Genomic DNA, 57,671 nt, shown 5'->3' with positions numbered 1-57,671 from the left:
GAACGGGCCGTGCACGGTGCCCTCGAGGCGACCGGTCTGCTGGAGCAGGCCGAGCGCAGCGTGGACGAACTCTCCGGCGGGCAGCGCCAGCGCGCCTGGATCGCCATGGCGCTGGCGCAGGGCACACCGGTGCTGCTGCTCGACGAACCCACCAACCACCTCGACCTCGCGCACCAGATCGACATCCTCGACCTGGTCGTCGACCTCAACCGTGAGCAGGGACGGACCGTCGTCCTGGTGCTCCACGACCTCAACCACGCCTGCCGGTACGCCGACCACGTCATCGCCATGAAGGACGGACGGGTCGTCGCCGAGGGAGCCCCGGCCGAGGTCATCAGCCGGGAGCTCATCGCCGACGTCTTCGGCCTGAGCTGCACGGTCATCGAGGACCCGGCGGGAGGCGGCCCGCACATCATCCCGTTCGGCCGCCACCACGGCGGCCGGACCGGGCACGAGCCGGCCGTCACCGCCCGCTGAAACCGCGCGCCACGAACCGCACCCTCCGACCCCCCCCCGCACACCACCGCACCACTCACCTGCACGACCGCGGCAAGCACCGCTCGGAAGGACAGTCATGCCCGTTTTCAGAACTCCCGCCATCGAGTCCGGTCAGGCGGCCCGGCTGGACCGCCGCCGTTTCCTCGCCCTGGGCGGGGCGCTCGCCGCCACCGGGCTGCTGGCCGCCTGCGGTGATTCGGACCAGGGCGGGGACTCCGGCAAGGACGGTTCCGGCAAGGCGGCTTCCGGCCCGTGGACCTTCACCGACGACCGCGGCAAGAAGATCAAGCTGCCGAAGCGGCCGGAGCGGATCGTCGCGCAGTCCCACCCGGCCGCCGCGCTGTGGGACTTCGGCATCGAGCCGGTCGGCATCTTCGGCCCGCAGAAGACCCCGGACGGCAAGCCCAGTCCGCAGGTCGGCAACGTCGACCTGTCGAAGACCACCTCGGTGGGCACGGCGTTCGGTGAGTTCCAGATGGAGAGGCTGATCTCCCTCAAGCCGGACCTGATCGTCACCGTCGCCTACGGACCGATGATCTGGTACATCCCCGAGGACGTCGTCAAGAAGGTCGAGGAGGTCGCCCCGATCGCGGTCGTCCAGCTCATGGGCGTGGCCGTGCCGGACGCCGTCAAGCGCTTCGGAGAGCTGGCCGCGGCGCTGGGCGCTGACCCGGAGAGCGACGAGATCAAGACGGCCAAGGCCGGGTTCGAGAAGGCGGCGGCCGCGGTCACCAAGGCCGCCGAGGCGAAGAAGGGCCTGTCGGTCGCGGTGGTCTCGGGCACGAAGGAGAACTTCTTCGTCGCCGACCCGTCCTTCCACGGCGATGTGAAGTACTTCCAGCAGCTGGGCCTCGACATCGTCGAGCCGAAGAAGCCGGACGCCGGATTCGAGGCGCTCAGCTGGGAGGAGGCCGGCCGCTACAAGGCCGACCTGATCCTGGAGGACTCCCGCCCCGAGGGCGGCCTGACACACCGTCAGCTGGGCGCCTATCCGACGTGGAAGGGCAACCCGGCCGTCAAGGCCGGCCAGGTGACGGACTGGCAGACGGAGACGCCGTTCACCTACCAGCGCTTCACCAAGGTGCTGAACGACCTCGCCGCCGCCGTGGGCGAGGCCCGTACCGACGTCGTGTGACCGCGACGCGGGGGCCCCTGCCGCACGCGCGGCAGGGGCCCCCGCGTTCCCGGTCTACTGGGCGTCGATCAGGCTCTTGGGCCGCAGATCGGTCCAGTTGGCCTCGACATGGGCCACGGCCTCGGAGCGGCTCACCGGGCCGAGGACCGAGCGCCAGCCGTCCGGGACCGTCTGGAAGGACGGCCACAGCGAGTGCTGGCCCTCGTCGTTGACCAGCACCAGGAAGGAGCCGTTCTCGTCGTCGAAGGGGTTGGTCATGGTGACGCCTTTCGTGGGTGGGCGGTACGGGGGAGGAGGCCGGTGCGCGGTGCCGCGGGAGGTCAGGCCCCGTCGCGCCCCGCGACCGTGCGGCGGAGGACCTTCTTGTCGATCTTCCCGATCGCGGTCAGCGGCAGGTCCGCGACCGTCTCCACGCGGTCGGGCAGCTTGAACGCGGCGACCCCGCGCTCCAGCAGGAAGGCCCGCAGCTCCTGGACCGCCGGCGCGGAAGGGCCGTCCGGGACGATCACCGCGCAGATCCGCTCGCCCTCCCCGGCGGGGTCCGGCACGCCGACGGCGGCGCAGCGCCGTACCCGGGGATGGGCCGCGACATGGCTTTCGACCTCCTCGGCGGAGACGGTCTCGCCGTTGCGGTCGATGGTGTCCTTGACCCGCCCCTCCACGATCAGGTGGCCGGACGGGAGCTGTCGGACCAGGTCGCCGGAGCAGTAGAAGCCGTCGGGAGTGAAGGCGGTGGCGTTGACCTCGGGTGCGCGGTAGTAGCCGCGCAGCGTGTAGGGGCCGCGCACCAGCAGCTCGCCGGCCTCGCCGGGCGCGACCGGGCGGCCGTCGGCGTCCACGATGCGCAGCTCGTCGTCGGGGCTGAGCGGCCGGCCCTGGGTGAGGGCCACCGTCTCGGGATCGTCGTCGGAGCGGGTGTAGTTGAGCAGGCCCTCGGCCATGCCGAACACCTGCTGCACCGAGCAGCCGAGCGCGTCGGGAAGGGCGCGGGCCAGATCGGCCGAGAGCTTCGATCCGCCGGCCTGAAGGACGCGCAGGCTGGAGAGGTCCGTGGGGTCCCACTCCGCCGCGTCGATCCACAGCGGGATCAGCGGCGGCACCAGAGCGGTGTGCGTGACGCGTTCCGCCTCGATCAGCGGGAAGGCGTCGCCGGGCGCGGGGGAGGGGGACAGCACCACACGGCCGCCCACCGACAGGGTGCCCAGCATGCCGGGGCAGGCCAGCGGGAAGTTGTGCGCGATGGGCAGACAGGCGAGGTAGACGGTGTCGCCGGCCAGCTCGCACGCCTCGGCGCTGGCGCGGGCGTTGTATCCGTAGTCGTTGTGGGTGCGGGGGATCAGTTTGGGGACGCCGGTGGTTCCGCCGGACACCAGCAGCAGGGCGATGTCCGCCGGGTCGGGGTCGGGGAAGGCGCGCGGCTCGGCATCGACCCCGGCGAGCGCGGTGAACGGTCCGGGATCCCCGTCGACGAGGACGTGCCGCAGGCCCGGCGCCTCGGCCCGCACGGCGGCGGCCAGTTCCCGGTAGTCGAACGCGGCGTACTCGTCGGCGATGACGTACGCCACGGCCCCGGACAGCCGGGCCAGATGGCCGATCTCCGTGATGCGGTGGGCGGGCAGGGTGAGGGCCGGTATCGCGCCGAGGCGGGCCAGCGCGAAGAACAGGGCGGGGAACGCCCCGGTGTTGGGCAGCTGCACCAGGACCCGGTCGCCGGCGGCTATGCCCAGGTCCGCCAGACCGGCCGCCATCCGGTCGGCCCGCTCGTCCAGCTGACGGTAGGTCAGCCGCTCCTTGCCCGCCACGATCGCGAGGCGGTCGCCGTACCGGGCCGCCCAGTCGCGCAGCAGGGCTCCGAGGGTCCGGCCGTCCCAGTGGCCGGCCGCGACGTAGCGGGCCGCTGTCTCCGCGGGCCAGGGAGTCAGTCCCGAGGGCAGGGGCGCGGGAGGCTCGGTGGCGATAGGGGTCACGTTCGGATCGCCTCTCGTGGCCGGAGGGCGACTGGCGCTCCTCGCTGGTTTCCGCTCGTCATGGGCGTGGAGGCCGGGGTCGTTCCCGGCATCCACAAACAGGTGTGGTTAGGTTAACCTAAGTCCCGTCGTTGCACACCTACTGCCGCGAAGGGTGCCGTTGGTGTCAGTTCCCGGCTTGTTCTGGCCCATTTGAGGGCGGTTCACCCGTTCCCGCAGCCGAACGTTCCGAGTCCCCACAGCCTCCCCGAACGCGACTCTCATCACGACACGACGTCCTAGGAAGAAGCCGCTTCATGCTGTCGATCGACGACCTCCGGCGTGTGGTCACCGAGTTGCTCGGCCCCGGCGCCCCACCCCCTGGTGACCAGGACAACCTCATCGAACTCGGCCTGGACTCGCTCAAGCTGATGAGGATCGCGGACCGCTGCCGGCGGACGGGACTCGACGTCGGGTTCGCCGACCTGGCACGGCGTCCCACCCTGGCCGGCTGGGGCGGCCTGCTCGCCGAGGCGGGGAGCGGCGCCGCGCTGCCCGCGGCGGCACCCGACGCCACACCGCCGACCGCCACCCCGGTCGCAGCCACCCCGCTCGCCGCCTCCGCGGCACCGGCCTGCGCGTCCCCGGCGTCGCCGGGCGGTGCGCCGTTCCCGCTGGCGCTGATGCAGCACGCCTACTGGGTCGGCCGCGGCGGTTCGCAGGCCCTCGGAGCCGTGGCCGCCCACCTCTACACCGAGTTCGACGGCTCCGGCGTCGACCCCGCCCGCCTCGGGGCTGCCGTCGCGGCCCTGGCGGAACGGCACCCCATGCTCCGCGCCCGCATCCTCGACGACGGCCGCCAGGTCATCGGAGCGTGGACCCGCGGCACGGCCCTCCCCGTACTCGACCTGCGCGACGCCTCCCCGCAGGAGGCCGAGGAACGGACGGCCCGCCTGCGTGAGCAACTGTCGCACCAACTGCTCGACGTCGAGGCCGGGCAGGTCTTCGACATCCGCGTCACCCTGCTGCCCGAAGGCCGCACCCGCGTTCACGTGGACGTCGACATGCTCGCCGCGGACGCCCGCAGCTACCGCACCCTGCTGGCCGATCTCGTCCACCTCTACGAGCACCCCGAACAGCCGCTGCCGCCCCTGGACTTCACGTACGCGCAGTACCTGGCCGAGCGCCGCGCCCAGCCGCCGCGCGAGCAGGACGTGCGCTGGTGGCGCGAGCGTCTCGGGGAACTTCCCGGCGCTCCCGCCCTGCCGGCCCGCCCCGAGGCCGAGCGCGGCGACGCGCACCGGGTGACCCGCCTGCACCACTGGCTCAGCCCCGGACAGCGCGCCCGGCTCATGGACCAGGCGCGGCGTCACGCCGTCACCCCGGCGGTCGCCGCGGCCACCGCCTTCGCCGAGGTCCTCGGCGCGTGGAGCGGGGAACCCAGGTTCCTCCTCAACGTCCCGATGTTCGACCGCCGTCCGCTCCACCCCGACGTGGACCGCCTCGTCGGCGACTTCACCAGCTCGATCATGCTGGACGTCGACCTGAGCGAGACCCGCACCTTCGCCGACCGGGCCAGGGACGCCCAGGAGCGGATGCACCGCGCCGCCGCCCACTCCTCGTACTCGGGCGTCGAGGTACTGCGCGACCTCTCCCGCGAGCAGGGCTCCCAGGTCCTGGCCCCCGTGGTCTTCACCAGCGCGCTCGACCTCGGCGAGCTGTTCGGGCAGGACGTCGAGCGCTGTCTCGGCCAGCCGGTGTGGATCGTCTCCCAGGGCCCGCAGGTCCTCCTCGACGCCCAGGTCACCGAGCTGCACGACGGCCTCCTCGTCAACTGGGACGTCCGCGCGGACGCCTTCCCCGACGGCGCCGCCGAGGCCATGTTCGCCGCCTTCACCGACCTGATGGGCAAGGTGGCCGACGGTGCGGCCTGGGACGTTCCCGTGGGGCCGCTCGTCACCGGGGCCCAGCTCGCCGTCCGGGCCGAGACCAACCGCACCGACGGCCCGCTGCCCGAACACCCGCTCCACCACGCCTTCTTCGCCCACGCCGCCACCGCCCCGGACGCCCCGGCCGTTCTCGCCGCCGACGCGACGGTGCTGACCTACGGTCAGCTCGCCGATCGGGCCCTGCGCGTCGCCGGTGCCCTGCGCGACCGCGGCGTCCGGCCCGGCGACGCGGTGGCGATCCGCCTGCCCAAGGGGCCCGACCAGATCGTCGCCGTCCTCGGCGTCCACGCCGCGGGCGCGCACTACGTGCCGATCGGCCTCGAACAGCCCGCCGCCCGCGCCGAGTCCATCCGCGCCCGCGCCGGTGTCACCGTCGTCCTCGGCGCCGCGCACGGTGGCGACGGCACCGCCGTGCTCCCCCTGCACGAGGCCGCCGCCCGGCCGGCGCCCCTGGCCGAGCCCGAGTTCGCCGATCCCCGTTCCGTGGCCTACGTGCTCTTCACGTCGGGTTCCACCGGCGAACCCAAGGGGGTCGAGGTCTCCCACCGCGCCGCCGCCAACACCATCGGCGACCTCGTCGAACGCCTCGGCCTCGGCCCCGCCGACCGCACCCTCGCCCTGTCGGCCCTCGACTTCGACCTGTCCGTCTTCGACGTCTTCGCCCCCCTGTCGGCCGGCGGAGCCGTCGTCACGGTCGACGAGGAGACCCGCAAGGACGCCGCCGCGTGGACCGGACTGGTCCGGCAGCACGCCGTCACCGTCCTCAACTGCGTGCCCGGCCTGCTCGACATGCTGCTCACCGCGGCCGAGCGCGAACCGCTGGGCAGCAGCCTGCGCGCGGTCCTGCTCGGCGGCGACTGGGTCGGCGTGGACCTCCCCGCACGGCTGCACGCCCAGGTCCCGGGCTGCCGCTTCCTCGGCCTCGGCGGCACCACCGAGACCGCCATCCACTCCACGGTCCAGGAGGTCGTGGGCGGCGAGGTGCCCGCGCGGTGGACGAGCGTCCCCTACGGGACCCCGCTGCGCAACGTCCGCTGCCGCGTGGTCGACACCCAGGGCCGCGACTGCCCCGACTGGGTGGCGGGCGAACTGTGGATCGGCGGCGCCGGGGTGGCCGACGGCTACCGGGGCGACGCCGAGCGGACCGCCGACCGCTTCGTCGAGACCGACGGCCACCGCTGGTACCGCACCGGTGACCGCGCCCGCTACTGGCCCGACGGGACGCTGGAGTTCCTCGGCCGCGCCGACGACCAGGTGAAGATCCGGGGCTTCCGCATCGAACTCGGCGAGATAGAGGCCGCGCTGGCGCAGCACCCCGCCGTCCGCCAGGCCACCGCCCTGGTCCTGCGCACCGGGCCGGCGCCGCGCCTGTGCGCCGTCGTCGCCACCGGCCCCGCGAGCGCCGGCCCCGGCGAGGACGAGCTGAGGGCCAGGGCCGCCGAGCGGCTGCCCGCCCCCATGCTGCCGGACACCATCGCCGTCCTGGACGAGATGCCGCTGACCGCCAACGGCAAGACCGACCGCCGCGCCCTGCGCGAACTGCTCGCGGCCCGGGCGAAGGAGGGCGAGCACGAGGCGGCGCGCTCGGCGCTGGAAGAAGTCGCCGCCCGCATCTGGGCCGATGTCCTCGGCACTGACCGTGTCGGACGCCGGGACGACTACTTCCAGCTCGGTGGCGACTCCATCCTCGCCACCCGGATCACCGCCCGGTTGCGCGAGGCCCTGGACACCGACGACGTGTCCGTCCACGACGTCCTGTCGTCCCTCACCGTCGCGGAGCTCGCCCGGACCCTCGCGGCCCGCGACGCCGAAGGCCGGCTCGAACTCGTCGCCGAGGTCTACCTGGAGATCGACTCCCTGACGGACGAGGAGATCGACGCCCGGCTGGGCGATGACGCACAGCCGACGGAGCGGCCGCGGCAGCAGCCGGAGCGCGCCGATGGGTGAGCCGCTCACCGGCCGGGCGCAGGGCGCCGACGCCTGGTTCCGGCGCTATGCGCCCCGGCCGAACGCCACGGCACGGATCGTGTGCTTCGGTCCGGCCGGAGGCGCCCCCGCCTTCTACCGCGACTGGGCCCACGCCGTGCCCGACGACGTCGAGGTGCTGTCCGTGGTGCTCCCCGGTCGTGAACGCCGCGCGGCGGAACGCGCCCTGACCGGCATGGACTCGCTCGCGGACGCCGCCGCGGCGGCGCTCGCTCCCGAACTGGACCGGCCGACCGTGCTGTTCGGCCACAGCATGGGCGCCTCGGTCGCCTTCGAGGTGACCCGCCGTCTGGAGGCGTCCGGCGGGCCCCGCCCCACCGCCCTCGTCGTCTCCGGCCGGCCGAGCCCCCGCCGTCTGCGGGAGCGCCCGTCGCCCGTGGCGGACTACGACGACGACCGGATCGTGGCGTATCTGCGCCGCCTCGGCGGCACGCCGGACGAACTGCTCGACGATCCGGAGGCCCGCGAGCTGATCCTGCCGCCCTGCCGGACCGACTTCCAGGTCATCGGCCGGTACGCCCCCGAGCTCCACCCGCCCGTCACCACCCCGCTGCGCGTCCTGCTCGGCGACCGGGACGAGTCCGTGCCCGCGTGGGACGCGCCGCGCTGGGGCGAGGTCGCCACCCGGCTGCGGGAGGTGCGGGTCCTGCCCGGTGGGCACTTCTACCTGGTTCCCGAGCGGACCGCCGTCATCGACCACGTGCTGCGGTCGCTCCACGAGACGAGCGGGCCCGCCGCCCGCCCCACCCCACTGGCCCCCACGATGCGAACGTGCGCCGCGCCGGACGAGCCGCCTCCGGGAAAGAGAGAGAAGCCGTGACCTTCGTCCCTGCCTACCACGAGCGCCGCATACCGCTCAGCGGAGACGCGCTGAGCACCGCGGCGGCACTGTCGGAGAGCTCGGCCGACGCCTACGTCCTCTACGAGAACCGGGGCGCCGTCGGCTGGGCGGAAGGCGAGTACGGGACGGTCGTCGTCCGTTCCGGGGGGACCACCCTGCGCCTCGGCGACGCCGCCCCGGTCGAGTTCTCCGCCGGCCGCGGTGTGCTCCACGCGCTCGACCAGGCCCTGGCCGCCGTACGCGTCGAGGGCTGGCGGGCCTACGGCTGGGCCGCGTTCGAGCTGAGCTACCCCCTGCACGGCCTGCCCGCCGCGCCCGGTGACACCCCGCTGGCCCACCTCGCGATACCCCGGCGGGAGGTCAGGATCGAGGATGGCGGCGCCCTGCTGCGGGTGCTGGACCCCGGGGACCTCGACGCGCTGGAGCAGCGGGTGCGCTCGGCGGCCGCCCTGGGCGGAGCGGTCGGCAGCGCCCGGCGGGTGACCGCCGACGTCGAGCAGCACGACGCCGACGCCTACCGGGCCTCCGTGGCGGCGGCGGTGGAGGAGATCCGCGCCGGCCACCTCACCAAGGTGATCCTCTCCCGCGTCGTGCCGGTCACCTCACCCATCGACATGCCCGCCACCTACCTCGAGGGCCGCCGCGGCAACGACCCCGCCCGCTCGTTCCTGGTACGCCTCGGCGACTGGGAGACGGCCGGTTTCAGTCCCGAGATCGTCGCCCGGGTCACCGGCGACGACGGCCGTGTCGTCGCCCAGCCCCTGGCGGGCACCCGCGCCCTGGAGGGAGACCCCGACGCGGACCGCGGCCGCCGCGCCGAGCTCTACCGCGACGAGAAGGAGGTCTTCGAGCACGCGGTCTCCGTACGCCTGGTGGCCGAGGAACTGCAACAGGTCTGCACCCAGGAGTCCGTCGCCGTCGACGACTTCATGTCGGTCAAGGAGCGGGGCAGCGTGCAGCACCTGGCCTCCCGCCTGTCCGGTTCCCTCGCGCCGGGCAGGACCGCCTGGGAGGCGGTCGGCGCCCTGTTCCCCGCGGTGACGGCCTCCGGCATACCCAAGGCCGAAGGGTGCGAACTCATCCGCCGTGCCGAGCGCGAGCCCCGCGGGCTCTACAGTGGCGCGGTGCTCACGGTCGACGCGGACGGCACGGTAGACGCCGCGCTGGTGCTGCGCAGCGTCTACCGCCACGCGGGGCGGACCTGGATGAGGGCCGGCGCGGGCATCGTGGCGCACTCGTCCCCGGAGCGCGAACTGGAGGAGACGCGCGAGAAGCTGCGCAGCGTCTCACGCTTCCTGGTCCCGGCAGCCGAGGAGGCCGCGGGAAGTCCCCTGGCGTCCGCCCTGGACGAGCAGTCCGCAGCACTGGCCCGCTGAACTCCCCGCCGGAACGGCCTTTCAGGGCCAAGCAAGGGTACGTAACGGCTACTACGATGACCCGGTGGCCGGCCAGGCGAGGCCGCGACCCGGCCATACCGCGGCTCGTCTCGCCGAACGCGCGGACAGGTTCGTACCACCCGGCGCTCCCACGGAAGGCGGTCGGCATGCCCAGGGACACGGAGGCGCTCGCGCAGGACGGTCACCGGACCGTCTCCGAGTTGGACGAGGAGATCATCGACCTCGTCCGCCGGCGTACCGCCCTGTGCCGGGAGCTGGCGGTGCTGCGACGGGCGGCAGGCGGCCCCGTGACCGAACTCGCCCGCGAGAACGCGGTACTGCGCCGCTATCGCGAGGTGCTCGGTCGCGAGGGGACCTCGCTGGCGATGCTGCTGCTCGCGCTGGAGCGGCGGATGCGCCCCGCCGAGTCGCCGGCGGCGCGCCCGGCGTCCGTGATCGCACGGCGCGTCACGGCGGAGCAGCACCCGAGCACCCTGGGCTCCGGTTCCTCGTGCCAGTGATCCCTCTGCGGGCGGGAGACCACGCATGCCTTCCGGGAGGGCCAAGTGAGGGACGCAGGAAGCCCCGTCGGGGCAGGGTGACCCTATGGGGCCCCCTGCCCCGACGGGGCCCGGTCGGCCGGACGGCGGGTTACCGGCGTCCGGCAGAGGCCGGTGCCGTGTGCGTGCTTCGCGGCTCAGCCGAAGTTCACGTCGCTGCACCACATGTAGGCCTGGTCGAGGTGCGAGGCCTGCCAGATCACGAACACGATGTGGTGTCCGGTGTAGCCGGAGGTCTGGACGGGGAACGTGATGTTCTGCGCCGGGGCGAAGCGGCCGGTCTGCGTGATGAAGTCCAGGTTGCCCCAGCCCAGTGTCTGCGTCTTCGGGTCGAAGCCCTGCTTGCTGACGTAGACCCTGAAGTAGTCGGCGCCGTGGGACGCCTGGTCGTAGAGCTGGATCGAGAAGTTGTTGCCGACGGTGGTGGTCTTCCACGGCCCGGGCTTGTTCAGGCTGGCGTTCCTGGAGAGGTTGTTGCTGCAGAGCGTCCCGTCGGGGGTCTTCGCCTGGAACTGGCCACCGAGGCCGTCGCGCAGCGCGCTCATCCAGTTCCACATGGTGTCGGGGTTGGTCTGCCATGCCTGCCAGCACATGGGGTCCTGGGTCTGCATGGCCGGGTTCGTGTGGTTGCTGCCCCACGTCTTCCAGCACTGGTACGCGCGGGTGGCGGGGCCGACGACGGTGCCGTGAGCCTGGGCGGGGGCCGACCAGGTGAGTGCACCGACAACCACGGCGAACAGCATGACGAACGCCTGGAGAGGCCGGCGGAGGAGCGGCAAACGCCCGGCTAACGAACGCTGTTGGGACATGTGGGGGGACTCCTTCCAGTTGCGAGGCTGTGATGGGAGCGCTCCCAACGGTAAGTACTCCGAGTGAAATGTCAATGAAACAGACGGAGCTGATTACAGGGACGGGCGGCAATGCCGCCCTCTCCTGGCGCGACTGGCGCGACCCGGCATCCGGGGTCAAACGCTCATTCCGGGACGGCCTATCGGGATGAAACGACCCTTTAGCGACCTGCGGCGTGCAGGAGGCCTTGGCGGAAACCGACAGCGGCGCCAAGAGCGGCGTTGGCCGGTACGAAGATGTCCCTGAGCGGGGTTTCGCGCAGGGGGAGTCCGTTGCGGCGCAGCAGTTCCCGGGTGCGGGAGAGGTCGCGCACGGCGACGGTGCACCCGGCGAACGCCGGGAGCGCGGTGGGCCGTTCACCCGGCAGGACCGTGGCGAGGCCGGAGGCCGGGACGACCGTCAGGGTGGCCTTGTTCAGTTCGAAGACCCTGGCCGGTCCATCCGGCCGCGCCGTCCGTCCGAGGTAGGTCTCGTAGCGCCGCTGGACCGCGGCCACGTCCCGGTCGGCGACGCAGAGGACGGCCGCAACGAGATCGACGGCACCGTTGGGGTGGTCGAGGAGACGGGCGTCCCGGAGGTTTGGGTCCAGATCGGCGACGACACCGACCCGGCCCTCGGTGACCGAGCCCGGCCGGGCGTCGGGACCGTCGCCGCTGATCTCCAGGTAGCGGACCGTGGCCGTGTCCTCGGGGGCGTCGGACGCAGTGGCGCGCCGGACGGTGTTCACCCCGCCGTGGCGCACGCCGGCATCGGACAGGCGTGAGGCGGCGGCGTCCATGTCGGGAGAGGAGAACATGAGGATGTGCAGTCCCTCGAAGCGGTTCAGACACGCCGCCCGGACTGATCGACGTGCTCGCCGGCACCATGCAGAGGAACACCCACCGGCCCGTCCTGCGCGTCGGCCGCATCGCCGGCCAGTACGCCAAACCCCGCTCGCACCCCACCGAGACCGCCGGCGGCCGTGAACTCCCGGTCTACCGGAGCCACATGGTCAACAGCCCGGAACCCGACCCCGAGCTGCGCAGACCCGACCCGCGCCGCATGCTCGAGTGCTACCGGTCCGCCGCCGAGGTGATCGAGCACCTCGGCTGGAACGGCAGGGACCACCCCTGGCACAGCGCCCCCCGCGTCTGGACCAGCCACGAGGCGCTGGTACTCGACTACGAGGAGCCGCTGTTGCGCCGCGACCACGAGGGACGGCTCCACCTCGCCTCCACCCACTGGCCCTGGGTGGGCGAGCGGACCCGGCAACCGGACGGCGCCCATGTCGCCCTCCTCGCCGCGGTCGCCAACCCGGTCACCCCCGACGCCGTCACCGAGTGCGTCGCCGGCAGTGGCTGCCAGGACCAGGTCGCGGAGAAGTACACGACCCTGTGCGACCCGCGGCTCAACCCCGTGCAGTCCGTGTCCGTCGCCGCCTCCTGGACCGCGTAAGCCGCGCACCGCGCCCGACCCACCAGCCGAGGACGACGATGCCAGGGATACCCCAGATCACCCCTACCCCATGCCGACCCGGGACCAACTGCCCGCGAACAGCGTGCAGTGGACGGTCGATCCCGCCCGAGCCGTGCTGCTCGTCCACGACATGCAGCGCTACTTCCTGCGGGCCATCCCGACGGCGGCTGCCGCGACACGCTGGTCGCCAACACGGCACGCCTGCGCCGGCGCTGCGCCGAACTGGACGTCCCGGTCGCCTTCACCGCCCGGCCCGGCGGCATGACCGAGGAACAGCGCGGCCTGACCGGTACGAGGCGGTCATGAAGCAGACCCCGGCTCGCATCGTGGTCCACAAGACTTCGCGCCACTGGCCGGACGAACGTGACGGCTTCCGCGCCGCGATCGAGTCCCGTGTGCGGCGCTACGACCTGATGGCGCTTGCGGCGCAGAGCCGGGTCCGGCTCGTCGCCACCTCGAAGTATTCAACTGGAACTCGGCCGCACTGGGCGGACTCCTGCCGATCACGATCAGCATTGGTGCCGCAGCAGGGCCAGGTGCCGGTCCATGCCCAGCAACCAGTGCGCGCCGGCCGCGGTGACCGCCACCGAGATGCCCACGCCGGCCGTGGCCAGTACCCCGGCGGGGGCCAGCAGGCGTCTGATATCGCTCACCGCCTGGTCCGGCCGCCCTCGACCTGAATGACGGCCAGCGCCGCGGTACCCAGCGCCTGTGCCAGCTGCGCGTGGTCGAACTCCGGACCGGTGACGTCCTCGCCGATGACCATGTCGACGACCAGGGCCAGCAGCCGCAGCAGCGGGGTCCAGCGGGAACCGGGCCGGCCGGTGCCGTTCCCCGCGACTCGGACGGGCGGAGCGGTTGTCGGAGAACGCATGGCTGGGCCGGGGATCCGTGCGCCGCAGCCGTTCGGCATTGCCCCGCCTCCTCAGTAGGCCGGTGCGACAGCGCCTACCGACAGGGCATGCACAGCAAGGTCGGTCCACGAGCACGCGCTGGCCTGCCGGTTCCCTCCGACAGCGTGCGGTGCCCGAGGGCTTGCAGTACGAGAGCGCCTGGCGCCTCGGGACCGCTCCGACCCCTTCATGAGCACACGTCTTGGGCCTGGCCTCCGCGCCGACCGCCCATGCGTCTCACTTGGACGGCGGACCGTGTCAGCGGACCCGCCGACGAGGATCAGGCCGCGCAAGGGCGGCCGTCATGCCGAAGGGCCGCTGGATGCGGTGGGCTCGGTCTTCCCCCCTTACCCTGCCCCGGCTCGCTCCTCGCGGGGCCGGTCCCGTCGTCCGCGCCGCGCGCTGCGGGTCAGTGGCCGAAGGCCGCTGCCGTGGCCGTCAGAAGCTCCAGTTCCTCGCGCAGTCCGTCCCCGTTGTTGTCCAGGAAGAAGTGACCCCCCGGGAACTGCCGCAGACGGAAGCCGCCCGTCGTGTGTCGCTCCCAGACACGGGCCTCGGACTCGTCGACCACGGGGTCGCTGTCCCCGGTCAGGACGGTGATCGGGCAGTTCACCCGGACGTCCGGCGCACCGCGGTATCGCGCCACGGCCCGGTAGTCGGCGCGCACGACCGGCAGCACGACCTGCATGAGCGCCTCGTTCGCCAGCAGCTGCTCGCTGGTGCCGTTCAGCTCCCTCAGATCCGCCGTGATCGCCTCGTCCGTCCAGGAGTTCTCGTCGCGGCGGGAGGGCACGGACGGGCCCCGGCTGGCGGAGACGAGCAGCGCCCGCGGGGCCGCGTCGCTGCCGCTCAGGGCGATCGCCGTCTCGAAGGCCACCAGCGCCCCCATACTGTGGCCGAAAAACACTACCGGCCGGTCATCGGCGGATCCGGCCAGCGCCTCCGCCACGCCCGCGGCGAGTTGGGGCACGCTCTCCAGACACGCTTCCCCGATGCGGTCGTGCCGCCCGGGATACTGCACGGCCAGAACCGCGGCAACATCCCTCAAGTTCTGGGACAGTTCGTAGAAGTACGAAGCTGAGCCGCCCGCGAACGGGAAGCACACCAGACGTGGTGCGCCCGGCGTGCTCTTGTGGAACCGGCGGATCCAGGGACTGTTTTCGAGCTTCTCTGTCACGTGCCGCTCCCGTGGTGGTCGTTGTCCGAAAAACGGTGCGTCGAGCCAGCCAACTATTGAGCGCAAAACAGCTGGTTGCAGCGGCTGGACCTCGAAAAACGCCTATCTGGAAGGTACTTGACGCCATCCGGGCGAGAGTATCTACTGAGCGCCGAGCCGCGGGGGACGGTGGCTCGGCGCTCCATCGGATGTATCCGAACAGATCTTGTGCAATACCAGTGTGGGATAGCAAAGCCGTCCGGCCGTTCGACCCGGCCCAGGACGGTGGGGGAGGCGGTCGCGTAACGCGCCGCCAGCACAACGGTCGACCCTGCCTCCGGGCAGGACCTCTCCGTGGCCCTCGTCCCGCACACTGCGAAAAGTGCCCGGCCGTACGGCCGGGCCCGAGGGTTTTCGAGGTACGCCCTGCCGCGATCCGGCCAGGTGTGCCCAGTGCGAGAGGACGAGCATGACCGAGGTGCCGAGCGTCGCCTACGGGGGGCGGATATCGCCGCCGGCAGCGGGGGAGAACGTCATTGCGCGGTTCCGTCATTGGGTGAGTGAGACCCCGGATGCGGCTGCCGTCGAGGACGGTGTACACACCTTCACCTATCGGGAGATCGACGCCATCGCGGACGCGGTGGCCGACCGCCTGCGCGGCAAGGTCACCACCGGGGACGTCGTGGCGGTCTGCCTGGACCGGTCCGCGGCGCTGGTCGCCGTCGCCGTGGCCCTGGCCAGGCTCGGGGCGGTCTACCTGCCGCTCGGGCCCGGACCGGGGGAGGACCGGCTGGCCGGCCTGCTGGCCGACGTGCGGATCCGCGCCGTCGTCGGCGGGCCCGAGATCCTTCCCGGCGGGGGCACGGTCCACGAACTTCCCGTGCCGTCCGCCGGCGCGAACGCCGTGCCGCGCGTCCTCGCCGAACTCCTCACCCCGGTTGCCGGATCGGCGCCGGCGCCGCCGGGAACCCTGTACGCGGTCCTCACCTCCGGTTCCACGGGCAAGCCGAAGGCCGTGGCCGTCGGCGCCGACTCGCTGGGGAACCTGGTGCGCTGGTACCACGACCTCACCGGCCTGGGGCCGGGCGACCGCATCAGCCTGCTCATGGCGGCTCCGTTCGACCCGCACCTCGGCGATCTGTGGGGCGGGCTGGCCTACGGTGCCACGCTCGCCGTCGCCCCCGACGCGGCCCGCTACTCCACCGGTGCGCTCGTGGAGTGGTTCCGCGACGCCCGCGTCGACGTGAGCGTGCTCGCCACGCCGATGGCCGAGCCGCTGCTCGGCGGAGCCTGGCCCGACGGCCTGCGGCTGCGCGACCTCCTGATCGGCGGCGACCGGCTGCGCACCTGGCCGGGCACCGACGTCACCACGCGGGTGCACAACGTCTACGGGCCTGCAGAGGCGACGATCAACGTCACGTCCGCGCTCCTCGGCGACGCAGACCGTACGTATCCGCCCATCGGCGGGCCCATCCCGGGGGTGACCCTGTGCGTCGTTGACGAGGATGACCGGATCGTTCCCCGCGGCTCGTCCGGCGAGCTGCTGATCGGCGGTGTCTGCCTGGCTCTCGGTTACGTCGACGACGAGATGACGGCGCGACGCTTCGTCGCGGCGCCCGAGGGCGCGGGTGTGGAGCGTGTCTACCGCACGGGTGACAAGGTCCGCATGGGAGAGGACGGCCGGCTCGACTTCCTCGGCCGGCTCGACGACCAAGTCAAGATCAGCGGCGTACGCGTCGAACCCGCCGAGGTGGAGGCCGCGCTGGAGCGTGACCCCCGAGTACGCAGGGCGGTCGTCGCCGTGCGCCAGCAGCCCGACGGTGGTGCCGGACTCCTCGCCTTCGTCGAGGCCGCACCCGGCACGGCGCCGGATCCCGGCAGCCTCCTCCAGGGCACCCGCTCGGCTCTGCCCGCCCAGGCCGTGCCGCAATCGGTCCACCTCGTCGAGGAGTTCCCCCTCAACGAGAACGGAAAGGTCGACCGAGGCGCCCTGCTGGCCTCCGCGATGGCCCCAGGGGCTGAACAGAGCGAGGAACCGTGCGGGGAGACGGAGGAGCTCCTCGCCGGCCTGTGGCAGGAGATCCTCGGCTCGGGGGACGTGCACGCCCGCTCCAACTTCTTCGCGCTCGGCGGCAACAGCATGCACGCGGTCGCGCTCGCCGGGGCCATCAAGAGGACTTTCGAGCTCGAGCTGTCCATGAAGAGCGTCATGGAGCTGCGCGTCCTGCGGGACATGGCGGCCGCGATCGACGCGGAGCGAGCGGCGCTCGCGGCGTCCGGGGCGGGCCACTCGCTCGCTGTCACGGACTGGTAGCCGCTCCACGCGCACTCCGGGCGCACACCACCCGAGCGCGAAAGCGCCACGAGGCGTCTCACGCATGAATTCAGGGCCCGGGGTCTGTCCCGCGGCGCCCGGAATTCACGCTGCCCGCACGGCGGAATATGCTGGTCGAAAAATCTTCCAGAAAAGTCTTGCCGTGTGACTCGCAGCGGATAGATTGCTTCCGTGCCGCCGAGAAATGCAGCGGCGATCGAAATCCTGTGACGGTCGCCTACCGCGACGACGCGACAATTTTGGAAACGGGGACTCAGCCATTTCAGTGCACGCTCACCACGCCGAGACCGCCACGACTCCGGTCGTCAGCTCTTTTACCGAATGGGATCCGCTCGAGGAGGTCGTCGTCGGCCGGCTGGCCGGCGGGGTTTTCCCGGCCTGGCAGGATTCCATGATCGCCACCATGCCCGACGAGGGCGTCCGGGCCTTCAAGGAATCGGGCGGCCGGCCCTTCCCCGCCGAGCACCTGGCCGCGGCCGAAGCCGAGCTGGACACCCTCGCCGCAACGCTGGAGGGACGCGGCATCAAGGTCGTCCGCCCCGATGACGTCGACTACGGGCGCGCCTTCTCCGCCCCGAACTGGCAGAGCCCGGGCGGCATGTCCGGCGGCATGCCCCGCGACCTGCTGATCGTCGTCGGCGACACGATCGTCGAGGCGCCCATGTCCTGGCGCTGCCGCACCCACGAGGTGGACGCCTTCCGCGGCCTGATCAAGTCGTACTTCCAGCGCGGCGGCGGCTGGCTGGCCGCTCCGCGTCCCCAGCTGAGCGACGAGCTGTTCGACGGTGATTTCAACCCCGAGACCGAGCAGGGCTACGCGATCTCGGAGTTCGAGCCGGTCTTCGACGCCGCAGATTTCATGCGATTCGGGCACGACATCATCGTGCAGCGCAGTCATGTGACCAACGAATTCGGAATTAACTGGATGAGGCGGGCCCTCGGTCCCGAATTCCGTATTCACGAGATTCCGGTCGACGACCCGCACGCCATGCACATCGACGCCTCGATCGTGCCGCTCGCACCGGGTAAACTCCTGGTGCACCCAGAGCGCTACGTCCCCCATCCTCTTTTCAAGGACTGGGAAATTCTCGAGGCTCCGAAGCCGGTGCTGCCGTCCACGTGGCCGATGTACTTCTGCAGCGCGTGGCTCAGCATGAACGTGCTGTCCCTCGACGAGCGCACCGTCGTCGTCGAGCGGCAGGAGGAGCCCATGATCGAGGCGCTCACCGCCTGGGGCTTCGACTGCGTGCCCGTCGACTTCCGGCACGTCTACTCCTTCGGCGGATCGTTCCACTGCGCCACCTTGGACGTCCGTCGTCAGGGCTCAGGGGGGCGCTACCTCGGCTGAACGGGGAGCACCCCGGCCGAGGAGCCGACCACCGTACGACGTTGACAACGGGCGGGCACGCCCGGACCGGCGACCACGGTCCGGCCGTGCCCGCCCGGGCCGCCCTGCACGGGGCGGGGCCCGGTGGACCGGAGGGCGTCATGAACGCCCCGCACGCCGGGCGGAGACAGGGGATCAGGGGATGGGAATGGCAGTGGCTCAGGGCGACGCACCACAGGACGAACCGCTCACCTTCCTTCGGGAGGCGGCGAGCCGTGGAGTCCGCTTCTTCCTCGGGGACGGCCGGCTGCGGTCGACCGGCGCCGAGGTGCTCACGCCCGAGGAGCGCGCGTACGTCCGGGAGAACAAGGCGCACATCATCGCGGCCCTGCTGCCCCGGACCCAGACGATCCCGGCCGCCGACGGGGGACCGGACGCCGCGTCCGCTGACCTCGCTCCCGTTCCGCCGAGCCACCAGCAGGAGCGCCTCTGGCTGCTCCACGAGATAGCCGAGCGGTCCGAGGCGTACAACTCGGTCAGTGTCCTCGAGGTCCGCGGCCCGTTCGACCCCGACCGGTTCGCCGAGGCCCTGCGCGGTGTCGTCGCCGACAACGACGCACTGCGCACCGTCTTCCGCACCCGGGGTGCCGCCGTCCACCAGGAACTCCTCGACGACGGACCCTGGATCTGCCGATTCCGCGCGGACACGGCGGAGGAGGCCGAGCGTCTGGCCCGCACGTTCGAACAGGCCGAGTCGGACCACCAGTTCGACCTGCGCAACGACGTACCGGTGCGCTGTCGCATCGTGGCCGGTCCCGAGGGCTTGCACCACATCGTCCTGAACATCCATCACATCGCCTGCGACGGCTGGTCGATCTCGCTCATCCTGGACCGCCTCGCCGCGTACTACGAGGACCCGCGCCCCGGTCCCGACTCCCCCGTCCGCCCCGACCGCGCCTACCGTGACTACGCCCGCTGGCAGCGCACCACCCTGACCGGAGACGTCCTCGACAGCCTCGTCGACCAGTGGGAGCGCCGCCTCGCCGGAGCCCCGCTGCGCCACGCCCTGCCCACGGACTTCACACCCGACCCGGCGGCCCACCGCCGAGCGGACGTGGTGCGCCGCACCCTGGACACCGAGGCGTACGCCGCCTTCCGGAAGGTCTGCCTGGCGGACGACGCGACCGAGTTCGCCGGCCTGCACGCTCTTCTCGGCATCCTCCTCGCGCGTATCAGCGGCCAGGAGGAGACGGTGGTCGGCAGTCCGATCGCCAACCGGGAGCAGCGGGACATCCACGGCACCATCGGATTCTTCGTGAACATGATCTCGGTGCGCGGCGCGGTCCCCGCCGAGGCCACGTTCCGGGAGGTCCTCGCTGTCAAGAAGGCAGAGACGGAGTTCGGTTACACCTTCCAGCAGGCACCGTTCGAGAAGGTCGTCGAGCGGCTGGCGGAGGGCAGGGAGGAGCACACCACCCCCGTTTTCCAGATCGTGCTCGTCCTGCAGAACAACCGGGTCGCCCGTCCCGTCTTCGGCGGTGCCGTCACCGAGGAACTTCCCGAAGCACACCGCAACAGCCGCTTCGACCTCGAGATATTCGTCCACGGCGACGGCGAAACCTGGGAGATCGAGTGGGTGTACCACGACGGCCTCTTCGAGCGCGCCACCATCGAGCGCTGGGCGGACTGGTTCGCCGCCCTGCTGTCCGAGGCCGCCGAACACCCCGACCGTCCGGTGGCCGACCTCACGGCCCTGGCCTCCGGAGCGCCGGCTGCCGTCGAGAACCGTCCGGCGTCTGACGCCCCAGCCTGGAACGGCGGGTCCGCCGTGCTCGACGTGCTGCGGCGGATCGCCGCCGTCGCCGCCGCCGAACCGGACCGGATCGCCGTGTCCGACGGCCACCGGCAGGAGACGTACGCCGGACTTCTCGACGAGGGCCGGCGCACCGGGGCCGCGCTGCTGGCCCGTTACGGCCCGGACGCGGTGTATGCACTCGCCATGGACCGCTCCGTGGAGCTGGTGCGCGCCGTCGTCGGCATCCTTGCCATCGGCGCCACCTACGTCGTCGTGGACCGGGACGACGCAGCCCCCCGCCGGGCCGCGGTCCTGGAGAGCAGCCGCCCGGCGTGTCTGCTGGTGGCCGAGGATCTGCCCGACCTGAGCGCGCAGGCCGCGGCACACGGCATCGACGTCGTCGACGTCCGTACCCTCCCAGCGCCGGACGAGCCCCTGCCGAACCCGGCGGAGGTCTCCGCCGACCGCGACCTGTACCACGTCTTCACCTCGGGCTCCACCGGCCGCCCCAAGGGCGTCCGCGTCACGTACGGGAACCTCTCTGCCTACCTCGGCGGCGTCGTCCCGCGGCTGGGGCTGCGCGCCCGTGCCGGGCACGCCTGGCACTCCAGTCCGGCCACCGACTTCGGCAACACCGTGCTGTTCGGCGCCCTCGCCACCGGCGGCCGCCTGGAGATCGCCACCCGGGACGACGTCCTGGACGGCGCCGCCATGCGGGCCTTCCTGCGTGAGCGTGCCGTAGACGTCCTGAAGATCACGCCCAGCCATCTCGAAGCGCTCCTGGAGACGCACCCGATCGCGGAACTGCTGCCGCGCACGACGCTGGTCCTCGGCGGCGAGGCCGCCTCCCGCGCCCTCATACGCACGTTGCGGACCGTCCCCCCGGACATCCGGGTGTTCAACCACTACGGACCGTCCGAGACCACCATCGGCGTCTTCGTCGCGGACTTCGCCGACCGCGACGAGCGCGTGTTCGCGATCGGCCGGCCACTGCCCGGCATCGAGTTTACCGTCGAGGACGAGCACGGAAGGCCGGTGCCCTTCGGCACCGCCGGCGAACTGGTCCTGCGAGGTCCCCAGGTGGCGGCCGGTTACCTCGGCCGTCCGCTGGACGGCACCGGCCCGTTCTTCACCGACGGGGCCACCCGTGGCTACCGCACGGGAGACCAGGTGCGCCTTCGCAACGACGGCCAGGTCGTCTTCCTCGGCCGCCGCGACGGCCAGGTCAAGATCCGTGGTCACCGCGTCGAACTCGGTGAGATCAAGGCAGCGCTGGAGTCCGAGCCGAACGTCGCGCGCGCAGAGGTGCTGGTCCTCGGCGGCCCCGACGAGCCGCGCTCCCTCGTCGGTTTCGTCCAGCGTGCCCGCACCGCGACCGCCGGGGAGCGGGCCGCGGAGCCGGGCGACGGCACCGCCACCGTCGACCAGTGGCGTGAGTTCTACGACTACGCGTACAGCGAGCGGGTCACCGGAGACATCGAGTTCAACACCTCCGGCTGGATCAGCTCCTACACCGGCGAGCGGATCCCCGAGGCCGAGATGCGTGCCTGGCTCGACTCCACCCTGAGCCGGATCACGGCGCTGGGGCCGGTCAGCGTTCTGGAGATCGGGTGCGGCCTCGGCATCATCGCCTACCCGCTCAGCCGCAGCGTCCGCTCCTACCTCGCCTGCGACTTCTCGTCCTCGATCATCGAGGCGAACCAGGCCAACGCCCGCCTGATCGACACCGGCGACCTCACGTTCTTCACCTGCGAAGCGGCCGAGATCGACCGGTACGCGGACCGAGTCCGCGCCGCCGGCGTCGACACTGTGATCATCAACTCGGTCGTGCAGTACTTCCCGAACGCGGCGTATCTGGAATCGGTGCTGGACAAGGTCCTCGCCATCGACACCGTCCGCCACGTCTTCGTCGGCGATGTCCGCAACACCGACCTGCTCGACGAGTTCAGCCTCTCCCTGGTTGACGCCCGCGACGCCGCCCTGCCCGAGCCGCGCCCCGCGATCGAACGGTTGCGCCTGGCGCGTGCCCACTCCGACGCCACCGGTGAACTGCTGCTGTCCGACCTCTACTGGGAGGAGTACGCCCGGACGCGAACAGACGTGGCGGGCCTCAGCGTCCTTCCGCGCGTCAGCCGGTACTCCAGCGAACTACTCGACTTCCGCTACGACGTCGTCCTCACCAAGGACGCGTCGCTGCTGGCCCGCCCGGCAGCCGGTCCGGCCGTCCGCGAGGGCGGCCCGGCCGATCTCGACCGGCTGCGTGCCGAAGTGACCGCCGGGGCCGTCGACATGGCCGTGGTACGGGGCGTGCGCAACGACCGCACCGCCGCGCACTGCGAGAACCTCCATGCCATCGCGTCGGGCGTCGCCGCGGCAGCCGCCCGCCGGGCCGTGCCGAGCACCGGCCGGAGCGAGATGGACGGGATCCTTGCTGCCGCCGCGGCAGACGGGCTGCACGTCAGCGCCCACTACGCCCGCGACGAACACGACCGGCTCAGCCGGCTGGACGTCGCCCTGTTCTGCGAGCAGGGTGCCTCCGGGCTGGCCGACAGCCGGCACCTGGGCACCCGTCAGGGCACCACCGCCCGCGTCCGCCCGCTCGTCCACACTCCGCCGGCCGACCCGCACGGCAGGGCCTGGACGGACGGGCTTGCGTCCGCCCTCGCCGGCGTGCTGCCCCGCCACATGTGCCCGGACCGCATCGTCGAGGTGCCGGCCTTCCCGCTCAACAAGACGGGCAAGACCGACCAGCGGGCCCTGCTCGCGCTCGTACCGCGCCGTACCGCGGAAGACGCCCTCGGGAACCTCGCCGACGACCGTGAGCGGCGTCTCGCGGAGATCCTGCGCGGGCTGCTCGATCCCGGCACCCCGATCGACCGCGAGAGCGACTTCTTCGCCATCGGCGGGCACTCCCTGCTGGCGACGAAGTACGTGCACGCCGTCAACGAGGCGTTCGGTGTCGATCTGCGGGTGAAGGCGGTCTTCGACCGGCCCGTGCTGCGCGAGTTCGCCGACCTCGTCCGCGGCGACGCGGGTGCCGCCGGTGCCCAGACCACCGGCGACGAAGCCGCAACGGCTGCCGCCGACGGTGGCGCCCAGGTTGTCGACGGTGCCGCAACGGCTGCCGACGGCGCCGCGGCCCCTCCGACCGCCCTGGACTCCGTGCCGATCTCACCCCTTCAGCAGCGCTTTTGGACCATGGCCCAGGCCACCGGCCCCTCCACCCTCTACAACTCGCTCACCCTGCTGGAACTGTCCGGCCCGCTGTCCGCCGACATCCTGACGACCGCCTTCGGTGACGTCGTCGGCCACCACCGTGTGCTGCGCTCCCGGTTCCACGCGGCGGACAGGAGCGTGATTCTGCGCGCCCGCACGACCGAAGACTACGCGCTCGCCCGTCTCGACCTGCCGGGCCTCGACATCACCGGCGCCGAGCGGATCCTGCACGACCGCCTCAACCGGCCCTTCGACCTCCGGACAGGCCCCCTCCTCGACGCGGCCCTGATCACCGCGGCGGACGACCGCCACTACCTCGCGATGGCCATTCACCACGCCATCTTCGACGGCACATCCGAGGAACTGTTCATCGCCGACCTGCGCACCGCCTACGAGGCACGCCTCGCGGGCCGGACGCCGCGGTGGAACGAGGACGGCACGGGGTTCCTGCGCCATCTCGCCACCGCCCAGCGGCCCACCGCCGACAGCACCGCGTTCTGGGTGCGTCACCTGTCCGGCGCCCCCGTCCTGCACGCCCTCCCGCTCGACGGCGAGCGCCCGGAACGTCTGACCCCCCAGGACGGCGCGGCCCTGCACACCGTGCTGGAGGCCGAAACCACCGCACTGATCACCGATCTCGCCCGGCGCCACCGCACCACCACGTTCGTCGCCCTCAACACGCTGGTCGCGCTGTTCGTCTCCTTCCTCTCCGGCGAGGACGACATCGTCATCGGTTCCCCGGTGGACTGCCGTGAGACGCAGGACGACGGCCGTGCGGTCGGCATGTACGTCAACACCGTCGCCTTCCGCCACCAGCTGGAATGGAACAGTCCCCTCGAGGCGGCCGTCGTCCGCGCCAGGGAGTTCTTCCACGACGCCTTCGCACACCTGGCCGTGCCCTTCGACCACGTGGTGCAGGAACTCAACCCGCCGCGCCTCGCCGGCGCCAACCCGGTGTTCCAGATCATGCTGGCCCTGCAGCCGGAGGGCTCCGAGAGCTTCCCCTTCCACACGGGACACGGGCGTAGCGTGAAGGCGGCGACCGTGGAGTCGAAGTTCGACCTCACCCTCAACGCGAAGATCGTCGACGGACGGCTGCACGTCCACTGGGAGTACGCCAGCGCGCTGTTCTCGGCCGAGCGCATCGCACGCACCGCCGACCTCTTCGAGTCCTTCCTCCGTGCCACCGCGGGGCACCCCCAGCTCCCGCCCGCCGCCCACCAGTTCACCGGCGTCACCGGCCCTGCCGTCCAGGGCACCGACGTCGCCCTGCTCAGGGGCCCGGCCGTGCCCCTGACCGACACCACCTGGCTGGACGCCCACGCCCGTGTCGTCGCCGCGCACGGCGACCGGCCCGCGATCCGCACCCCGCAGGGCGACTCATGGGACCACCGCACCCTCGACGCCCGTGCCGACGCCCTGGCCGTGCTCCTGCACGGGCGCGGGGTCCGCCCCGGCGATCTGGTCGCCCTTACGCTCAGCCGGTCCGCGGAGTCCCTGGTCGCCGTCCTCGCGGTCAACAAGCTCGGCGCGGCCTACGTCCCCATGGACTCCGAGCACTTGCGCCGCGGCGCCGCGGACCTGCTCGAAACCCACGGTATCGGCTTCGCCCTGGTCGAGGACGACGACCGTGACCGCTACCGGGTCCGTACCGTGACCCGCTCGGAGTTCCCGGCGCCCGCACCGGGCGTCGCCCCGCCCGCACACCGCCCCACCGGCACCGACCTCTGCTATGTGATCTTCACTTCGGGCTCCACCGGCCGTCCCAAGGGCGTGGCCGTGACCCACCGCGCGCTCACCAACTACCTCGCCCACTGCGCGGGAACCTACCTGGAACACGGTCCCGAGGACGCGGTGGTCGCAGGCCCGCTGTCCTTCGACGCCACGGTCACCACCACCCTCTTCGCGCTCTGTGCCGGGCTGACCCTGCGGATCGTCGAGGAAGGCGACGAACTGCCCGGACTCCTCCGCGAACTCGGCCCCGGCACGGGCGGTCCGCGGCTTTTCAAACTGACCCCCTCCCACCTCCTGGCCCTGGCCAACCTCGGTGCCGCGCGGGAGATCCAGCCCGACCGCCACACCTTCGTCATCGGCGGGGAGGAGCTCAAGGCGGGCGTGGCCGCCCCCTGGTACCGGGCCTTTCCGAACGGCAGTCTGTTCAACGAGTACGGCCCTACCGAGACCACCGTCGGCTGCATGGTCCACCGCGTCGCCGAGGCCGATCTGGTCCGGGGGTCGGTCCGGCTCGGTACCCCGATCTGCAACACCTCCATCGCGGTCGTGACCCGGGGCAGCCTTTGCCTGCCCGACCAGCGCGGCGAGATCGTCATCCTCGGCGAGAGCCTGGCCCGCGGTTACCTCGACCCCGGGCAGACCGCGGCGGCGTTCCGTCCGGTGGCCGCCCTCGACGGCGCGACCGGTTACCACAGCGGTGATCTCGCCGCGCTCACCGGCGATGGCCTGCGCTACCACGGGCGTGCCACCCGGGAGGTCAAGATCCGCGGGTTCCGGGTGAACCTGCCCGAGATCGAGGCCGCCATCGGGAGCCTGCGCGGCGTCACGGACTGCGTCTGCGATGTCTCCCCCGACGGCCGCAGGCTGTATGCCCACGTCGTGACGGACGACTCCATGCCGCGCACCACCGCCACCGAGACGGCACTGCGCGACACCCTGCGCAGGCAGTTGCCCGCCCACATGGTGCCCGACACGCTGTGCCTGCTGCCCACGCTGCCGCTCACCACCAACGGCAAGGTCGACCTCGGCCGACTCCGACGCGACGCGGACGCCCGCACCCCGAAGGCCGCGGCGGCCACCTCACCGGCCAGCCCCGCCTCCGTCACGCGTCGGCTGGAAGAGGTCTGGCAGGAGGTCCTCGGCACCACCGAACCCCTGCCGGTCGAGGTGTCGTTCTTCTCCCTCGGCGGCAACTCCCTGTCCACCACGGTCTTGCTGCGCCGCATCAACGAGGAGTTCGACGCCGGCCTGACCCTCGAAGAGCTCTACCGCGAGAGCACCCTCGCCGGGCAGGCGGAGCTGCTGGCCGCCCGTCCCGGCCTGCCGTCGGCACCGGCGCAGACCGCAGCCCCCGTCTCCTTCGACCTGACCCCCGCCCAGAGCCGGCTCTACCTGCTGGAGAAGCTGGGCACCGGCGCCGACTACGTCAACCCGATCTGCTTCCGCCTCGCCCCCGGTGCCGACCTCACCCTGCTGCACCGGGCACTGGAAGCCGTCCTCGAGCGGCACCCCCTGCTCACCTCGCGGATCGTGGAGGAGGGCGAGCGCCTGGTCCTGCACCCCGGACCCGGGACGATCACCGACCACATCGCCGCGCCGCGCCCCTGCGCCGACGAGGCCGAGGCCGCCCGGCACCTGGCCGAGGCCCGCCGGGAGTCCGTCAACATCTTCGGCGGCCCACTGTTCCGCGCCGGCTGCCACCCCCTGCCCGACGGGTCGGCCCTGCTCCAGATGGTCGTCCACCACGTCGTTTTCGACGGATGGTCGGAGCGGATCCTCCTGGAGGACCTCGCGGCACGCTACGCCGAGCTCGCCGGGGGAACCGCACGCACTGACGCGCCGAGTCCGCTGACCTTCGCACACCACGCCGCCGCCCTCGCCCGGCAGGACTCCGCCCGGGACACCGCTTGGTGGATCGAACTGCTCACCGGGGCGCCCGCCTGCCACAACCTGCCCACCCTCGACGGAGGACGCAGCGACCGGGAGAACCCGGCCGCGGCCTTCCACCGGGTCCTCGACGACGCTGAGACCGCCACCCTCACGGAGACCTGCCGGACCTGGGGGGTGACCCCCTTCCACCTGGTGCACACCGCCCTGGCCCTGGCCGTGTGCAACATGAGCCACGAGGACGACGTGGTCATCGGTGTGCCCACGGCCAATCGCGGCGACACACGGCACCACGACACCATCGGCCTCTTCATGGAGACCCTCCCGCTGCGCACCCGCATCGGCGGAGCGGACGTCACCTTCAGGGAGCTTCTCCACGCCAACCGCGCCATGGTCACCGCCGCCCTGGGGCGCTGCGGGTTCCGTGTCGAGGACGTCCTGGGAGCCTGCGCGCCCCACCGCGACGGCAGCAGAAACCCCCTCTACCAGATCATGCTGTCCTTCAACGACGAGGGCGGGGAGACCTTCCGCCTCGGAGACGTCCTGGCGGAACGCTTCCTGCTCCCCAGCGGGCCCGCGAAGCTCGACATCATCGTCGACGCCAAGATCATCGACGGCGCGCTGCACCTGTTCTGGGAGTACGACCCCGGTCTGTTCGCCGGGTCCACCGTCCGCGCCCTGGCCGCCCACCTCGAGGAGTGGCTGCACTGGAGCCTGGCCGATCCGGACCGCCCGCTCGGCACGTTCACCTCGGGGGCGGACCGCATCCTGTCCACCACCGCGCCCGAGCGGCCCCCCGTCCGCCGCAGCGCGTACGAGCGCTTCCGCACGGCGTGGGACGGACGTGCCGGCGACATCGCCTACACCGAACGGGACATCCGCCTGAGCGCGGCCGGGCTCCACGACCGCGTCGACGCTCTCGCAGCCTTGCTCGCCGCCCGCGGCGCCGGCCGCAAGTCCGTCGTGGCCTGCCTCTCCGGACAGGTCCTGGACCATGTCGTCACCTTGCTGGCCTGCTCCCGCGCGGGCGCCGTCCACGTACCGCTGGACACCTCCAACCCGCCCGAGCGCATCCGGGAGATCCTCGCCACCGTGGACGCCGACGTGGTCGTCGCCGACGACCCGGCAGCGGTCCCGGCCCCGTACCCGGCGCTCACGACCGGCGACGACGCGACCGGGATCCCCGTCCCGCCGCCCTGCCCGGGCGGGCCGGCCTCGCCCTCCCACATCATGTTCACCTCCGGCTCCACCGGCCGCCCCAAGGGTGTCCGGCTCGGCATCACCTCGTTGGACGCGTACGTCGACGGCATCAACGCGGCGTACGGTGGCGCCGACGCCGTCGTCGCCCAGTGCGGCAACCCCGCCTACGACGTGTTCATCGAGGAGCTCGGCCTGTCCGTCCTCGTCGGCAACCGGCTCGCCGTACTGCCGCCCGAGGAACGCGCCGACCCCGCCGCGTTCGCACGCTTCGTCGCCCGCGAACGGGTCACCCACCTGCCGCTGCCGACCTCCTACTGGGCCTTCCTCGTGGCCTCCATGAGCGACGAGGACTTCGACCGGCTGCGCGACGTCCGCGTCTGCGCCGTGGGCGGGGAAGACTATCCGGCCGGCGCCGCACAGACCTGGTTCCGTCATTTCCCGGCCGGGCCCCGCCTGTTCAACGTCTACGGTCCCACCGAGAACGGCCCCGTCAGTCTGGTCGGCGAGATCCTCCCCGACACCCCGCCCTCCACCCTCGGCGCGCCCCTGAGCGAAGTAGTGTGCGAGGTCAGGTCACGGTTCGGCGCTCCCGTCCCCGTCGAAGGCCGCGGTGAACTGGTGGTTCAGGGACCGCAGTTGTTCGACGGCTACGTCGGGGGAGCGGCCGTGGCCTCGTATCCGACCGGCGACGTCGTCCTGCGTGACGGCACTCACGGACTGCGCTTCGTCGAGCGCGCCGGAGCCATGATGAAGATCTCCGGCTTCCGCGTCGAGCCGGGCGAGTACACCGCCCTCCTCACGGACGTACCCGGCATCGAGGACCTCCGTGTCACCGCCAACCCCGAGCGCACCGGCGTGATCCTCTACGCGCTGCTGCGGGAAGACGCCGCCCCCGAGGCGGAGATCGCACGGGCCGTCGCCCGGCGCGTACGCGAGTCCCTGCCCGGCTACATGCGCGGCCACCGGCTGCGGTTCTGCCGGGAGATCCCGCTCACACCCAACGGCAAAGCCGACTTCCGGGCCCTGGCCGAACGCTCCTGGGCCGCTCCCGAACCCGCCCGCGCACCCGAGAGCGACGGCGACGCCGTCGGGCCCCGTGCCGACGTCCGGGAACTGTGGCGGACCGTCCTGCCCGGCACCCTCGTGGACGACCACCGCGGCTTCTTCGACCACGGCGGGACCTCCTTGACGATGCTCCGGCTGCTCACCCTGCTGAACGACCGGTTCCCCGGCTGCTTCGAACTGATCGACCTCTACGAGAAGCCGTCCGTCGACCTCCAGGCGCGGCACGTCCACGAACGGACCAGGGCCGACCGGAACACGGCACCGGCCGCGCCGACCGCCCGGGAACGACTGGCCCGCAAGCGCAGGGCCCGACGCGAGACAGGAAGTGGGAAGTGAAGACCTTCGAAGCCTTCAAAGCCATGAGGTCGGGGCCCGTGGCCCGCCTGGTGCTGGGCTCCTCGGCCAGCCGGCTCGCCACGTTCGGCTTCAACGCCGCCATGGCGGTGTACCTGCTGGACCTCACCGGCCGTGCCACCGACCTCGGTCTCGCCCTGCTGGTCGGAACCGTCCCCTTCTTCGCACTGAGTCTCGTCACCGGCGTCGTCTGCGACCGCTTCAACCGCAAGAACATCATCCTGGTGTGCGACGCGCTGCGCGTGATGGTCGCCGTGGCGTTCCTGCTGGGAGCGTGGATCCTCGACAACGACGCCACCGTGGCACTCGTCTACGCCACCGTCTTCTGCTTCTCCGTATGCGAGTCGTTCGTCACCACCAGCTTCTCCAGCATCGTCCCCGATGTCATCGACGAGAAGGACATCCTGGACACGAACAACCTGCTGTTCGGCATCGGCGACACCATCCGCATGATCGGCCCCGTCGTGGGTGTCCTGCTCTACTCCACCGCGGGCTTCGCGGCGACCGCCATCAGCACCGCGGCCCTCTTCGCCGCGGGCTTCCTGTGCCAGCGCGGAGTCGCCTACACCCAGTCGAGGGCGGCCGGCAGTGGCGCCCGGGGCGTGCGTGCCGTGGCCCGCGAGGAACTGGGCATGTTCCGCAAGCTGGTCACCTCGGACACCCGGCTGACCTCGCTGATGGCCAACGGGTTCACCACCCACCTGTTCATGTATCCCTTCATCACGGTGGGCCTGCCCTTCGTCATCACGCAGGTCTTCCACGCCGGATCCGTCGAATACGGCTATCTGGAAGCCGTCTGCGCCGGCGCCGGCATCCTGTCCCTGCTGGTCGTTCCCCACACCAAGCGCTGGGGCACGTCCACGAGCCTGGCGGTCAGCATGGGCGCCATGATCGCCGGCGCCGCCGTGTTCCTGATCCTGCTCATCGGTCCCGCCGTCGACGCCATGACAGACGAGACACCGCTGCGCCTGGGCGTGCTCACCCTCGCCTGTTTCCTCCTCTTCCTCGCCTTCGGCGTCTACGGCACCTACTTCGTCAGCTTCATGCACTCGAACGTGCCCAGCGAGATGCTCGGCAAGGGCCAGAGCCTGGTCATGATGTTCAACGCCCTGGGCCGGATGCTCGGTTTCTCCCTCTTCGGCCTCCTCTTCGACCACTCCCTGCAGGCCGCGGTGGTCGTGTTCGTCGTCGGGATGAGCCTCAAGATCCTCGTGCACCTGCCCTTCGTCAGGGCCGACCGCCGCCATCGCCTGGCCGCCGCCGCCGACGCACCGGCCTTCGACACCGCGGAGGGACGATGACCTTCGACGACCGCATCGCCATCGTCGGTGCCCACCTCAAGCTGCCGGCCGGCATCGACACCACGGACGGCTTCTGGAGGCTCCTGACGGACGGCCGGGACGTGTTCACCCGCGGCCCCGTCACCGACGGGCACGTCGGCCTCACCTCCCACATCCCCGACGCCCACTGGTTCGCCGCCGAACCCTTCGGGATCTCGGACTACGAAGCCGGCCTCACCGACCCGCAGCACCGCCTGCTCCTCGAACTCGCCTGGGAGTGCCTGCGGACGGCCGGCTCCGGCGAGGACTCCGTGACCGGTGTCTTCTCCTCGTGCAGCCCGTCGTCGTTCTTCGAGGAGATCCTGCTGCACCGCCCCGACCTGTGGGCCCGCAACGTCAGCCAGATCCTGGAAGGCACGCAGGGCGACTACCTGGCCACCCGGATCGCCTACCGGCTCGGCCTCACCGGTCCCGCCCTGCACATCGGCACCGGCTGCTCCTCCTCGCTGGTCGCCCTCAACCAGGCGGTCCAGGCCCTCAACGCCTTCCAGTGCGACCGCGCCCTGGTCGCCGCGGCGAGCATCCACGCCCCCAGCGAGACCGGTTACGACGTCCGTGAGGGCGGCATCTACTCGGCCGACGGCCGCTGCCGGCCCTTCTCGGACGACGCCAACGGCACGGTCCCCGGCAACGGCGCCGCCGTCGTCCTGCTCAAGCGCCTCGAAGACGCCCTGGCCGACGGCGATCCCGTGCACGCCGTCGTCCTGGGAAGCGCCGTCAACAACGACGGGAACCGCAAGGCCGGCTTCACCGCCCCCGGCCTCGAAGGACAGCTCGACTGCGTCACCACCGCCCTCGACGTCGCCGAGCTCGAACCGGACCGCGTTTCCTACATCGAGGCCCACGGCACCGGCACCCGCGTCGGCGACCCCATCGAACTGCGCGCCCTGGCCAAGGCGTACGGCCCGGCGGGCCCCGGTGGCCGGCACGTCGGTTCCGTGAAGGCCAACATCGGCCACTGCGACGTCGCCGCCGGCCTGTTCGGCGTGATCAAGTCGGCGTTGATCCTGACGCACGGCACCGTGCCGCCCCAGATCAACTTCACCGCCCCGACGACCGCGCACGACTGGTCCGACGGCTCGCTCAACGTCGCCCGCACCGCCGTGGACCTGCGTGCCGGCCGGGACGCGGACGTCCCGCTCATCGCGGGTGTCTCCTCCCTCGGCGTCGGCGGCACCAACGCCCACGTGCTGCTCCAGGACGCCCGCAGCCTGATCGGCTCCGGCGAGGTCGCCCGCCGCGCCCCCCGCCCCGTCGTCCGGATACCGGGCCGCATCCCGTACGAGCCTGTCGTACGTCCCGAGGCCACCGCGGAGGGTACGGCTGCCGTCCCGGCCGCCCTCGCGGCGCCGGCAGCGCACATCACCGACGCGCAGCTGCTCGAACTGTTCTCGCAGCACACGGCGGAACCGGTGACCGCGATGGACGAGGACTTCTTCGCGTTCGGTGGCGACTCCTTCGGTCTGCTGCACCTCCTGGACGAGATCGACCGCCTCACCGGAGTGGAGCTGTCCGTCGAGGAGTTCATGGCCCAGCCCACCGGGGCCCATGTCCGCGCCCAGCTCGGCACCGCAGGTGCCGAGGCCGCCCCGAGCGACGGGACGGCCACCGGCGGCACCGCGGACCGGCCCGCCGGGAACATCACCGGCGGGGACGGCCCGGATGCCGAGGTCATCGGTGCCCTCGCCGGCCGGTACGCCGGTCTGAGCATCGCCGGGACCGCCGCCGACCCGGACGGCCCCGTCCTGCTGACCGGTGCCACCGGCTTCGTCGGCTCACACGTCCTGGCCGAACTCCTGACGGCCGGACGGCGCGTGGTGTGCCTGCTGCGCGGAGGCGAGGAGCGCCGTGCCGACCTCGTCGGCCGACTGCGCCCGACACCCGGCTGGGACCGGACCCGCGAGGACCTCCTCAGCTGCGTGGCCGGCGACATCACCCGCCCGCGCCTCGGTCTCGACGGCGCGCAGTACGACGCGCTCGCCGAACAGGTCGCCTGGGTGATCCACAGTGCGGCCGCCGTCAACCACGTCTACCCGTACGCGAGCCTCGCCGCCGTCAACACCGACAGCGCGGCCGGCATCGTCGAGTTCGCCGCCACCGCCCGCCGCAAGAACCTCACCTTCGTGTCCACCACCGCGGTCTTCACCACCACGGCATACGCCCCCGGCACCGAGGTCACCGCCGGTCCCGTGACCGCGCTCCCGCCGGAATCGGACGGCTACGGCCGCTCCAAGGCTCTTGCCGAGCACCACTTCCGCCTCGCCGGTGAACTCGGCCTGTCCGCCGTCGTTCTGCGGATCCCGAACGTCTTCGGAGACCGCACCACCCGCCGGATCAACGCCGGCGACGCGATCTGGAGCTGGACCAAGGCCATCCTCGCGACCGGCCACTACCCGCGCAGCTTCGACCTGAGCGGCGACGAACTGTTCCAGGCCCTGCCCGGCGACGTGGTCGCCCGGGTCGTGACGGAGGAAGCGCGGCCCACCGGCCTGCCCGGCTGCAGCTTCGTCAACGCCGCCCCCAACCTGGTGTGCAGCTCCCGCGGCATGCTCGCCGGACTGCGCGCCGCCGGCCACCACCCCGAACCGCTGCCCGACGGAGACTGGTACCGGATGGTCGCGGGCCTCGACGCGAACGAGGTGTGGGTGGCCGCCCTGGCCGGCAGGCTCGCCGACCGGCCCGAGACCGGCCGGCCCCAGCGCCTGCACCGCTTCCCGCTGGATGAGCACCCTGCTGTCGCCGAGGTCGTCAACCACAACGCCGTGTGGTCCCCGGGCGACCTCGCCGGCTACCTGGCGGCGCCCGAACTCGCCTCCCCGACCGCCCCCACGCGCACGGAGCACTGACATGGACGTCAACGAGCTGCTGCGGCGCGCCGCCCATGAGCACGGCGCTCGCACGGCGCTCATCGACGGCGCCACCACCGTCACCTACACCCGGCTCTTCGCCACCGTCCTCAGCCACGCGCACGCCCTGCGCGCACGCGGCCTGGGCCCCGGTGCCACGGTCGCCGTCTGCGTCGACCGCTCCGCGGACACCGTGGCGCTGTTCCTCGCCACCCAGTGGATCGGCGCCGCCTACCTGCCGGTCGACGACCGGATCCCGCTCGCCCGGCTCAGGTTCATGCTCGCCGACGCCGGCTGCGACCTGCTCGTCCTGGAGGACGACCACCCCGACGGCGCCGCCCTCCGCGAGGCGGACACCCTCGTCCTGACCAGATCCGGGCTCCACGCCGCCCACCCGGGCGGCACCCCGACCGAGGCGCAGGTACCCGCCACGCCGGGCCCCGTCGCCTACATCCTGTACACCTCCGGCTCGACGGGCCTGCCCAAGGCGGTGCCGGTCTCGGCCGCGAACCTGTCCTTCTTCACCGACTGGCTGCGCGGCACGTACACGCCCGAGGAAGTGGCCTGCACGGCTTTCACCATCTCCGTCGGTTTCGACGTCTCCTTCGCCGAGATCCTCGCCCCCATGGTCCACGGAGGCACCCTCGTCCTCTTCGAGGACCTCTTCCGGATCGGGGAGAGCACCGTCCCCCTCACCTCGCTGGCCAACGTGCCCGGCAACCTGGCCCGCCACCTGGAGCACCACGCGCTGCCGGCCAGCCTCAAAGTGGTGACCTCGCTCGGCGAGCCGCTGCGCGTGGAACTGGCCCGCCGCATCACCGCGGGCCGCTCCCTGCGGCTCATCAACGCCTACGGGCCGACCGAGGCCACCGTCTATACCACGCACCACGTCGTCACCCCCGACGACCTCGACGGCACCACCACCATTCCGATCGGCCTCCCGCTGCCCGGGGTCACCGCCGAGGTCCTGGCGCCGGACGGCACCCCCTGCGCCGCGGGCGAACCGGGGGAGCTGGTCGTCACCGGCCCCAACGTCGCCGCCGGGTACCTGTCGGCGCACGCCCGCGACAGCAAGGCGTTCTTCCGGCGCCCCGACGCGGCCCACCCCTCGTACCGCACCGGTGACATGGTCGTGCGCGACGCCTCCGGGGTGCTGACCTGTCTCGGCCGGTCCGACCGTCAGTGCAAGATCAACGGGATCCGGGTCGACCTCCAGGAGATCACCACCCACCTGCTGGCCTGCCCGGGTGTCGCAGGCGGGCACATCGCCGCCCGGGAAACCCCCGCCGGCACCCGGCTCGCTGCCTTCGTCACGGCGACGCCGGAGGGAACCGCGCACCCCGAGGACATCCGGGCCAAGCTCGCCGCGGTCCTGCCCCGCTACAGCGTCCCCCACGACGTCCTGATCGTCCCCGCCCTCCCGACGACGCTGAGCGGCAAGACCGACGAGGAAGCCCTGTTCGCCCTCCTCGCCGGCCCGGGAGCCGACACGGGCGTCGCGAGCGCCGGAGCCGACAGCGGCGCGGACCCCGTCGCGGACATCCTCGCGCGCTGCACGACCGCGCCGGACCCGGCCTCCGGCCACCACCGGCTGCACGGGCTGACCTCCCTCGAACTCATCGCCCTGCGACGGCGGTTGCTGCACGAGCACGCCACCGACGTGCCCCTGAGAGAGATCTACCGCTGCGAGGACGTCGGAGCCCTCGCCGACCTGGTCCGCCGCCGCCGCGGCAACGCCTGCCCGGCCCCCGACGGCGCGTCATCGGCGACTCCCGGCGCCCGGACGTGCGGCGTCGGGGAGCAGAACATCTGGCTCGCCGACATGCTCACCCCCGGCACCTGTGGCAACAACGAGGTCTACCGGCTGACCTTCACCCGCGAGATCTCCGCCGACCGCCTGGAGGCGGCCCTCGGGGAGTGCGTCCGCGACATCCCCGCCCTGCGCACCGCCTACCTTCTGCGCGACGGACAACTGGTCAAGGAGACGGCGGATCCGGCCGCCTGCGCCTTCCGGCTGGGACACGTCCCGGCCGACGGCCCCCGCGGGGACGCGGCGGCGACAGCCGTCGGCCGCCGCCCGTTCGACCTCGCCGACCCGCTGAAGATGCGCGCCTACCTGCTGCCCGGCCGGCCTACCACCCTCCTCCTCGTCATCCACCACATCGCCATCGACGCATTCGCCGTGGACGTCCTGCTGGAACACCTGGAGAACCTGCTGCTGGACCGCTCGGCCACGCCCCCGCGCGCCGCCGGCGGCACCTGGCGCGCCCCGGCCGAACCGGAAGCCCTGCGCGCCTGGTGGCGGCAGCGCCTTTCCCCTCTCCGAGAGGGCTCCGACGTCCCCGTGCCGCCCGGTGACACCGCCGACCGTAGGGAGATCCACCTGACCGGGCCCACACACACGGCCCTGCTGACCACCACGCGCAAGGCCCGCACCAGCGTGTTCGGTGTTCTGCACGCGGCGCTGACCACGACCCTGGCCCGCCGGCTCGCCACGGATACGGTGTCGCTCGCCACGCCGATGACGAAGCGGAGCGAGGAGGACAGGCAGGTCGCCTGCCTCACCAACGTGGTCCCGCTCGTCGCCGGTCCCCGCCCCTCGGACACCTCCGTACTGGCCCACCTGGCGGAGTTGCGCCGCGGCCTCCTGGAGACCCTGGACCACTCGGACGTGGCGCTGAGCGACCTGCGGACCATTCAGGCCCGGCCCGACGCCCCACTGGTGCACGCGATGCTCGCCGAAGTCCGCCGCCCCGCCCCCGGCGCGACGCTCTTCGAGGCCGTGGAGGTGTTCACCGGCATCGCCAAACTGCCCCTCATCTTCCTCTTCGAGGACCGGCCCGACACACTCCGCCTCGTCGCCGAGTTCGTCCCCGGCCCGGAGGCGACCGCGTTCGTGGAGTCCGTGATGGCCGCCGTCGGCGGCGAGATCGAGGCCATCACCGCCGCCGTCACCGCCCACTGACCGCACCACCACCCGCCCACCACTCACTCATCCGATGCGAGGAACACCATGAGCACTGACAAGGTCACCGTCATCGAGACCTGGAAGCTGAAGGACGAGTTCGCCGGCCGCGCCCTCGAACTCATGCAGGTGATGGATGACATCGTCGGCCCCGGCGCCCACGGCGACCCGGGCTGGTGCGAGCACGGGCGCTTCTACCAGCTGCAGGAGCGGCAGTCCGAGATCTGGATGATGTACTCCTGGCGCAGCCGGGCCGAGCACGAGGTCTTCATCAAGAAGGAGGAGGAACTGCTCGGCGAATTCTACGAGCAGTACTGCGACGGTCCCCGCGGCATCGTCTACTTCACCGAACTCCCCGTCGACGTCGAGGCCGACGGTCACGAGGGCGCGCAGCACGGCGGACAGGCGCATGGCTGAGCCCTCCGCCACGCTCGGGGACACCGGCGACTGGGCCCCCGCCGACTTCGAGCGGCACGGCCGGGAGCTGCTCGCCTCGCTGCGGGAGCACTTCGAGCACGTCCGGGACGTTCCGGTGGCCCGCCCGTACGACCCGGCCGAGCTGATGGCCCGGCTGGACACGGACGCCCCCGAACGGGGGGACGACTTCTCGCGCATCCTCGCCGACACGTGGGACCAGGTCGTCCCCGATCTGGTGCAGTGGAACCACCCGGCCTTCCACGGCTACTTCTCCACCTGCGCCAGTTTTCCGGGGGTCCTCGCCGAGACCATGACGGCGGCGCTCAACGTCAACGCCATGCTGTGGAAGACCAGCCCCTCGGCATCCGCCCTCGAGGTGGTGGTGCTGCGCTGGCTCGCGGACATGGCCGGCTACCCCGCCGACGCGGACGCCGTCCTCGTCGGCGGGGCCTCGCTGGCCACCCTGTACGCCCTCGGCGCGGCCCGGGACGCGGCGTACCCCCACGACATCCGCGAGCACGGCCTGGCCGGTCCAAACACGGCCACCCCGCGGATCTACACCTCCGACCAGGCACACAGCTCCGTGGACAAGGCGGCCATCACGCTCGGCGTCGGCCTGCGCAACGTCGTGCGGATCCCGTCCGACAGCGGCTACCGCATGCGCCCGGACCTCCTCGAGGCGGCCATCGCCGAGGACGTGGCGGCAGGCCGACGGCCCGTCGCCGTGGTCGCCACCGTCGGTACCACGTCGGTCGCCGCGGCCGATCCACTGAGCCCGATCGCCGACATCTGCCGGCGCCACGGCGTGTGGCTCCATGTCGACGCCGCCTACGGCGGGCTGTTCGCGCTGTCCACCGCACTGCGACCCGCCCTGGAGGACGTGTCCGTCGGAGACTCCCTCGTGGTCAATCCGCAGAAGACGCTCTTCGTCCCCCTCGACGCCACGTCCCTGCACTGCCGCCGCCGCGGGGCCCTCGCCAACACCTACCGGCTCGTCCCCGAGTACCTCACCTCCACCCACCCGGGCGGCGCGGCCGACTTCATGGACCTCTCACCCCAGCTGGGGCGGGGCTTTCGCGCCCTCAAACTGTGGTGGGTCATCCGGGCCTTCGGCCTCGACGGACTGCGCAGCCGCCTCGACCACGCCGTCGCTCTCGCGGGCGAGCTCCGCGGCCTGGCAGCGGAGCACCCCGACTGGCAGTGCCCGGTGCCATCCGCCTACCCGTTGGTGTGCCTGCGCTACCAGCCGGCCGGGGGGCCACGGCCCGAAACCCCCGAAGGACGGGCCGCCCTCGACGCCCTCAACGCCCGCATCGTCGCGGAACTCAACGACGCCGGCGAGGCCTTCGTCTCCCACTCCGTCATCCGCGACGGCTACGTCATCCGCGTCTCCTTCGCCAACATCCACACGACCCCCGACGACATCACCCGCCTGTGGGCGGCCCTGAACCGCCTTGCGGAGAAGACCAGATGATCCACCACATCGTTCTGTTCCGTCTGAAACCAGGCATCACCTGGGCAAGTCCCGAGGCGCGTGCGGCGGAGGAACTCCAGGAGCGCATGGGGGAGGAGATAGCGGACCTGCGGGCCTGGACCTGCGGGCGGAACATCACGGACCGTGCCGCCGCCCACGACTACGCCGTCCTCGGACTCCTCGACGACGAGGCCGCCCTCGCCCGGTACCTCGCCCACCCCTTCCACCGGCGGACCGCCGAGGCATGGACGGCCCTCAGCGACCGTGTCCTCGCGGACATCCAGGCCCGGCCCACCCCGTCCACGACCCGGTTCCCTCACCCCCCGGAAGGAGACCCCCGTGTCCGCACCCGCTGACGCCTCCACCCTCACCGACGAGGAACGCGCCCTCCTCCCCACCGACGCCGACGTCGCCTTCTACGCGGAGCACGGCTGGTACCTGTCGAAGAAGCTGTTCACCGACGAGGAGACGGCCCTCCTGCGCAGCGCCTCCGAAGACTTCTACGGCGGTGCCCGCAGCCGCACGCTGCCCGCCCGGCCGCCGCGCCTGGCGTACTGGACTCCCGAGAAGGGCGCCGTCCAGCGGCACAACGACTACATCCACTACGAGAGCGACGACATCGCCCGCGTGCTGCGCAAGCCCCTGCTGGGGGCCGTCGCCGCACGGCTCGCCCAGGCCGACCGGATACGGGTCTTCCAGTCCACCCTGATCCTCAAGCCACCGAGCGCCGAGGAGCCGAGCAACGTCGTCCCCTGGCACTTCGACCGGGACTACTGGGCCACCTCCAGCTCCGAACGCATGCTCACGGCGTTCATCCCCTTCCACACCTGTGACGAGCGGATGGGCACGATCACCATGATCGACGGCAGCCACCGCTGGCAGGAGCTCGACCGCGACGCCGTCACCGCCCGTCACTTCGTCGAACTGGGCAGCGACGCCGAGTCGGTCCTGCACCGCACCGCGGAGGCCAACGGCGCGGAGGTCCGCAAGGTCCCGATGGTCATACCCGAGGGCCACGTCAGCTTCCACCACTGCCGCACCTACCACGGCAGCGGCCCCAACCTCTCGGCACAGCCACGCCGCGCGGTCTCCCTCCACCTGCAGGACGGGGACAACCACTACCGGGCGTTCCCGCTCGCCGACGGCACCGTCGCCACGTACAACCACGACGTCCTCGTCCGCCGGACGGCCCAGGGCACGCCGGACTACGCGGACCCCGACTACTGCCCCGTCGTCTGGGACGGGCAGCCGCCCGCTCCCGCCGTCTGACCCGCGCGGCCACATGCGACACCCGGGCGGCGGGCCACGTGTCCCACCCCCGGTCCGCCACCCGCGGCGCCCCACGCCACACCGAGGAAGAAACGGACCACGCACCATGACCACGGCAGCAGAGATCGCCCACAACCACGCCGCACTGCCCGTCGACGACCTCCGTCTCGACCATGTGGAGTTCTACGTCGAGGACCTCGACCGCGCGAGCGCCCACTGGAGGGAGCACTACGCCTTCAGTCCCGTCGGCACGGCCCAGGGGCCCCATCACCGGTCCCTCGCCCTGCGCCACGGCCGGACCCTGCTGGTCCTCACCCAGGGCACCGGCGACGACCACCCGGCCAGCGCCTATGTGCAGCAGCACGGCGACGGTGTCGCGCGCATCGCCCTGCGCACCGGTGACGCCGCCGCCGCGTACGAGCACGCCGTCGCCCGCGGCGCCCGTCCCGTCGACGGACCCGCCCCGCAGGCCGGCCCGGGAACACCGACCGCCGCCGCCGTGTCGGGCTTCGGTGACGTGGTCCACACCCTCGTGGAACGGGACGACAGCGACGACCTGCCCCCTGGATTCGAGCCGCTGGCCCCCGCCGCCGAGCAGGCCGCCGACGGGCCGGGACTGCTGGAGATCGACCACTTCGCCGTCTGCCTGGGTGTCGGCGAACTCGCCGACACCGTGGATCACTACCGCGAGGCCCTCGGCTTCCGCGAGATCTTCGAGGAGCGGATAGCCGTCGGCGCCCAGGCGATGCTGTCGAAGGTGGTCCAGAGCCGCTCCGGCGACATCACCCTCACGCTCATCCAGCCCGACCCCGAGGCCGAGCCCGGTCAGATCGACGACTTCCTCAAGAACCACGGCGGCTCCGGCGTCCAGCACATCGCCTTCTCCAGCACGGACGCCGCCGCCACCGTCGGCGCCCTGGCCCGGCGCGGCGTCGAATTCCTCTCCACCCCCGCCACCTACTACGAACTCCTCGGCCGCCGGGTGGCACTGCGGCGTCACAACCTCGAGACCCTGCGGAGTCTCAACATCCTTGTCGACGAGGACCACGCCGGCCAGCTCTTCCAGATCTTCACCCGCTCCGCCCACCCCCGGCGGACTCTCTTCTTCGAGGTCATCGAACGACTCGGCGCCCAGACCTTCGGCTCGTCCAACATCAGGGCCCTGTACGAGGCCGTCGAACTGGAGATGTCCCGACGCAACGGTCCCGGACTGTGACCCACACCGACCGGGTCGCCCCCGCGACGGCCCTGGAGAACCTCCACAGCCTCGCCGACATCGAGCGGGCCGCGCACGGGCTGCTCCCCGCCCCGGTACGGGATTTCGTGGCCGGCGGCGCCGGGGCCGAACTCACCCTCGCCGCCAACCGCCGTGCCTTTGAGGCGACCCGCCTGGTTCCGCGGGCCCTGCGGGACGTGTCGGGCTGTGATCCGGCGACGACCCTGCTCGGTCTGCCCGCCGCGATGCCGGTGGCCGTCGCTCCCATCGGCTACCACGGGCTCGTCCACCCCGACGGCGAACTGGCCGTCGCCCGCGCCGCCAAGGAAGCCGGCGTCCCCTTCACCGTGGCCACCCTCAGCAGCCGCACCATCGAGGACGTCGCCGGCGTCGCGGACCCCACCTGGTTCCAGCTCTACTGGCTGCGCGACCGCGCCACGACCTTCGACCTCGTACGCCGGGCCGAGGACGCCGGCTGCGCGGCCGTCATGCTCACCGTGGACGTCCCCTGGATGGGCCGCCGCCTGCGGGATGTCCGCAACGGCTTCGCCCTGCCCGAGGACGTCGTCGCCGCCAACCTCACCACGGGTACCGCCTCCGCCGCCCACCGGGTCTCGGCAGGGACCTCGGCGGTGGCCCGCCACACCGCCGCCGCCTTCGACCCCTCGCTGTCCTGGCCCGACCTGGAGGAACTCCGTCGCCGCACCCGGCTGCCGCTGATCGTCAAGGGCGTCCTGGACTCCGCCGACGCCGCCCGTGCCGCCGGTTGCGGAGCCGACGCCGTCGTCGTGTCCAACCACGGCGGCCGTCAGCTCGACGGCGTGGTCCCGGCCCTGGACGTCCTCCCCGAAGTCCGCGCAGCGCTCCCCGAGTCCTGCGAGGTCCTCCTCGACTCCGGTGTCCGCGGTGGCGTCGACATCGTCAAGGCCCTCGCCCTGGGCGCCCGCGGCGTTCTCGTCGGGCGGCCCCTGCTGTGGGGTCTGGCGGTCGCGGGTACCGACGGCGTCCGCCGCACCCTCGACCTGCTGGCCGCCGAATTCCGTGACGCCCTCGGCCTGGCCGGCTGCACCGATCCCTCCGCAGCCACCCTGTTGCGGACCCGCCGCGCATCCGACGGAGGACCCCAGCCGTGGTGACCGCCCCACTCGAACCGACGGCCGGCAGCCGGCCTGCCGGGCCCGCGACGCTCGAACTGACCGACCTGCACGCCTCGCTCACCGATCCGGCGCTCGGCTCGATGACCTTCCTCAACGAGATCGCCCAGCGCTTCCCCGAGGCCATCTCCTTCGCCCCCGGCCGCCCGTACGAGGGATTCTTCGAAACCTCCCTCGTCCACCGCTACCTCGAACGCTACGAGCGGCACCTGCGCGAGGAGCGGGGCCTCGGCGAGGATGAGGTGCGGCGCACCTTCTACCAGTACGGCCGTACCAAGGGCATCGTCCATGAACTGATCACCCGGCACCTCGCCCTCGACGAGAACATCGTGGCCGACCCCGAGGCCGTCGTCGTCACCGTGGGCTGTCAGGAGGCCATGTTCCTGGTCCTGCGGGCGCTGCGGACCGGTCCCCGCGACGTTCTGCTCGCCGTCTCACCCACGTATGTCGGCGTCACGGGCGCCGCTCGCCTCGTCGACATGCCCGTCCTGGAGGTCCGGGAGGGACCGTACGGCATCGACCTCGCCCACCTGGAAGAGGTCGTCCGCGACGCCCGCTCCCAGGGCCTGCGCCCCCGCGCGTGCTACCTGATCCCCGACTTCTCCAACCCCTCGGGCGTCAGCATCGACGTGCCGACGCGGCAGACCCTGCTCCACCTTGCCGAGCGCCTCGACCTGCTGCTGCTGGAGGACAACCCGTACGGCTACTTCACCGCCGACGGCGCCCCCCTCCCGACCCTCAAGTCCCTCGACGCCCGAGGCCGCGTCGTCTACCTGGGCTCCTTCGCCAAGACCGGCCTGCCGGGAGCCCGCGTCGGCTATGTCCTGGCCGATCAGCGGGTGACGGCCGCGGACGGTACGAGAGGGCTCCTGGCCGACGAACTGTCCAAGCTGAAGAGCATGCTCACGGTCAACACCTCGCCCATCGCCCAGGCGGTGATCGCCGGAAAGCTCCTCACCCACGACTGCGCCCTGCGCGAGGCCAACGCCCGGGAGATCGCCCTCTACCGGGACAACCGCGACCGCCTGCTGGCGGCACTGGCTCTCCATTTCCCGCCGGACAGCGGTTCGGGCGTCACCTGGAACGTCCCGCACGGCGGCTTCTTCGTCGTCGTCACCGTGCCCTTCCCCGCCGATGACGCGCTGCTGGAGGTCTCGGCCCGCGAGCACGGCGTGCTGTGGACCCCGATGCGCCACTTCGGCAGCGGCCCCGGCACCGAGTACCAACTGCGTCTCTCCCTCAGCTCGGTCACCGGGCCCCGGATCGACGAGGGCGTGCGCCGCCTGGCGTTCCTGATCAGGCAGTCGGCGCGGGCGTGCGCCGGCCCCACGTCATGAGCGCGCGGGCGAAGGACCCGCCCTGACGGGGCGGCCGGCGACGGGCGTGCAGCATGATCGCAGGACGGTATGCACGGACCCCCGTCAGAGGGGCGGGTGATACGTGAGAGGGTCTGAGGCGTGAGTGAGACACCCCCGAACACCCTGCAATACCGCTTCGACGGGCCAGAAGACGCTCCGGTCCTGATCCTGGGTCCCTCACTGGGCACCACCTGGCACATGTGGGACCGCCAGGTCCCCGAGCTGGCCGGGCAGTGGCGCGTCTTCCGGTTCGACCTGCCGGGCCACGGCGGCGCCCCCGCGTACCCGGCGGGCTCGGTCACCGACCTCACCACACGGCTGCTGGCCACCCTCGAAGGGCTCGGCGTGCAGCGCTTCGGCTACGCGGGCTGCGCGCTCGGCGGCGCCGTCGGCATCGAGCTGGCCCTGCGCCACCCCGAGCGACTGGCCTCCCTCGCGCTGATCGCGGCCTCGCCGCGCTTCGGCACGGCCGACGAGTTCCGGCAGCGCGGCGTGATCGTGCGGACGAACGGCCTCGACCCCATCGCCCGGACCGCGCCCGAGCGCTGGTTCACCGGCGGGTTCGCCGCCGCGCAGCCCGCCATCACCGAGTGGGCCGTGCAGATGGTGCGCACCACCGACCCCGGCTGCTACATCGCCGCCTGCGAGGCGCTCGCCTCCTTCGACGTGCGGACCGAGCTCGGCCGTGTCGGCGTACCCACTCTCGTGCTCGTCGGCTCGGACGACCAGGTCACCGGCCCCGCCGAGGCCCGCACCCTGGTCGCGGGCATCCCGGACGCCCGCCTCGCGGTCGTCCCCGGGGCCTCGCACCTGGTGCCGGTGGAGCAGCCCGCCGCCGTCACCGACCTGCTCGTACGGCACTTCTCCACCGCCTGGCAGCCCGCCTTCGAGACCTCCACCGGCCAGACCGCCCTGCCCACCGCCGTCAAGCCGGCCCCCTCCCCGGCCCCGCCGCAGCCGCCGCAGACCGGCCCCGTCGCCGAGATCGCCCCGGTCGCCGTACCGCCGCACGGGCAGGGGCGGCCCGATCCGTACGACGCCGGGATCAAGGTCCGCCGCGAGGTGCTCGGCGACGCCCACGTGGACCGGGCCCTGGCGCAGGCCGACGCGTTCTCGGGGGACTTCCAGGAGTTCATCACGCGCTACGCGTGGGGCGAGATCTGGCACCGCCCCGGACTCGACCGGCGCACCCGCAGCTGCGTCACCCTCACCGCCCTGGTCGCCGGCGGCCACCTGGACGAGCTGGCCTTCCACACCAGAGCCGCCCTGCGCAACGGCCTGACCCCCGACGAGATCAGGGAAGTACTGCTCCAGGCGGCCGTCTACTGCGGCGTGCCGGCGGCGAACAGCGCCTTCAAGGTGGCCCAGCAGGTCATCCGGGAGGAGACCACACCCCAGGAATGAGCCCGGCGGGAGCGCGGGGGCAGGATGGAATCATGAAGCTCACGAAGAAGTCGCACGCCTGCGTCCGTCTGGAGAAGGACGGCCGGACCCTCGTCCTGGACCCGGGCGGGTTCACGGAGGAGGACGCCGCGCTCGGCGCGGACGCGATCCTCGTCACCCACGAGCACCCCGACCACTTCGACGAGTTCCGGCTGCGCGCGGCGATGGAGGACAACCCGGCCGCCGAGATCTGGACGCTGCGGTCGGTCGCGGAGAAGATCTCGTCCGCCTTCCCGGGCCGCGTCCACACCGTCGGCCACGGCGACACGTTCACCGCCGCCGGCTTCGACGTCCAGGTCCACGGCGAACTGCACGCCGTGATCCACCCGGACATCCCGCGCATCACCAACGTCGGCTACCTCCTCGACGGCGGCAAGGTGTTCCACCCCGGCGACGCCCTGACCGTCCCCGACCACCCGGTCGAGACGCTGATGCTCCCCGTCATGGCCCCCTGGAGCAAGATCTCCGAGGTGATCGACTACGTCCGCGAGCTGCGGCCGCAGCGCGCCTACGACATCCACGACGCCCTCCTCACCGACCTGGCCCGCCCGATCTACGACCGCCAGATCGGGCAGCTCGGCGGCTCGGAACACCTGCGGCTGACGCCGGGGGACTCCGCCGAGGTCTGAGGCCCGGCAGGGACCCGGCCGCGTTGTCACACCCTCCGGGTAGGTTGTGAGGCATGCGCATCGCGACCTGGAACGTGAACTCGATCACCGCCCGCCTGCCGAGGCTCCTGGCCTGGCTGGAGAGCAGCGGCACGGACGTGCTGTGCCTCCAGGAGGCCAAGGTCGCCGAGGACCAGTTCCCCGCGGAGCAGCTGCGCGAGCTGGGCTACGAGTCGGCGGTCCACGCCACCGGCCGGTGGAACGGCGTGGCGGTGCTCTCCCGCGTCGGCATCGAGGACGTCGTCAAGGGCCTGCCGGGCGACCCCGGCTTCGACGGCTCGGTGGAGCCGCGCGCCATCTCGGCGACCTGCGGCCCGCTCCGCGTCTGGTCGGTCTACGTGCCGAACGGCCGTGAGGTGGACCACCCCCACTACGCCTACAAGCTGCAGTGGTTCGAGGCCCTCAAGGCCGCCGTCGCCGGTGACGCGGCCGGCAGCCGCCCCTTCGCGGTCATGGGCGACTACAACGTGGCACCGACGGACGACGACGTCTTCGACCGCGCCTTCTTCGAGGGCTCCACGCACGTCACGGCCGCCGAGCGCGCCGCCCTGGCCTCCCTGCGCGAGACCGGCCTGTCGGACGTGGTCCCGCGGCCCCTGAAGTACGAGCACCCGTTCACGTACTGGGACTACCGCCAGCTCTGCTTCCCGAAGAACCGCGGCATGCGCATCGACCTGGTCTACGGCAACCAGCCGTTCGCGCAGGCCGTGAAGGACGCGTACGTGGACCGCGAGGAGCGCAAGGGCAAGGGCGCCTCGGACCACGCCCCGGTCGTGGTGGACCTCGACGTCTAGGGCGCAGTCCGGAGCACGCCGCGGACGGCGGTCCTCAAGGCCCGAGCAGCCGCAGGTCCACCGAGTCCGCCAGGGCCGCCAGACCCGCGTCGCCCGGGTGCAGATGGTCGCCGCTGTCGTAGGCGGGCAGCATCCGGGACGGCCGCTGCGGATCCCGCACCACCGCGTCGAAGTCGAGCACGCCGTCGAAGACCCCGCCGTCCCGGATCCACGCGTTCACGGCCCGGCGCTCGGTGTCCACGGCGGCGGTGCACCGCGCCTCCCCCTCGCAGGGCAGGATCGTCGCGGCGAGCATCCGCACCCCCCGGGCGTGCCCGCGCGCCGCGAGGTCCCGCAGGCCCGCGATCACCCGCCGCGCCGAGGTGTCCCACCGCAGGTCGTTGACGCCCTCGAAGACGACCGCGGTACGCGCCGACGTCTGCGCGAGCACGTCCCGGTCGAACCGGTGCAGGGCGCTCACCCCGGCCGTGTCCGTGGACACCCCGTCGCCGGGGTACCGGTCGGTGACCACCCGGTTGCCGGAGACGCCCTGGTTCAGCACGCCGTAGCGCGGGGCGGTGCTCTGCGCCAGGAGCCGGTTAGCCAGGACGTTCGGCCAGCGCCGGTTCGCGTCCACCGTCGACTTGTCGCCGTCGGTGATCGAGTCCCCGAGCAGCACCACGGACCCGGGGCCGCCGCTCACGTCGACCCCGGCCAGCAGGGGCCAGCTGGTGATCACCGACGTGTACGGGCCGGACGAGCCGTCGGCCGTGTGGTCGCCGGGTTCGCTGACGTACGACCGCTGCTGCGCGAGCCGGTGCACCGGCGCGGCCGCCACCGTGCCGGGCAGGTGGAAGCTCACCAGCAGATCGGTGCCGGCGGGCACGGCGAAGCCGAGAGCGTCGCTGTGGGCCTGCGCCCCGGCCGGGATCTCCACGCCCGCCGCCCCGCCGAAGGACAGCGGCACCGGAGTGCCCCGCGCGGCCGCGCCCGACGCCCGCACGGCCACCGTCGCGCCGCCGATCCGCACGGGCGTCGCCGCGAAGGTGTTGTCGAACCGGACCCGCACCCGGGGACCGCCGGCCGAGGTGTGCACCACCAGCCGCAGCGTGCGGTCCGTCCACGGCCCGACGGCGGCGTAGCCGCCCGTGGACGTCGCCCAGCTGCCCGTCCAGGCCGCCCCGCCGGACCGTACCGAGACGGCGAAGACGTGCAGCCCGGCCGCCTGTGGAAGCCGTACCGAGGCGACCGCGCGCCCCGGTGCCAGCGGTACGGTCACCGCGTAGAGGCGGGCACGCTCGGCGAGTTGCCCGCCGGGGGTGTTGACGTGCGGCAGGGCCACGGCCTTCGTGGCGAGCGGCCCGGTGCGCCAGTCGGGTGCGCTCAGCCGGTAGGCGGAACGCGTGCCGTTCGCGTAGACCACGGTGCCCGCGCCGCCCGCGTCCGCACCGGAGGTGCTCGCCACCAGGAAGGCCAGGGCGTCGCCGTGCCCCGTGACCCGGACGTGCTGCCCGGCGGCGCGGACGTTGTCCGGTTCACCGGGCCGCCGCTTCGGCCAGGTCAGCCGGGCGCCCTGGAGGGTGAGGACGCGACCGGGCGTCCAGCCGGCGGCCGCGAGGTCACGCGCCGACAGGGACGCCCCGGCGCCGTCGAAGTCGGCCTCCCCGGGCCGGCCGTCGTCGCTGACGGCGCTGTTGTCGAACAGCCGCTCCAGCGGCGCCGGCGCGGCGCGTTCGTCCTCGGCGGCCCCCGCCGGCACCGCCGGGACCAGCGACCCGCACAGGGCCAGGACGACCAGGATCCCCCGGACACATCGGCGCACGGCCGACTCCTCCCGCTCATCGAGACACGACGCGACACCACGCAAGGCAGAACCGGTGCGGAAGCCCCGACGACAGCCGGTGGGCGAGACGCACGGTGAAACTAGGGAGACGGCGGGGACTCGTCAACGAGCGCCGCGCGAACAGGGCGTGAACTCGGCCACCGTCCCCGGTCCGCGCGCCCTGTGGTGCATACGGCGGTACGAATGACACGCTGGACGTATGAACATCCCTTTCCTGGGCCACCGGCGCCAGAAGACGGGGTTCCCCGACCCGGCGGGCATCGCGGAACTCCTCGCCGAGTGCGAGCTGCTGCGCTCCCAGGCGTCCCAGGAGGGTGTCCGGCTGGACGACTCGGCGGCCTCCCTGGCGGCGCTCGACCAGCTCGTCCCGCGCTGGCGGGACGACGAGGAGACCCTGACCTGGCTCGGCAACGACGCCGGACTCTACCTGGGCACCGTGATCGTGCGGACCGTGCCCGGCGCCGCCTGGGAGATCAGGTCCGACGGGCAGCCCGTCGTGCGGCTCACCTCCGGCCGGGAGTTCGACGTCGTGGACTGCGGCCACGAGTGGGCCGCGCACGGGGTGCCCGAGCTGTCCCAGCTGTACGCCGAAGTCGCGGAGTCCTGACCGGAGGGCGGAACCTTTGGCCCAAAGCCCGACGTAAATACGGCTAATGATCGAAAAGTGCGTGTCGCCCGACACATCCGATCGGGCCTGGATACGTTGCGGCAACCACGACACAGCTGAGAGTGAGTAGGGCTGAGCATGGCCGTCGATCCGCTGATCGAGCTGCGTGACGTCAACAAGCACTTCGGGAGCCTGCATGTCCTGAGGGACATCAACCTCACCGTCGGCCGGGGAGAGGTGGTCGTGGTCATCGGCCCGTCCGGATCGGGCAAGTCGACCCTGTGCCGGGCCATCAACCGGCTGGAGACCATCGAGTCCGGGCAGATCGTCCTCGACGGGCAGCCGCTGCCGGACGAGGGCAAGGCGCTGGCGCGGCTGCGCGCCGATGTCGGCATGGTCTTCCAGTCGTTCAACCTCTTCGCCCACAAGACCGTCCTGCAGAACGTCTCCCTGGGGCAGGTCAAGGTCCGCGGGCGCGGGAAGGAGGAGGCCGACCGGCGCTCCCGCGAACTCCTCGAGCGGGTCGGCGTCGCCGACCAGGCGGACAAGTACCCCGCACAGCTCTCCGGCGGCCAGCAGCAGCGCGTGGCCATCGCCCGCGCCCTGGCCATGGAGCCCAAGGCGATGCTCTTCGACGAGCCCACCTCGGCGCTCGACCCGGAGATGATCAACGAGGTGCTGGAGGTCATGAAGCAGCTCGCCCGCGAGGGCATGACCATGATCGTCGTCACGCACGAGATGGGCTTCGCCCGCTCGGCCGCCAACCGCGTCGTGTTCATGTCCGACGGCCGGATCGTCGAGGACCGCACGCCGGACGAGTTCTTCACCAACCCCAGCAGCGACCGCGCCAAGGACTTCCTCTCCAAGATCCTCAAGCACTGAACGGCGGGCACCGGAAGGATCGTCGGGCCGGACCTCGACTACGATGTGCCCTTCATCCCAGTCGGAGAGGGGGACTTCGCCGAGGCCGCCGATCCGTTCGGGGTGAGCAGACCGCCCGCCCGGTCCGCGGGGCGTTTCCCGCCGGGTGAGGCCCCCGCGGCACCAGGCCACGGGGGCGGTGGTTCACATCGGCCAGGCCCGTCCGGCGGCAGCCGGAGATCACTGCTCGCGCAGCGGAACCGACACGTATGACGGGTCGTTCGCCGGCGAGGAGAAGGTCAGCTGCGCGCCGGACGGGTTGTGCTCGATGTAGAGCGGGTCGACCGTGTCGACGACCAGGGCGAGGCGATGCCCGGCCGGGACGTCGTAGGCCGTGGAGTACAGCTCCAGGTCGACGCCGAACGGCTTCCCGGGGGTGCGCCCGTGGAAGGTGTACGGCGCGTGGGAGACCAGCTTGCCGAGGCCGAGCGGCCCCACGTCGTACAGGTGGGCGACGAGGGTGCCGCTCTCCTTGGTCGGGGTGAGGGTGGTGTGGAGCCTTGAGGTCCCGCGCACCCGTTGGGCCGTGGCGTACTTCTCCGACTGCCACACGGCGGCCCATCTGCGGGGGAGCAGCGGGATGGAGGCCGTCGGGGGCAGCCGGGCCACCTGGTCGAGGATGCTGGACAGGAGGACGACTCCGCCGTCCGCGCCCGAGTTGACGTTCGCCCGGATGGTCTTCGAACCCGCGAGGGCGATCTTCCGGGTGTCCGCGCCGACCGACTTCCAGTCCGCGTACCCCTCGTAGCCGCCCGCCGCGCGGGACTTGAGCCGGACCGGCTGCTCGCGGTCGATGCCGTTGTCCACGCCCCGCAGATGGTGGTCGAACCAGCGCCGGGTGTCCTTCCACACGTCGTTGGGCAGCCCGAACAGGCCGGTCAGTTCGGCGGTCGCGTGGTCGCCGGGGCGCATCTCCAGCCGCTTGGGGCCGGTCAGCTTCTCGTAGAAGCCGGCGTACTGGTTGGGCGGGAAGATCGAGTCGCCCCAGGCGTTGGCGAGCATGACCGCCGTGCCGTTGTGGTTGATCCGGTCGACGTAGGTCGTAGCGGAACGTTTCTTCCCCCAGGCGACGAGCTCCGGCTCCTTCGCCAGGTTGGAGCTGTAGAAGTCGTCGAAGACCTGGCGGAGTTCGGCGCCCTGGCGGCCCGTGACGACACTCGCGCCGTCCAGCAGGGCCGCCGCCTGGACGTGCTGGGTGCGCCCGGAGTAGATCGAGCCGATCAGGTCGGCCCAGCCGCTCAGCGAGGCGACCGCCTTGACGCGCGGGTCGTGCGCGGCGGTGAGCAGGCTGATGCCGGCGCCGTAGGAGACGCCCGCCATGCCGACGCGCCCGGGGTCGGCGGGGGTGTGCGCGAGCGCCCAGTCGATGACCTTGGAGGCGTCGGTGACGTCGGGCGGGCCCGCCACCTCTATCTCGCCGCCCGACTGCCAGAAGCCGCGCACGTTGTACGTGACGACGACGTACCCGGAGTCGGCGAGCTGCTGGGCCTGGGCGAGGTACTCGATCTGGGGCAGGCCCCAGCTGGTGGGCAGGACGAGCAGGGGGTGGCGCCGGGTGCCGTCGGCGCCGGACGGGGTGACGACGTTGGCCTTGAGGACGGTGCCGCCGTCGCCGGTGATGTCGACGAAACGGACGGGGTTGGGCGCCGCCTGGGCGGTGGGGGCGATCCCGAGGGCGGTTCCGGCGACCAGGGTCGCCGAGACGGCGCCCGCTGCGGTGGTGCGCAGGGCCTTGCGGTGGGGTCCCACGGTCACTCCTCACTCGTGTCACTGCAAAGTGACCGAACGGTAACCTCGACCCTTTACCAGGGGTAACCCGTCGGTAAGTTACGTGCCAGTAACGATCGTTGAGGTGTGGAGGACTTCAGGGGGCGCGGTGGGTGTTGCGTGGAGCCGCCACGGCGGCGGGGGGCGCGGTCTGCGCCGCGCGTGTCACGTCGGCCACCAGTTCGACCACGTCCGGCCCGTACGCCTGCGAGTTGATCACCTTGAGCAGCAGCACGAACGAGCCGTTGCCGTACTTGCGGGTCAGCCGCTCGTGGTTGCGGGCGAGGTACCGGGTGGCGGCCTGGTTGGTGATCGACGTCTGGCCGCAGAAGAGGAACACCGGGCGGATGTCGTGGGTGCGGTCCGCGGTGAGCCGGGCCAGCAGCGCGTACTCCTCCCGGCCGTGCTCCACGCGGTAGCGCTCCGAGCCGACCAGCAACGAGCCCCGGTCCGGACCTGGTTCGGCGTCGACGTTCACGCGCACGCCCGGCAGCAGCGAGGACAGGTGGGCCGCCATGCGCCGGTTGGAGGCCGGGCCGCCGACGCAGAACTCGGTGCGCTCCCCGAAGCCCTGACGGGCCGTGTCGTGCGGGAGGATCTGGGCATGGGCGTTGCAGTCCTTGATGAGTGCGGCGAGTTCCAGCAGCGCGAAGACGTCGTAGCGCATCACCGCGAACTCGGGCCCCGCCGCACCCCGGTTCACCACCAGCAGGGACTCGGAGTTGTCGGGCAGCCCGAAGAACGCCTGCTTGCGGCGCAGCCTGCGTTTCCACAGGTAGGTGCGGGCCACCCAGCCGATCGCGCCGCTCAGGCCCGCCGCTATCACGCCCAGGACGATGTTGCGCACGTCGTCGTTCATGGGCGCGCATGGTAGCGGGCCGGGCGGACACGCGTTCGGCGCGTTCCTGACGGGGCCATGGCGATGAACTAAGCTGCCCGGACTGCCATCGCCTGGAGGTGCGGATGCGTCGTCCTGTCGCACGGAATCTGACGGTCCTGGCGGTCTCGGCCGCCGTGGTGGCTTCGGTGGGGGCGGCGGCGCCACCCGCCGCGCACAGTCCCGGCGGTGACAAGACCCCCCTGGCCGTCGGTTACGGCGGCGCCGTCTCCAGCGTCGACCCGGACGCCTCCGCCGCCGGGATCGAGGTTCTCAGGAAGGGCGGCAACGCCGTCGACGCCGCCGTCGCCACGGCCGCGGCCCTCGGCGTCACCGAGCCCTACTCCGCCGGCATCGGCGGGGGCGGCTACTTCGTCTACTACGACGCCACCTCCCGCACGGTCCGCACCATCGACGGCCGCGAGACCGCCCCGCTGAGCGCCGGCGAGGACCTCTTCGTCGAGAACGGCAGGCCCGTCCCCTTCGCCGAGGCCGTGAGCAGCGGCCTGAGCGTCGGCACGCCCGGCACGCCCGCCACCTGGCAGGCGACCCTCGACCGGTGGGGCAGCAAGCGGCTGGCGAGCGTCCTCAAGCCCGCCGAGCGCCTCGCCCGCGACGGCTTCACGGTCGACGAGACCTTCCGCGCGCAGACGGCCTCCAACGAGACCCGCTTCCGGTACTTCCCGGACACCGCCGAGCTGTTCCTGCCGGGCGGGCGGCTGCCCGTCGTCGGCTCCACCTTCAAGAACCCCGATCTCGCCCGGACCTACGCGGAGCTGGCGCGCAAGGGGGTCGGGGAGCTCTACCACGGCCGGCTCGGACGGGAGGTCGTCGAGACGGTCAACAAGCCGCCGGTGGACCCCTCCTCCGGCTGGCACGCGCGCCCCGGCGACCTGTCCGTCCGGGACCTGGCCGCCTACCGCACCAGGCTCCAGGCACCCACCAGGACCTCGTACCGCGGTCTCGGCGTCTACTCCATGGCGCCGTCCTCCTCCGGCGGCACGACGGTCGGCGAGGCGCTCAACATCCTGGAACGCACCGACCTGTCGAAGGCCGACCGGGCGGCCTACCTGCACCGGTTCATCGAGGCGAGCCGGATCGCGTTCGCGGACCGGGGCCGGTGGGTGGGCGACCCCGCGTTCGAGGACGTGCCGACGAAGGAGCTGCTGTCGCAGCGGTTCGCCGACTCGCGCGCCTGCCTCATCAGGGACGACGCCGTGCTCACGAGTCCCGTGGCGCCGGGTGATCCGCGCGACCCGAAGGCGTGCGACGCCGGCGGCACGGCCGCTCCCACGACGTACGAGGGCGACAGCACCACGCACCTGACCGTCGCCGACAAGTGGGGCAACGTCGTCTCCTACACCCTCACCATCGAGCAGACCGGCGGCAGCGGCATCACCGTGCCGGGCCGGGGGTTCATCCTCAACAACGAGCTGACCGACTTCTCCTTCGCCCCGGCCAACCCGGCCGTGCACGACCCGAACCTGCCCGGGCCGGGCAAGCGGCCCCGGTCGTCCATGTCGCCGACGATCGTGCTCGACCGGCACGGCAAGCCGGTGGTGGCCCTGGGATCACCGGGCGGCGCGACGATCATCACGACCGTGCTGCAGACGCTCACCGGGTTCCTCGACCGGGGGCTGCCGCTCGTCGACGCGATCGCCGCGCCCCGGGCCAGCCAGCGCAACGCCGCGCAGACGGAGCTGGAACCGGGGCTCGACGGTGACGTGAGGCGGCGGTTGGAGGCGATCGGGCACTCGTTCAGGGCCAACCCGGAGATCGGCGCGGCCACCGGGGTGCAGCGGCTGCCGGGCGGGAAGTGGCTGGCAGCCGCGGAGACCGTGCGGCGGGGCGGCGGGTCGGCGATGGTGGTGCGGCCCGCGCGGTGAGCGCCGGGCGCGGATCGGCGGGGGCCGGTCGCGCGGTTCCCCGCGCCCCTAACGGGGCGCGGTGCTGAACGCGAGCCGGCCGTCCTGCACGTCCACGGTCACCCGGCCGCCCTCCGCGACGCTGCCGTCCAGCAGCAGGCGGGACAGTTCGTTGTCCACCTCGCGCTGGATGGTGCGGCGCAGGGGGCGGGCGCCGTACTCCGGCTGGTAGCCGTGGTCGGCCAGCCACTCCACCGCGCGGTCGGTGAAGTCGACCGTGACGCCCTTGCCGCGGACCAGGGAACGGGTGCGGTCCAGCAGCAGGTCGGTGATCCGGCGCAGCTGCTGGGTGGTGAGCTGGCGGAAGACGACGATCTCGTCGATGCGGTTGAGGAACTCCGGGCGGAAGTGCTCCCGCAGGGGGCGCAGGATCTGCTCGCGGCGGGCCTCCTCGTCCGCGTCGGCGCCGCCCGACGCGAAGCCCACGGACGCGCCGCGGCGGGTGATCGCCTCGGAGCCCAGGTTGCTGGTCATGACGATGACCGTGTTGGCGAAGTCCACCGTCCGGCCCTGGGAGTCGGTCAGCCGGCCGTCGTCCAGCACTTGGAGCAGGATGTTGAAGACGTCCGGGTGGGCCTTCTCCACCTCGTCCAGCAGGAGCAGCGAGTACGGGTGGCGGCGGACGACCTCGGTGAGCTGGCCCGCCTCCTCGTGCCCGACGTAGCCGGGCGGGGCGCCGACCAGGCGGCTGACGGTGTGCCGCTCCTGGTACTCGCTCATGTCGAGGCGGACCATGCGGTCCTCGCTGCCGAACAGGGCCTCCGCGAGCGCCCGGGCCAGCTCGGTCTTGCCGACGCCCGTCGGGCCCAGGAACAGGAAGCTGCCGATCGGGCGGTCGGGGGCGGCGAGCCCGGCGCGGGAGCGCAGCACCGCGTCGGCGACGACCCGGACGGCCTCGTCCTGGCCGACGACCCGCTCGTGCAGGTGCTCCTCCAGGCCCAGCAGGCGGTCCTTCTCCTCCTGCGTGAGGCTGCTGACCGGGATGCCCGTCTGGCGGGACACCACCTCGGCGATCGCCTCGGCACCGACCACCAGGTCCTGGCCCTCGTCGACCTCGCCGTCACCGCCGGCGTCGGTGATCCGCTGCTTGACGTCCAGGATCCGGTCGCGCAACTGGGTGGCCTGCTCGTACTGCTCGTCCGCGACCGCCTGGTCCTTGTCCCGGACCAGCTGCTCCAGCTCCCGCTCCAGGGCCCGCACGTCCGTGCCCTTGGTCCGGGCCCGCAGCCGCACCCGGGCACCGGCCTGGTCGATCAGGTCGATCGCCTTGTCGGGCAGGCGGCGGTCGGTGAGGTAGCGGTCGGACAGCTCCACGGCCGCGACCAGGGCCTCGTCGGTGTAGCGGACCTGGTGGTGGGCCTCGTAGCGGTCCTGCAGACCGCGCAGGATCTCGATCGCGTCGGCGGGGGTGGGCTCCGGCACCATGATCGGCTGGAAGCGGCGGGCCAGCGCCGCGTCCTTCTCGATCCGGCGGTACTCCTCCAGGGTGGTGGCGCCCACGATGTGCAGCTCGCCCCGGGCGAGGGCGGGCTTGAGGATGTTGCCCGCGTCCATGGAGCTGCCGTCGCCGCCCCCGGCACCGGCGCCGACGACCGTGTGCAGCTCGTCGATGAAGATGATCAGCTGGTCGGAGTGGGCGCGGATCTCGCCGACGATGTTGTTCATCCGCTCCTCGAAGTCACCCCGGTAGCGGGTGCCCGCGACCACGCCCGTCAGGTCCAGGGCGACCACCCGGCGGCCGGTCAGCACGTCGGGCACGTCCCCCTCGGAGATGCGCTGGGCCAGGCCCTCCACGATGGCGGTCTTGCCGACGCCCGCGTCCCCGATCAGCACGGGGTTGTTCTTGCCGCGCCGGGAGAGGACCTCGACGGTCTGCTCGATCTCCTCGTCCCGGCCGATCACCGGGTCGATCCGGCCCTGCCGGGCCAGGTCGGTGAGGTCGCGGCCGTACTTGTCGAGGGTCGGCGTGTTGGTCGCGCGCGGCCGTTCGGCCTGGGGTGCCTCCGGTGCCTCGGGCGGACTGGAGGGCGCGAAGCGGGCCGCGTTGAGGATGTGCCCGGCCGCCGAGTCGGGGTTCGAGGCCAGCGCGCTGAGCACGTGCTCCGGGCCGATGTAGCCGTAGCCGCGGGCCCGGGCCATGTCGTGCGCGTCCAGCAGGGCACGCTTGGCGGCCGGGGTGAGGGAGAGCGCGGTCGGCGGCGGCGCGTCGTCCGGGGAGTGCTGGGCCGGGCCCGACCGTTCGTCGATCTGGGAGGCCAGCGAGTCCGGGTTCGCGCCGGCCTTGCTCAGCAGGGTCCGGGTGGGTTCCGTCGCGAGCGCCGCCCGCAGCAGGTGCTGCGTGTCCAGGTCCCGGCTGCCGTGCTCGGCGGCGTACTGCGCGGCACCGCGGACGAGCTCCCGGGCCGGCTGGCTGAGCAGCCGGCCGAGATCGATCTGCCGGGGACCGGGACGCGGTCCGCCGAAGAAGCGTGCGAGGAATTCTCCGAAGGGGTCCGAGCCGTAGCCCTCCGGGCTGCTGAAGCCGCTGCTCATGGGCCTTCCGTTCCCGGCGTCCCCGGCGCCCGGGCGGGGGACGCCCTCGCTGGTCGACGTGCCGGGGTCGGGTAACCCGGGTGGCAGCCCGTTACACCTGGGGCGCGCTCGTAGAACACCTTCGCACGATCGCCGACAAGGGGCACCTTCGGGGCATAACCGGATGAACCCGGTCGATATCAGCGTGCGGTCAGGATCCTCGGGCCCGCGTCCGTGATCGCCACCGTGTGCTCGGCGTGGGCCGCGCGGGAGCCGTCGTTCGTCTTCAGGGTCCAGCCGTCGGGCGCCGCGTGGTAGTCGTCCGTGCCGCCCGCGACGACCATGGGCTCGATCGCCAGCACCATGCCGTGCCGCAGGCGCATGCCGCGTCCGGGCCGTCCCTCGTTCGGCACGCCCGGGTCCTCGTGCATCCGGCGCCCGATGCCGTGGCCGCCGAAGCCGTCGGGGATGCCGTAGCCGGCGGAGCGGCAGACCGTGCCGATCGCGTGGGCGATGTCGCCGATGCGGTTGCCGACGACGGCCGCCTCGATGCCGGCGGCGAGCGCCCGCTCGGCCGTCTCGATCAGGCGCAGGTCGCCCGGGCGCGGGGTGCCCACGACGAAGCTGAGCGCCGAGTCGCCGACCCAGCCGCCCAGTTCGGCGCCGAAGTCGATGGACACGAGGTCGCCGTCGCGCAGCCGGTACCGGGTCGGGATGCCGTGCACGATCGCGTCGTTGAC

General features: G+C 72.3%; 35 protein-coding genes and 3 pseudogenes (2 of these 38 only partly in view). 27 read left to right on the top strand and 11 right to left on the bottom strand.

The window, feature by feature from the left end:
• A protein-coding gene (locus AC07DA_RS08310) for an ABC transporter ATP-binding protein (protein WP_479125732.1) crosses the window boundary here: on the top strand, positions 1 to 477 show its 3' portion. 360 nt of this gene lie to the left of the window's left edge; 477 of the gene's 837 nt are visible here — the last part of the coding sequence; its start codon lies off the left edge, out of view; it ends in the stop codon at positions 475 to 477.
• 97 nt (positions 478 to 574) lie between these two features.
• The gene (locus AC07DA_RS08305; RefSeq protein ID WP_479125730.1) at positions 575 to 1,633 is read left to right on the top strand and encodes an ABC transporter substrate-binding protein; all 1,059 of its coding nucleotides are present in this window, start codon (positions 575 to 577) and stop codon (positions 1,631 to 1,633) included.
• A gap of 54 nt (positions 1,634 to 1,687) precedes the next feature.
• On the opposite strand, the gene AC07DA_RS08300 is transcribed toward AC07DA_RS08305, so the two are convergent.
• Both AC07DA_RS08300 and AC07DA_RS08295 read right to left on the bottom strand, forming a co-directional pair.
• Positions 1,688 to 1,891, bottom strand: a complete 204-nt coding sequence (locus tag AC07DA_RS08300) for an MbtH family protein (RefSeq protein ID WP_479125728.1) — start codon at positions 1,889 to 1,891, stop codon at positions 1,688 to 1,690.
• Positions 1,892 to 1,953: 62 nt separating this feature from the next.
• Complete coding sequence (locus tag AC07DA_RS08295; RefSeq protein WP_479125726.1) at positions 1,954 to 3,600, bottom strand: (2,3-dihydroxybenzoyl)adenylate synthase; 1,647 nt, start codon at positions 3,598 to 3,600, stop codon at positions 1,954 to 1,956.
• 296 nt (positions 3,601 to 3,896) lie between these two features.
• On the opposite strand from AC07DA_RS08295, the gene AC07DA_RS08290 reads away from it, so the two are divergent.
• The 4 genes from AC07DA_RS08290 (at position 3,897) to AC07DA_RS08275 (ending at position 10,252) form a co-directional block, all read left to right on the top strand.
• Positions 3,897 to 7,475, top strand: coding sequence for a non-ribosomal peptide synthetase (locus tag AC07DA_RS08290; RefSeq protein WP_479125724.1), 3,579 nt, complete (start codon positions 3,897 to 3,899; stop codon positions 7,473 to 7,475).
• Positions 7,468 to 8,334 carry a thioesterase II family protein gene (locus tag AC07DA_RS08285; protein WP_479125722.1) on the top strand — a complete coding sequence of 289 codons (867 nt, stop codon included), beginning with the start codon at positions 7,468 to 7,470 and terminating at the stop codon, positions 8,332 to 8,334. The genes AC07DA_RS08290 and AC07DA_RS08285 overlap by 8 nt, the downstream gene beginning before the upstream one ends.
• Entirely contained in the window at positions 8,331 to 9,731 is a 1,401-nt protein-coding gene (locus AC07DA_RS08280; RefSeq protein WP_479125720.1) for a salicylate synthase, read from the top strand. The genes AC07DA_RS08285 and AC07DA_RS08280 overlap by 4 nt, the downstream gene beginning before the upstream one ends.
• A 167-nt stretch (positions 9,732 to 9,898) precedes the next feature.
• Positions 9,899 to 10,252, top strand: a complete 354-nt coding sequence (locus tag AC07DA_RS08275; protein WP_479125719.1) for a chorismate mutase — start codon at positions 9,899 to 9,901, stop codon at positions 10,250 to 10,252.
• 176 nt (positions 10,253 to 10,428) lie between these two features.
• Here AC07DA_RS08275 and AC07DA_RS08270 read toward each other — a convergent pair whose 3' ends face one another.
• Positions 10,429 to 11,100 carry a lytic polysaccharide monooxygenase auxiliary activity family 9 protein gene (locus AC07DA_RS08270; protein WP_479125717.1) on the bottom strand — a complete coding sequence of 224 codons (672 nt, stop codon included), beginning with the start codon at positions 11,098 to 11,100 and terminating at the stop codon, positions 10,429 to 10,431.
• Between the two features lie 200 nt (positions 11,101 to 11,300).
• Positions 11,301 to 11,936: a hypothetical protein gene (locus tag AC07DA_RS08265; protein WP_479125715.1), complete on the bottom strand. Its 636-nt coding sequence runs from the start codon at positions 11,934 to 11,936 to the stop codon at positions 11,301 to 11,303.
• A 41-nt stretch (positions 11,937 to 11,977) separates the two neighbouring features.
• Here AC07DA_RS08265 and AC07DA_RS08260 point away from each other — a divergent pair.
• Both AC07DA_RS08260 and AC07DA_RS08255 read left to right on the top strand, forming a co-directional pair.
• Positions 11,978 to 12,556, top strand: a pseudogene (locus AC07DA_RS08260) (3-deoxy-7-phosphoheptulonate synthase); the annotation flags it as partial.
• Between the two features lie 56 nt (positions 12,557 to 12,612).
• A pseudogene (locus AC07DA_RS08255) lies at positions 12,613 to 12,880 on the top strand (cysteine hydrolase family protein); the annotation flags it as partial.
• Positions 12,881 to 13,119: 239 nt separating this feature from the next.
• Here the strand turns inward: AC07DA_RS08255 and AC07DA_RS08250 are convergent.
• Together AC07DA_RS08250 and AC07DA_RS08245 are read right to left on the bottom strand one after the other, a co-directional pair.
• Positions 13,120 to 13,382: pseudogene (locus AC07DA_RS08250) on the bottom strand (potassium/proton antiporter); the annotation flags it as partial.
• Between the two features lie 515 nt (positions 13,383 to 13,897).
• Positions 13,898 to 14,665 (bottom strand): thioesterase II family protein, encoded by a 768-nt coding sequence (locus AC07DA_RS08245; protein WP_479125713.1) that lies wholly within the window; start codon positions 14,663 to 14,665, stop codon positions 13,898 to 13,900.
• A 535-nt stretch (positions 14,666 to 15,200) separates the two neighbouring features.
• Between AC07DA_RS08245 and AC07DA_RS08240 the strand changes: the two genes are divergently transcribed.
• The 16 genes from AC07DA_RS08240 to AC07DA_RS08165 all read left to right on the top strand — a co-directional run bounded on the left by AC07DA_RS08240 (position 15,201) and on the right by AC07DA_RS08165 (position 46,501).
• Positions 15,201 to 16,958: a non-ribosomal peptide synthetase gene (locus tag AC07DA_RS08240; RefSeq protein WP_479125711.1), complete on the top strand. Its 1,758-nt coding sequence runs from the start codon at positions 15,201 to 15,203 to the stop codon at positions 16,956 to 16,958.
• A 286-nt stretch (positions 16,959 to 17,244) separates the two neighbouring features.
• A complete protein-coding gene (locus tag AC07DA_RS08235) occupies positions 17,245 to 18,327 on the top strand; it encodes an amidinotransferase (protein ID WP_479125709.1) in 1,083 nt (360 codons plus the stop codon).
• A 187-nt stretch (positions 18,328 to 18,514) separates the two neighbouring features.
• The gene (gene dltA, locus AC07DA_RS08230; protein ID WP_479125707.1) at positions 18,515 to 29,539 is read left to right on the top strand and encodes a D-alanine--poly(phosphoribitol) ligase subunit DltA; all 11,025 of its coding nucleotides are present in this window, start codon (positions 18,515 to 18,517) and stop codon (positions 29,537 to 29,539) included.
• Entirely contained in the window at positions 29,536 to 30,858 is a 1,323-nt protein-coding gene (locus tag AC07DA_RS08225) for an MFS transporter (protein WP_479125705.1), read from the top strand. The genes dltA and AC07DA_RS08225 overlap by 4 nt, the downstream gene beginning before the upstream one ends.
• A complete protein-coding gene (locus AC07DA_RS08220; RefSeq protein WP_479125703.1) occupies positions 30,855 to 33,743 on the top strand; it encodes a beta-ketoacyl synthase N-terminal-like domain-containing protein in 2,889 nt (962 codons plus the stop codon). The genes AC07DA_RS08225 and AC07DA_RS08220 overlap by 4 nt, the downstream gene beginning before the upstream one ends.
• Before the next feature lies 1 nt (position 33,744).
• Complete coding sequence (locus AC07DA_RS08215) at positions 33,745 to 36,708, top strand: amino acid adenylation domain-containing protein (RefSeq protein WP_479125701.1); 2,964 nt, start codon at positions 33,745 to 33,747, stop codon at positions 36,706 to 36,708.
• Between the two features lie 48 nt (positions 36,709 to 36,756).
• A complete protein-coding gene (locus AC07DA_RS08210) occupies positions 36,757 to 37,125 on the top strand; it encodes a hypothetical protein (protein WP_479125699.1) in 369 nt (122 codons plus the stop codon).
• Positions 37,118 to 38,599 carry a pyridoxal phosphate-dependent decarboxylase family protein gene (locus AC07DA_RS08205; protein ID WP_479125697.1) on the top strand — a complete coding sequence of 494 codons (1,482 nt, stop codon included), beginning with the start codon at positions 37,118 to 37,120 and terminating at the stop codon, positions 38,597 to 38,599. Before AC07DA_RS08210 ends, AC07DA_RS08205 begins: the two co-directional genes overlap by 8 nt.
• Positions 38,596 to 38,955, top strand: coding sequence for a Dabb family protein (locus tag AC07DA_RS08200; RefSeq protein ID WP_479125696.1), 360 nt, complete (start codon positions 38,596 to 38,598; stop codon positions 38,953 to 38,955). Before AC07DA_RS08205 ends, AC07DA_RS08200 begins: the two co-directional genes overlap by 4 nt.
• Positions 38,939 to 39,868, top strand: coding sequence for a phytanoyl-CoA dioxygenase family protein (locus AC07DA_RS08195; RefSeq protein WP_479125694.1), 930 nt, complete (start codon positions 38,939 to 38,941; stop codon positions 39,866 to 39,868). The genes AC07DA_RS08200 and AC07DA_RS08195 overlap by 17 nt, the downstream gene beginning before the upstream one ends.
• 106 nt (positions 39,869 to 39,974) lie before the next feature.
• Positions 39,975 to 41,084 (top strand): 4-hydroxyphenylpyruvate dioxygenase, encoded by a 1,110-nt coding sequence (gene hppD, locus AC07DA_RS08190; RefSeq protein ID WP_479125692.1) that lies wholly within the window; start codon positions 39,975 to 39,977, stop codon positions 41,082 to 41,084.
• Entirely contained in the window at positions 41,081 to 42,220 is a 1,140-nt protein-coding gene (locus AC07DA_RS08185; protein WP_479125690.1) for an alpha-hydroxy acid oxidase, read from the top strand. The genes hppD and AC07DA_RS08185 overlap by 4 nt, the downstream gene beginning before the upstream one ends.
• Complete coding sequence (locus AC07DA_RS08180; protein ID WP_479125688.1) at positions 42,214 to 43,575, top strand: aminotransferase-like domain-containing protein; 1,362 nt, start codon at positions 42,214 to 42,216, stop codon at positions 43,573 to 43,575. Before AC07DA_RS08185 ends, AC07DA_RS08180 begins: the two co-directional genes overlap by 7 nt.
• Before the next feature lie 120 nt (positions 43,576 to 43,695).
• On the top strand, positions 43,696 to 45,000 hold the full coding sequence (pcaDC, locus tag AC07DA_RS08175) for a bifunctional 3-oxoadipate enol-lactonase/4-carboxymuconolactone decarboxylase PcaDC (protein WP_479125686.1): 1,305 nt from the start codon (positions 43,696 to 43,698) through the stop codon (positions 44,998 to 45,000).
• Positions 45,001 to 45,032: 32 nt separating this feature from the next.
• Positions 45,033 to 45,668 carry an MBL fold metallo-hydrolase gene (locus tag AC07DA_RS08170; RefSeq protein ID WP_479125684.1) on the top strand — a complete coding sequence of 212 codons (636 nt, stop codon included), beginning with the start codon at positions 45,033 to 45,035 and terminating at the stop codon, positions 45,666 to 45,668.
• A 53-nt stretch (positions 45,669 to 45,721) separates the two neighbouring features.
• The gene (locus AC07DA_RS08165; protein ID WP_479125682.1) at positions 45,722 to 46,501 is read left to right on the top strand and encodes an exodeoxyribonuclease III; all 780 of its coding nucleotides are present in this window, start codon (positions 45,722 to 45,724) and stop codon (positions 46,499 to 46,501) included.
• A gap of 34 nt (positions 46,502 to 46,535) precedes the next feature.
• Here the strand turns inward: AC07DA_RS08165 and AC07DA_RS08160 are convergent, their stop codons facing one another.
• Positions 46,536 to 48,302, bottom strand: coding sequence for an SGNH/GDSL hydrolase family protein (locus AC07DA_RS08160; protein WP_479125680.1), 1,767 nt, complete (start codon positions 48,300 to 48,302; stop codon positions 46,536 to 46,538).
• A gap of 220 nt (positions 48,303 to 48,522) precedes the next feature.
• On the opposite strand from AC07DA_RS08160, the gene AC07DA_RS08155 reads away from it, so the two are divergent.
• Positions 48,523 to 48,930 (top strand): DUF6278 family protein, encoded by a 408-nt coding sequence (locus AC07DA_RS08155; protein ID WP_479125678.1) that lies wholly within the window; start codon positions 48,523 to 48,525, stop codon positions 48,928 to 48,930.
• Between the two features lie 138 nt (positions 48,931 to 49,068).
• On the top strand, positions 49,069 to 49,812 hold the full coding sequence (locus AC07DA_RS08150; protein WP_479125676.1) for an amino acid ABC transporter ATP-binding protein: 744 nt from the start codon (positions 49,069 to 49,071) through the stop codon (positions 49,810 to 49,812).
• A 219-nt stretch (positions 49,813 to 50,031) separates the two neighbouring features.
• Here the strand turns inward: AC07DA_RS08150 and AC07DA_RS08145 are convergent, their stop codons facing one another.
• The gene (locus tag AC07DA_RS08145; protein WP_479125674.1) at positions 50,032 to 51,600 is read right to left on the bottom strand and encodes an alpha/beta fold hydrolase; all 1,569 of its coding nucleotides are present in this window, start codon (positions 51,598 to 51,600) and stop codon (positions 50,032 to 50,034) included.
• Between the two features lie 115 nt (positions 51,601 to 51,715).
• A complete protein-coding gene (locus AC07DA_RS08140) occupies positions 51,716 to 52,477 on the bottom strand; it encodes a hypothetical protein (RefSeq protein WP_479125672.1) in 762 nt (253 codons plus the stop codon).
• Positions 52,478 to 52,581: 104 nt separating this feature from the next.
• Between AC07DA_RS08140 and ggt the strand changes: the two genes are divergently transcribed.
• On the top strand, positions 52,582 to 54,381 hold the full coding sequence (gene ggt / locus AC07DA_RS08135) for a gamma-glutamyltransferase (protein WP_479125670.1): 1,800 nt from the start codon (positions 52,582 to 52,584) through the stop codon (positions 54,379 to 54,381).
• Positions 54,382 to 54,429: 48 nt separating this feature from the next.
• Here ggt and AC07DA_RS08130 read toward each other — a convergent pair whose 3' ends face one another.
• Together AC07DA_RS08130 and map are read right to left on the bottom strand one after the other, a co-directional pair.
• Positions 54,430 to 56,952, bottom strand: a complete 2,523-nt coding sequence (locus AC07DA_RS08130) for an ATP-dependent Clp protease ATP-binding subunit (protein WP_479125668.1) — start codon at positions 56,950 to 56,952, stop codon at positions 54,430 to 54,432.
• A gap of 179 nt (positions 56,953 to 57,131) precedes the next feature.
• A protein-coding gene (gene map / locus AC07DA_RS08125; protein ID WP_479125666.1) for a type I methionyl aminopeptidase crosses the window boundary here: on the bottom strand, positions 57,132 to 57,671 show its 3' portion. 228 nt of this gene lie beyond the right edge of the window; only the last 540 of its 768 coding nucleotides appear in the window; its start codon lies beyond the right edge, outside the window; its stop codon occupies positions 57,132 to 57,134.

The organism is Streptomyces sp. NPDC044921, assembly GCF_056432865.1.
Note: the sequence above shows the minus strand (reverse complement) of the source record. Positions and strands in the feature narration are given on the sequence as shown.

Excerpts from the sequence above, each read along its gene's own strand:
- hppD (WP_479125692.1), top strand. The coding sequence starts at position 39,975 with ATGACCACGGCAGCAGAGATCGCCCACAACCACGCCGCACTGCCCGTC.
- AC07DA_RS08300 (WP_479125728.1), bottom strand. The coding sequence starts at position 1,891 with ATGACCAACCCCTTCGACGACGAGAACGGCTCCTTCCTGGTGCTGGTC.
- AC07DA_RS08170 (WP_479125684.1), top strand. The coding sequence starts at position 45,033 with ATGAAGCTCACGAAGAAGTCGCACGCCTGCGTCCGTCTGGAGAAGGAC.
- AC07DA_RS08265 (WP_479125715.1), bottom strand. The coding sequence starts at position 11,936 with ATGTTCTCCTCTCCCGACATGGACGCCGCCGCCTCACGCCTGTCCGAT.
- AC07DA_RS08290 (WP_479125724.1), top strand. The coding sequence starts at position 3,897 with ATGCTGTCGATCGACGACCTCCGGCGTGTGGTCACCGAGTTGCTCGGC.
- AC07DA_RS08215 (WP_479125701.1), top strand. The coding sequence starts at position 33,745 with ATGGACGTCAACGAGCTGCTGCGGCGCGCCGCCCATGAGCACGGCGCT.
- AC07DA_RS08270 (WP_479125717.1), bottom strand. The coding sequence starts at position 11,100 with ATGTCCCAACAGCGTTCGTTAGCCGGGCGTTTGCCGCTCCTCCGCCGG.
- AC07DA_RS08305 (WP_479125730.1), top strand. The coding sequence starts at position 575 with ATGCCCGTTTTCAGAACTCCCGCCATCGAGTCCGGTCAGGCGGCCCGG.
- AC07DA_RS08210 (WP_479125699.1), top strand. The coding sequence starts at position 36,757 with ATGAGCACTGACAAGGTCACCGTCATCGAGACCTGGAAGCTGAAGGAC.
- AC07DA_RS08200 (WP_479125696.1), top strand. The coding sequence starts at position 38,596 with ATGATCCACCACATCGTTCTGTTCCGTCTGAAACCAGGCATCACCTGG.
- dltA (WP_479125707.1), top strand. The coding sequence starts at position 18,515 with ATGGCAGTGGCTCAGGGCGACGCACCACAGGACGAACCGCTCACCTTC.
- AC07DA_RS08165 (WP_479125682.1), top strand. The coding sequence starts at position 45,722 with ATGCGCATCGCGACCTGGAACGTGAACTCGATCACCGCCCGCCTGCCG.
- AC07DA_RS08155 (WP_479125678.1), top strand. The coding sequence starts at position 48,523 with ATGAACATCCCTTTCCTGGGCCACCGGCGCCAGAAGACGGGGTTCCCC.
- AC07DA_RS08140 (WP_479125672.1), bottom strand. The coding sequence starts at position 52,477 with ATGAACGACGACGTGCGCAACATCGTCCTGGGCGTGATAGCGGCGGGC.
- AC07DA_RS08275 (WP_479125719.1), top strand. The coding sequence starts at position 9,899 with ATGCCCAGGGACACGGAGGCGCTCGCGCAGGACGGTCACCGGACCGTC.
- AC07DA_RS08130 (WP_479125668.1), bottom strand. The coding sequence starts at position 56,952 with ATGAGCAGCGGCTTCAGCAGCCCGGAGGGCTACGGCTCGGACCCCTTC.
- AC07DA_RS08150 (WP_479125676.1), top strand. The coding sequence starts at position 49,069 with ATGGCCGTCGATCCGCTGATCGAGCTGCGTGACGTCAACAAGCACTTC.
- ggt (WP_479125670.1), top strand. The coding sequence starts at position 52,582 with ATGCGTCGTCCTGTCGCACGGAATCTGACGGTCCTGGCGGTCTCGGCC.
- AC07DA_RS08220 (WP_479125703.1), top strand. The coding sequence starts at position 30,855 with ATGACCTTCGACGACCGCATCGCCATCGTCGGTGCCCACCTCAAGCTG.
- AC07DA_RS08205 (WP_479125697.1), top strand. The coding sequence starts at position 37,118 with ATGGCTGAGCCCTCCGCCACGCTCGGGGACACCGGCGACTGGGCCCCC.
- AC07DA_RS08285 (WP_479125722.1), top strand. The coding sequence starts at position 7,468 with ATGGGTGAGCCGCTCACCGGCCGGGCGCAGGGCGCCGACGCCTGGTTC.